Here is a 42,940-nt window from a genome sequence, read left to right as displayed (position 1 = left end):
AGTCGGGAGATCTTTGCGTTCATTGAAGGGTTCTATAATCGCCAGCGGTTGCATCAGAGCCTGGGCTATTTGACGCCGCTGGAGTTCGAGCGACGGGTCAGTGACTCTTAACCTGGTGTCCACAAAACCTGGGCTAGCTCAACATGCCCCCATTGCACTTGATGTAAGCAAACAGTTTAGCAAAGACATTGATCTTGCATTTCCGAGAAAAGCATTAATCCGGGAGACTGAAGAACTTCGCGGATTCGAACTTGCGAGAGATTTGGTGGGCGTGGCATCGCGATTTATCTTAGGAATTGCAAGTCTACTTTCAGGTGATCCAGTTTCTGCGTTCGACCTTCACTATGGTGTATGGACAGAGCTAAAAAGGAATGAAGAGAAAGGGCTTGATTGGCCAGGGCCCAAACAACTAACCGCCAGAGTTGCAAATGTGCTGGTTGTGGATGGGCTCAATGCGGCAGACCTACGATTTACAAAGAAAACACCAAATTACTTGGAGGACATGCGACGGTTCTTGGATGTTGTCCAAGAGATTGACCCCAGTAACTACAGTGGCCATCTACTGAAGGGGATCTATTTATTCTCGTCTTCTCGCGATATAGAAAGCGCGAAAAAAGAGATCAAGAAGGCCGAGAACAGTAGAGATGCCGCATGGCTTTGGGGTTTAGCATTTCTAGATGCCTATGATGGAAGGCTTGAAGATGCACACAAGACATACCAAAGAGCCTTCCGGAGTCTCGTTTCTGACAACACCGCCCTTCAAGTTGAGACCTTTGTCGTCGACGTTCTAAATCTCGAACCGAACAAGATGCAACTATGGTATTGCCTGGGAATGATCAACTACTTCTATAAGGAAGACCTGGAATCCGCCAGAAAAGATTTCTCGAAATTCCTTGAACAGGCGGAGCCAAGTGGAAAGTTTCCGAAATCCGTCGAGCTCGCGAAAAAATATCTAACAGAACTTGATTGCAAGCGTGTGAAAACTCCGCATTCCGTCTAAGCGATGCTCGACAATAAATAGCCCACGTTTCGCGGCGCGCGGCGAGTGATGGATCGAAACGGAGGCTGTTCCGTTGATACTTCTATCGAACGATTTGGTGTCAGGCATGCGTATTGACCTTAGACGGATGGGCTATCCGTAGACTCCCTGTCCCTGATAATGGTCAAAAGCTCTTTCATAGCGTCCTCCTGACGAGCCAGAAGAGCCCCACTCTCCATCAAGCTCACCTGCTTGCCAAACCATTCACCAAGAGGAAGTCCATGATAGGAGTATTCATTGGTCAGCGCGGATGATTTTGACAGGACGAATTCGAGGCAGTGTGAGTAGTTCCAAAACCATTCATTTAAAACGCGCCCGTGGTTTTCGTCCAAGAGTATTAAGGATTTGAATAGTAGCCGTTTAAAATCTGAAAAGGCCCCTGCTGCATAAATCTGGCTTTCCATCTGAAACCAATGTCCTACGTTTACGCCACGAAACGTGTCTGTTATTACAACTTTTCTTCCTAATGTCCTCATCAAGAACCGACAAGACTCAAAATATTTGAACCACGAATCAGTCGAGCCTCTCGCTGCTTGCTTTTTCCTTCCGGCCTCCCACACAAACCCAAGTGCATCCAATTTTCCAACTAGTTCAGTGGAAAGCTTGTTTTTTTGAGGCCGAATTGTATTTATGAGCCAGTTCCCAATTGCAACGCCTTCGTGAACTGTTCGACGTTCCGGTTGTTTGCCGGTTTTCTCGACGTAGCCCTTGTACGCAGCAAGGTTTCGCTCCCACCGAGCCTTTTGAGGTTCCAAGACTTTCCCCAGAAGCCTCTCCAAATTATTCTTTCGATCTTCTCTTAAGTGACCTTTCTTGAATAACCGACGTTGATGCGTGAGCCAAAGACCAATCTTTAGACCATCAGAACTTTCTTCGCCTAAGACAGGCAGCTTGCCGGTTTCATCAAGATAAGTGCTGCATGCTGCCATGTGGCGCACCCAATTTCTTTCCGTATCGCGATATTCACCCCATTGAACGCCTAACTGTTCCAGGAGTTCCTCTCGATCCTCTGAAAGCTTCCCTTTTTTGAATGTAGCGCGTTGGGCAAGAAGCCACTTTCCGATTTTAAATCCTTCATATTCTGTGTCCTGATCGGGCTCTTGTCCATGCTCTTCCATGTATTTCTTCAATGCACCGAATCTCAAGTGCCATCGAGTGCCCAATTGCTCCATCATTTCAAGTGAGAAGAGACTCTGATATTCGGAAAATGCAATGTGCTTTGGAAATCCAATCAGAAACGTATTGGCATCCGGAAGATCCTGTCGATCGGTGACATGCGTTTGCCCCAACAGGGGGGCTCGTCCCTCGCCTTGCCGAATTCGCGCTTCACGGATCGCTCCTTCAACGCGTTCATCCTGACTGGCCATTGCACTTAGAACTTGCCATACAAGTTGAAAACGGCTTGCCTCAATAATGGTTTCTGGATCTTCCTCTTCCTGTACAAGGACGGGAATAATCACATAGGCCCTGCTCTTCCCTGGAACCACGCGGAGCGCTCGGCCAGTTGCTTGCACAATATCAACAACCGAACTGCGGGAGTCTGCGAAAAATACGCCATCCACCACCGGCACGTTGACCCCTTCTCCCAGACAGCGTGCATTAGAGATTACCCCCCGTGCACTCATCTTGAATTCACGCAAAATTCGATTGCGTGTCCCTGCAGACATCTCCCCGTTGATATGCTTCGCTGAGTAGTGAAGATTTGGACTCATCTTGTCGAGGACGGCAGGAAGGCTATCCGTCCGATTTGCATCGACAAATTCTGACGCGCTGGCGACGCGATTATGAAAGCTGAAAATTTTCTTGATCCCGTAAAGCCCAATTGCCTTCGCTAGCGCGATACGTTGCGCGAGTCCGTGCGCTTCCCATCGCTCCTGATCCTCTGTTTCAATGGTCCGTCCACTGCGGGCTAGTTCAGCTACTTCTTGCTCCGAGACTCCAATCACGACGACGCGATAGTCGGAGATGATTTCCTGCTGAATAGCCTCCGCGAAGCTCATGCGGTAGAACACAGGACCAAATACGTCTGGCTCGTCCATCGAGACAATAGGAACGGCATCCTCTTCTGTCTTTTTGCGATACTGCGGCGCGATAACTCTGGGCGTCGCTGTCATGAAAAGCCGTTTCGTTGCTGGGATTTTGTCATCATCAAGAACCTGAGCAAAAGGTTTCCCCGCTGCCCCTGCAACCTTATGCGCCTCGTCGCAGATCACGAGGTCAAAGCGGCATTTCTGCACAGCAAGTTCCCGCAAGCCATCAACTAAGACGGCACTACTCTGGTACGTTGAGAAAACCACGTATGGAAGTGGTGATGACTGCCGCAAGAACGCGGTTAACTCTCTAGGATCAGTGGAAACCTTGAAGTCCTGATCGGAGGGATCGGCTTCCCAGCCATCTTCGCTATGCAATAACGCGACTGATTGATCGCTACAAATGCAGATATATCGAAACCCTGGACCGCGCACCTTATACCACTCTTCCAGGGTTTGCTTGATTAGCGCCAGACTCGGGACCAGGATGAGGATCTGTTTGGCGCCAAGTCTGTCGGCAATCCATTTCCCGATGAGAGTCTTTCCCGATCCGCAAGGGAGAATGGCCTGCCCGCGCGAGTGTTCTCTGAAACCATCGATCACTGCGTCAATCGCCTGCAACTGGAATGGACGCGGCTCTAGCGGAGGTCCTACCTTGGGCTTCTCATGAAAGACATACTCCTGAAGGGAGGCGAAAAATTCCTCAGGGAGATTGAGTAACGAATCAACGAGATATTGGCCGTGCGCTTTCCGCTCACGTACTACTCTGGGTAAGTCTTCAACATTAGCGATGATGAGGCGAAAGTCTGCACGGTCGCTCACCATATAGAACGTAGACAGCTCGCGCTGAGATGGGATGTCAGACCGGTCAAGGCGGAACTTCGATTGGTAAGCGGTCAACGTGTCGTCGCAGTGAAGTATCATTCCATCGATACCCATATCTTGGCGGTTTGAGCACCCGAGGCGCTCTAAAATCTCATCAGGTACGTTGCGAAACCTCCAAATCTTCGTGGCTTGGTAGTAGTCTTTGTGCAGTTCCAGAAGCGCCTCGCTAAACTCCTCAAACGCTTCGCCTCGGTCCTGTTGTGTCGGCAGCCCTGAGATCGCCTTCTCCAGGCCGTCCCAGGACTTAATCTCGTTCCAATCAAATCTGCGAAGGATGGGAAACATTGGAGTGAATCCTACTAAGGTTTGCGGTCCACCCTGCTTGTGTAAAAATGCGGATTCAAGTATGCCAGAACTGTTGGGGGATTAGTTGAGCAAAACAGACGCGAACACCACCTCCAGCGAAGAATAAGCCTCAGACCTTACAATCCTACAGCAAGGATTTTCTTGGCGCGGGGCTTGGGCTCAGAGCGGACGTCGCTGGAGGAGCGGGGACCCGTCGAGGCTCCGCTGAGAAGGCAAACGGAAGCTGACCGAGCCTGCGAGGGAATTTCCGAAGGCTGCCACTCGGCGGAGCCCGAACGGGTCGCTCCGGGAGGCGCGGGAGCGGCTGAGCCCCAGCCCCACGCAATCATCTTTCGCCGTATGGCTCGATGGGCTTACACTGTCGAAAGGCTACAGAGCTTATGCCTCGTTGCGCTAAACGAGAGCATCGGATATAGTCGCGCTATTCCTTTCAATGAAAACACTAGACGACATTCGCCGACAACTAGCCGCTGGAGAATTCGAGTTCAGCCGCCATGCCTTCAAGCGCGCCATTGAGCGAAATATCAGCGATGCGGAGATCCGACAAGCCGGAGCAGAAGCCAACATCATTGAGGACTATCCCGATGACAAATATGCTCCCAGCAGCCTGCTGCTCGGATTTACAACAACCCGTCGCCCATTGCACCTTCAGGTATCCCACATCGACTCCGACCTGCTAAAGATCATTACGATCTATGAGCCGGACCCCGCAGAGTGGTATGATTACGCCAGACGGAGGTAGTTATGTTTCGCTGTCATGTGTGTGGAAAGACCGAGAGCCGTCAAGAACTGGTCAGCGAGGTCTTCGATATCGAAGGCAAGCCCGTACAAGTTGAACAGATTCCCGCAACAGTCTGCCTCCATTGCGGCGAACCAATGTTCAGCCGCGATGCAACCGAGCGAGTTCGGCGCATGGTCCATGGGGAAGCGAAGCCCATCAAGTCTATTCAGATGGACGTGTTCGCCTACCGGTAATCCTTTCAGGCTTGTTCAAACTCCTCAGGGAAAGAATCTCTCCCGCAACATCGCCAACTTCTTCGCCGTACCGGCTCACGACACGTCGATTCGCGCCCCTCTCCCCTCCTTGAGGAGGTCCGCGGCTGACGCTTCCTTCACGAAAATTTCCAACTTCCCATCGCTGTTGATGAGCGCGGACGGCTGCCCTTCCGTCCCTTCACTGTAACAGGCCACCAGTCCTTCGATGGCCTGCTTGCCGATCCGAATGGACAATTGCCGGCGCTTCGTGACTGCTCGCGCTTCTTCGAGATCCTGCTGAGTCAGGTTGGAAATCAGATTGCCGAACCGATCCACATGGATGATTGCTCCCACCAAGGTCTTGCCTTCCCAGGTTGGCGGCGCAATCGTAAAGGTCTTGCAGTCTGTGACGAGCCGGCCGAATGATTCGAACGACTGTTGTTTGGTCAGCCAGGCCGCAGCTGGGGCGAAAAGGTCACGTCCGTCGAAGGTGTGGCCAGCCGATGACAGACGATAGTCTGCATTCTCGATCTCCCGCACTTCCATATCGGGATTCCCGGCAAGGATATACGTTAACAGTCCGTTGTCGGGGGCTAGAAAGAAGTAGCGCTCGCTCTTGGCGATGAGGGCGCGCCGTGCGCTGCCGACACCTGGATCGACGACGGCCACATGCACGGTGCCCTTGGGGAAATAGCGATAACAGGAATTCAGGAGATAGGCGGCGGCTTCAACGGAATGGGGCGGCACGTGATGCGAGAGATCGACGAAGGTGGCGTGGGGATTGATGGTAAGGATCACGCCCTTCATGCTCGCCACGAAGGAGTCCCGATCCCCGAAATCGGTCAACAGCGTGATGAGCCCCGAAGGGTGCGGCACTACAGCTCCTCGAAGCGAATCTCCACCACTTCGTATTCGACGATCTTCACCGGTGTCTTGACTTCGACGAACTCGCCGACGCGCTTGCCGATCAGCGCCTTGCCGACCGGAGACTGAATCGAGATGCGGTTCACTTTCATATCGGCTTCATCCTGGCCCACCAGCGTATATTGACGTTTCGACTGCGACTCCTGTTCGATCACGACCACCGTGGCGCCGAACACGATGGTCTCGGAAACCCGCCCGGCCGTTTCGATGATGCGGGCATCAGCCAGCTTCGACCCAAGTTCGATGATACGCGACTCGATGAACCCCTGGCGTTCCTTGGCGGCATCGTACTCTGCATTTTCGCTCAGGTCGCCATGGGCCCGCGCTTCAGCAATGGCTTCGATGTTTTTGGCGCGTTCGACTTTGCGAAGACGATCAAGCTCTGCCTGAAGTGCCTCGTGCCCCTTTCGCGTGATCGGTGTCGGCATAGTGTAGCGTCCTCTATGAGTGGTGGTGATATTCCTGTAACGACCGAATCGTGAGCTCTGTCTTCAAAATCGCTTCAATCCCCATGACCGCCGCTCGCGCGCCCCGGATAGTCGTATAATAGGCCAGCCCTTTATTCAAGGCCTCCCGGCGGATCGACAAGGAATCGGCATGGGACGCCGCCGTGCTCACGGTATTCACGACCAAGGCCACTTGCCCGTTCTTGATATGGTCCACGACATGGGGACGGCCTTCTTTGACCTTATTCACGGTTTCCGCCGGCACCCCATGGTCCCGCAAATAGCCCGCCGTGCCGCTCGTCGCCTGGATGTTGAACCCCAGCTTATGAAGCTGCTTCACCACTTCCAGCGCGGCAGGACGATCACTTTCCTTCACGCTGATGAAGGCCGTGCCTCCCTTGGGAAGCGGCGCACCGGCTCCCGCCTGGGACTTGGCAAAGGCCCAGCCGAAATCCTGATCGATGCCCATCACTTCGCCGGTAGACTTCATCTCCGGCCCCAGGAGGACATCCACCCCGGGAAACTTATTGAAGGGGAAAACTGATTCCTTCACGGACAAATGCACCGGCGCAGGAGCGTCGGTCAATCCCAGCTCCGGCAAGGTCTTGCCCACCATCACCTTCATCGCCAGCTTGGCCAATGGCACCCCGATGGCTTTACTGACGAAGGGCACCGTGCGCGAGCCTCGAGGATTGACCTCCAACACGTAGATCGTATCCTCTTTCACGGCAAATTGCGCGTTCATTAAGCCGATCACGCCCAGTTCCAGGGCCAGGGCCTTCATTTGTCGGCGAATCTCTTCCACGACGCTCTGCTTAAGCGAATAGGGCGGCAAGGAACAGGCCGAGTCTCCAGAATGGACCCCGGCTTCTTCGATATGCTCCATGATCCCTGCCACCACGACATTCGTCCCGTCTGAAATAGCGTCGGCATCGACTTCAATCGCATCCGAAAGATATCGGTCGATCAGCACCGGATGTTTCGGCGAAGCCTTAACCGCCGTGGTCATATATTCCAGCAAGCCTGCTTCGTCATAGACGATCTGCATGGACCGCCCGCCCAACACATAGGACGGCCGCACCATCACCGGATAGCTGATCCGCAATGCGATCTTCAAGGCCTCGTCCACGGATCGGGCCATGCCGCTCTCCGCCTGGCGGAGCCCCAGTTTATCCAGGAGGTCGCGGAATTGCTCCCGGTCTTCGGCCCGGTCGATCGCCTCAGGACTTGTACCCAAAATTTTGACCCCGGCCTTGGAGAGGGGCAAGGCAAGCTTGAGGGGCGTCTGCCCGCCGAATTGCAACACGACGCCCAGCGGCTGTTCGCACTCCACGATATTGAGGACGTCTTCCTCTGTCAGCGGCTCGAAATAAAGCCGGTCCGAGGTGTCGTAGTCCGTGCTCACCGTTTCCGGGTTGCAATTCACCATGATCGATTCGATGCCCTCTTCGCGCAGGGCCATGACCGCATGGACGCAGCAATAGTCGAATTCGATCCCCTGCCCGATGCGGTTCGGCCCGCCGCCGAGGATGATGACTTTCTTCCGGTCTGTCGGGCGAGCTTCACATTCACTGCCGTAAGTCGAATAGAGATAGGGCGTATGGGCTTCAAACTCCGCGGCGCAGGTGTCCACGCGCTTGTAGGTCACGCCTCGTTTGCCCTGGGGCCTAGTCCGCTGCTTCCGGACCGAGGCAGCCGTGGCGCCGATGAGCTGCGCGATACGATCGTCCGAGAATCCCAGTTCCTTGGCCTGCCATAAGAGCGGTTCCTCAAGGACAGCCGGCTTCTTGCCCGCCTGACCGACCAGCACCGCTTCGAATTGAATCAGCTCACGGACCTGTTCCAGAAACCAGGGGTCGATCATCGTCAAGGCAAAGAGGTCATCGTTGGAGAGACCAAGGCGCATGCCGTCCGCCACATGCCACAATCGCTCGGCGATCGGAGTCCGCAGATGTTGCCGGACCCGCTCCAGCCCCTGCGTCCGGTCGAATCCCTCCGGGATGCCGCGATCCAGCCCCTCCCGCGAGGAAAGTCCGCTCATATTCAATTCCAATGATCGAATCGCCTTGTGCAAAGCCTCTTTAAAGGTGCGGCCAATCGCCATGACCTCGCCCACCGACTTCATCTGCGTCGTAAGGGTCGGATCGGCTCCGCGGAACTTCTGGAAGGCAAAACGGGGGATCTTCACCACCACATAGTCGATGGTCGGTTCGAAGGAGGCTTTGGTCACGCCGGTGATGTCGTTGGTGATTTCATCCAGCGTGTAGCCCACGGCAAGCTTCGCGGCAATCTTGGCAATGGGGAACCCCGTCGCCTTCGAAGCCAGCGCGGAACTCCTCGACACGCGCGGGTTCATTTCAATGACCACCATGTCACCGTTCTTGGGGTCCAGGCCGAACTGCACGTTCGATCCGCCGGTGTCGACGCCGATCTCACGAATGATCCGGACTGCGGCATCCCTCATCCGCTGATACTCTTTGTCCGAGAGGGTCATGGCTGGCGCGACCGTGATGCTGTCCCCCGTATGGACTCCCATCGGGTCCAGGTTTTCGATGGGACAGATAATGACGACGTTGTCCTTGAGGTCCCGCATCACCTCGAGTTCATATTCTTTCCACCCGATGAGCGATTCCTCAATCAGCACCTGGCTGACCGGACTCATGGCCAAGGCCCAATCGATCAGTTTCTCGAACTCTTCCCGGTTGTAGGCGATGTTCCCGCCGGTTCCGCCCATGGTGAAGGAGGGACGGATGATCGAGGGGAATCCGGTCTGTTCGAGAATCTTGATGGCTTCGTCGCGGTTATGGGCCGTGCCGCTGGCCGGCACCCGCAAGCCGATTCGCTGCATCGCATGTTTGAAGGCTTCGCGATCCTCGGCCTTATGGATCGCCTCAGCAGAGGCCCCGATCAGCTTGACGCCGTATTTTTCGAGCGTCCCCCGCTTGACCAAGGCCATCGTGGCATTCAACGCGGTCTGGCCCCCCATGGTCGGAAGCAGGGCATCAGGCCGTTCTCGCTCGATTACCTTCTCGACCACTTCGACCGTGATCGGCTCCACATAAGTCCGGTCTGCCAATTCCGGATCGGTCATGATCGTGGCCGGATTGCTATTGATGAGAATGACCCGGTAGCCTTCTTCTTTCAGCGCTTTGCAGGCCTGCGTGCCGGAATAGTCGAACTCGCAGGCTTGACCGATCACGATCGGGCCGGACCCGATCAATAAAATGGATTTGATATCTGTTCGCCTTGGCACGAAAACCTCGTTTCAGAGTCAACTAGCTCGGTTGTGGCATGGGCCCGATGGCTGGCCTGTATGGCGCAACGGGCGGCGGAACCACCCCGCCCCCCGGCCCATGATAATGCTGAAGCGCCTCAGGTAGCCAGGCTTCGATCTGGTTGATACGAGTCAAATCGGACGGATGGGTGGACAGAAATTCCGGGATCGCCTGCTGCGACCGGAAGCAGACCTTGCCGATCATCTGCCTCGGGCAGCCGCTCATCCGTTCCCAAAAGGGGACCGCCTCGCGCGGATCGTATCCGGCCTGCGCCATCAAGCGGAGCCCGACGTAATCGGCTTCCGATTCCTGCTTCCGGTTAAAGGGCAACGACACATTGACTCCATAGGCGCCCAAGAGCCCCTGCATCGCACCGGGATTGACACTGCCTGAGACTGCCGCGCCCAAGGCGCCCAATTGCGCGATTTGGTCCAGGATGCTCCGGCTCATCCGCTCCACTCCATGCCGCTGCAACGCATGGGCGACTTCATGCCCCATCACCGTCGCCAATCCGACGTCGTCTTTCGTATGTTTGAGAATCCCGGTGAAAATCGCCACCTTCCCGCCTGGCAGCGCGAAGGCATTGACCATCTTGTCGTCTTGAATGACGGCAAACTCCCACTGATACTCCGGCTTGTTGGCGGCTGCCGCGATTCTCCGTCCCACTCGTTGCACCAGCTCATTAATTTCCGCGTTGTCGCTGAGAGGCGCAGCCCGCAGCACCTCGCGGTAGGCGCTCAATCCGAACTGCATTTCCTTCTCTTCGGAGAAGAAAATCACCTGATCACGAGCCGTGCCAGGCGCGCGGTAACAGCCGGTCAGGCTGCCGAACAGACTCATGGCGGCCCCCACCCCAAGCGCGGCGCAGAGGCTCATCGCCCCCTGGGCGCCCAGCGCCAACATCGCCCGACGCCCGATGGGCGTGGCTAAGGCTCGATCGATTGCGTCAGCAGCACGTGTCATGACAACCTACGGCATCCAAAGGTACATGAACTGCGGCGTCCCACCCCGCACCATCGACAGTAAATCTAAATTGGCGAACCCGGCCATGCCGGCACTCGTCCCGAACAAACGGGAATAGATATTATTCTGATACTCGCCCCTATGCCCATAGGTCACGACCCGCGCCTCCGTCAGGCCGGCTTTTTTCTTGGCCATCTCGATCGCGTCATCCAGATATCCAATCTCATCGATCAAGCCCACCGCCTTGGCCTGATCGCCTGAATAGATGCGCCCGTCGGCCAGTTTCTTAATCTGCTCGGACGACAGTTGGGGCCGCCCCTCCTGCACCACAGCCAGAAACCGGTGATAAAACGAATCGATCACGCTTTGAAAGATGGCCCGCTCCTCAACCGTCATCACCCGAAAGGGCGAACCCATGTCCTTGCGGGGACCGGACGTGATGGCATTGGCTTCGAGTCCCACTTTTTCCAGCAGGCCTCGCGCATTGACGGTCAACATGATCACGCCGATACTTCCCGTCACTGTCGAGGGGTGAACCCAAATACTGTCCGCCGCCATGGCCAGGTAATAGCCCCCTGACGCCGCCACATCCATCATCGAGGCGATCACGGGCACCTTCTTCTTGAGCTTGAACTCCCGCAACTCGTGATACAGAATGTCCGACGCGGTCACCGTGCCACCGGGACTGTTGATGCGAAGCACCAGGGCTTTGATCTTGTCGTCCTTCGCGGCCCTCGTCAGCTCTTCCTTGAACAGGGCCACCATATTGGGATGCGGCATGAGGCCGTCTTTGTCTTGCGAGCTAATGACCCCCGACAGATCGAGCACCAGCACTTTCCCCTCGCCCGTACCGCTCAGCTGCACTTCCTGCACCGGCCCCGACGGCTCGACCAGATTGACCGTGATGCAGCCGGCTTGCAGACCTATAACCATCAGGAGGCAGAATCGCCCAAGAATTGCACAGACCCTCGCAGGCTGCGGGACAACGATGTTGAAACGCGAACACTTGGAGAATCCGTACGCGGGCGCAACAAGAGAACCCGCCTGCAGGATGCTCAAAAAGGCCGTCCAGCAAGGCCGCAGCGAGTGAAGGACCGAGGCGTACCCTTTAGGGTACATTGAGGGTCTGAACGATGCGAGAACGAAGCTGGCGGACTTTTTCAGCATCCTGCTATACATGATGTTTCTCCATCAGCTGAATAAACTCGGCAAATAAGTAACCAGAGTCATGGGGCCCGGGAGAGGCCTCCGGATGATATTGTACCGAAAACACCGGACGATCCACACAGGCCAATCCTTCGATCGAATGGTCGTTCAGACTCACATGGGTTACCGCAACTTTCCCGAATGTTGTCTCAATCACGGGCGGGCGATCCGGCACAGATGTGATCGGCTGCGTGACTTGCACCGCGAAATTATGGTTCTGCGAGGTGATCTCGACCTGTCTCGTGCGCAGGTTCATGACCGGATGGTTCGCCCCATGATGGCCGAACTTCAACTTATAGGTCTTGAGCCCCAACGCGAGGCCGAGAATCTGATGGCCTAAACAAATACCAAAGAGCGGATACTGGCCGATCAGTTGCCGCACCGATTCGATCGCATAGGACACGCCTTCCGGATCTCCAGGACCGTTCGAGAGGAAAATGCCGTCCGGTCTGAGGGACGCCACCTGTTTCGCCGTCGTCGAAGCCGGCACGACGGTCACATTGCACCCGGCATCCACGAGCTGACGAAGGATATTCTGCTTCACGCCGAAATCATAGGCAACGACATGCCAGCGCTTGGTCGCAGCCGCGCGGGGCTTGTCTCCGAGCGAAGGAATCCATTCACCCGATCCCTCTGTCCATTGATAGGCTGTCTCGCAGGTGACGGTGGTCGCGAGATCCCGGCCAATGATGCTAGGGGCCGCCTTGGCCTTGGCCACAGCTCGACGGGCGTCCGTCTCGACATGGGTAATGAGGCCCTGCTGTGAACCATGTTCACGCAGATGGCGCGTGAGAGCCCTGGTATCCAGCCCCTCGATGCCGACGATCTTCGCTTCCTGAAGATAGGCTTGTAACTGCTGCTTGCTGCGCCAGTTGCTGGCGAGCGTGCTGGCCTCTTTGACGACAAACCCTTCGGCCCAGATCTTCCGCGACTCGATATCCTCCGGCGTCACCCCGTAGTTGCCGATGTGAGGACAGGTCATCGTGATGATCTGTCCTTTATAGGAGGGATCGGTCAAGACTTCCTGATAGCCGGTCATGGCCGTATTAAACACGACTTCGCCGACCGCCTCCCCTTCATAGCCCAAGGCGCGCCCCTCGAAGAGCGTGCCATCCGCCAATGCCAACAATGCTTGTTTCACGTCACCACTCCATCCCGCCGCAGCGACCGTTTGGCCTTGATTCCTGTCAGCACAATTCCCAGTACGAGATTGACCATGTAGAGCGACCGGACCGGCATATGGATACGGAAGAATGCTTCGAACGCCGCCTTCCGCGCCGCTTCCTCTTTCACCGCAAAAGCCTGAGCCTGGAGCGAGGCAACCAGCGGATGCAGCCAGAGAATGATGATGCCGGCGATCACCGTCATCCCCACCAGCAAGCCCATCTCGACCCGACTGACCGCCACGTCCTGATGTCCACTCCACCAGCGATACCAGGTTCCGGCACACAGAACCGCCAGAGCCCCGATCACGAATCGATTATAACCTTCAAAGGCTTTCGTCAGAAAGAACCCGCCTGAGTCCTGCCCGCCGAACGTATTGAAGACGGCTGGAATGACCGCCCCGATGAGCACCAGCAACCCGCCGACCCAGATGCCCAACGCCAGCCATTCACAGGTCAGACAACAAATCAGCCCCCAACGGGATGAGCGCAACACTAACCCTCCGCCCGACTGGCCTCGAATACCACTCGGCCACCTACGATGGTCGTCCGCACCCGCCCCTTCACCTTCCAGCCGGCAAAGGGCGTGTTGCGGCTCTTTGAGAAGAACTTGGCCGGATCCACTTCCCATTGTTCATGCTGATCCACAATCGTCACGTCGGCATCGGCCCCGACTGCCAAGGTGCCCTTGGCCAATCCGAACACCTTCGCGGGAGCCGTGCTCAATTTATCGACCGCCGCCTCCAGGGACAACACCCCCTCCTCGACCAAGGCAAGGGTCAAAGGCAGGGCCGTTTCCAATCCGACGATGCCGAAGGGCGCTTCCGCAAACCCCAGTTGTTTTTCCTGCGTAGCGTGAGGCGCATGGTCCGTGGCAATGACATCGATGGTGCCGTCGCGCAGACCTTCTTTGATCGCCTGCACGTCCTTCCAAGTCCTGAGCGGAGGATTCATTTTCGCATAGGTGTTATAGCCTCGAACCGTTTCCTCTGTGATCGTGAAGTGGTGGGGGCAGGCCTCGGCTGTGACTTTCAGTCCGCGGGACTTGGCCTCCCGCACCATCCTGGCCGACCCCTCGGTGCTGATATGGGCCAGATGCAGCCTGGCTCCCGTCAGTTCCGCCAAGGCGACGTTCCGCGCCACCATCACATCTTCCGCCGCGGACGGCATGCCAGGGAGCCCCAACTCGGTCGAGATGACTCCTTCGTTCATGCAGCCCCCCTCGGCGAGGTGCAGGTCTTCACAATGGTCGACCACCGGCACGTCGAAGGCCAGGGCATATTCCATCGCGCGCCGCATCACGAGACTGTTCATCACCGGCTTCCCGTCATCCGAGATGGCCACACAACCGGCGCGCCGCAAGTCGCCGATCTCCGCCAGCTCCTTGCCTTCCGAGCCTTTGGTGATCGCGCCGATGGGAAACACATTCGCCAACCCGGCCGCCTTCGCCCGCTCCAGCATGAATTCCGTAATTGCCTGATTGTCGTTCACGGGGTTCGTATTGGGCATGCAACAGACCGAGGTGAACCCACCTGCCACCGCCGCCGCCGCGCCGCTTTGGATCGACTCTTTATATTCGAAACCCGGCTCACGGAAATGGACATGGAGATCGACGAACCCGGGAAGGACCAGCCGCCCCTTGGCATCAATCTTCGTGGCGCCAGCCGGAGCTTTGAGGTTAGGCCCCACTGCCACGATCCGCCCCTCATCGATCAACACATCGGCCACGCCATTGAACCGTCCCGGATCGATCACGTGCCCACCTGCAATGTGAATAGCCACGATTCAGTTCGCTCCTGACATGAGATAGAGAATACCCATGCGAACGGCCACGCCGTTCGCCACCTGGTCCAAGATCACCGACGACAAACTATCCGCCACCTCCGGCGCGATCTCGACCCCCCGATTGATCGGCCCGGGATGCATGACGATCACCTTAGGATCGGCCAGCTTGACCCGCTCGGACGTCAACCCGTAGAGCCGCGCATATTCGCGAATGGTCGGGAACAGGGCTTTCCCCTGCCGCTCCAGCTGCAAACGCAACATCATAATGACCTGCACATCGCGCAAGGCCTCGTCGAGGTGGTAGTAGACTCGCACGCCCAGCTTCTCGACCCCGGCCGGGATCATCGTCGGAGGCCCCACCACCCGGACTTCCGCTCCCAACTTGACCAAGGCGTGAATGTTCGAACGGGCCACCCGGCTATGGGCCACATCGCCAACAATCGCGACCTTGAGCCCCTCGAACGACAGGCCCCGTTCGCGAATCGTGTAAAGATCCAACAGCCCTTGCGTCGGATGCTCATGCCATCCGTCTCCCGCATTGATCACGGAGGACTTCACCCCGCGGGCCAGGGCCTCGGCTGCGCCGGCCGAAGGGTGCCGCAGCACGATAATATCCGCCTGCATCGCTTCGATATTGCGCGCGGTATCGAGCAACGTTTCCCCTTTGACGACACTGCTCGAGGAGGGCGAAAAGTTGATCACGTCGGCGCTCAGCCGTTTCGCCGCCAGCTCGAACGAGGTGCGCGTCCTCGTGCTGGGCTCGAAAAAGAGATTGACCACCGTGCGGCCCCGGAGCGCCGGAACTTTTTTGATTTCCCGCCCGGTTACTTCCTTGAACGAATCGGCCGTCTCCAAGATCAGTTTGATCTCGTCCACCGACAAGGGCGCCAGGCTCAAGAGGTCTTTGCGTTTGAGACTCATCGTTCCCTCCAACCTCAGGCCTTGAGAATCACGACCCGATCATCCTCGCCTTGCTCTTCCAATAACACTTGAATGTCCTCTTCCCGGGACGTCGGAATGTTTTTCCCGATATAGGTCGCCTTGATCGGCAGCTGCCGATGGCCCCGGTCGACCAGCACCGCCAGCTGAATCTCCGCCGGCCGTCCCAAATCGATCAACCCGTCCATCGCCGCGCGGATCGTTCGCCCCGTGAACAACACGTCATCCACCAGCACGATCACCTTGTCGGAAATATCGAACGGAACCGACGTCATGCGGAGAATCGGTTGTTCCTTCCGCAGCGACAGATCGTCCCGGTAGAGGGTAATGTCCAACTCACCGATCGGCACGGAAGCCGATTCGATCTCTTGGATCCGTTTCACCAGCCGATGGGCCAGATGCACCCCGCCGGTCCTGATCCCGACCAACGCCAGATTCTGGATGCCTTTATTCCGTTCGAGAATCTCGTGCGCGATACGGGTCACAGCCCTAGCGATGTCTCCCGCATCCATAATCAGCCGTTCCTGGGGTCGATCGTTCCGGGTCATCACCATGATTCATTCAACTTTCTGGCATAAAAAAACCCCCTCATCGACATTCGATGAGAAGGTTGAGATGTGTCGGCAGACACAAGCCTGAATAACGCCCATACACACTCCTTACTCACCTCGCAGGATGAGCATTAAAGGTTGCGGCATCTTACTGAGGCCCAGGACCCCTGTCAAGCCGCGAGACGATGACTCGCGCCGGCGCCTGAACGAATCGACGGGGCGAACGCCCCTCGATTCGAGACGCGTGGAACAGCCGGACTCCGCTCCTGGCGCCACATTCGCAATATTTTTATGGGGTCAGGCGAGCCGCCGCCTCTCATAGGGAAAATATTGCCGCCGTGAAAACTCTCGCCACTACACCGCAATATAGAGTAGTCCGCGGTCATAACCCCGCGACCCCTAGGGTGGCTAGTGGGTACGTATTTCTCGTTTCCCCGCTTCGGACTAGGAAAGAATTGGACACTGAAATGCAGAGTTGGGTCTTATCAGAACTGAACGCTCAATATTTCTCCTACACCAACCGATACAGGTCATAACTGAAACTGAGACTGACGCTACTTGTCTCACACACACAGAGGAGGACCGATTATGTGGCAGCCGGAGAAACAGGATACGAGACGTTCGCCGCAATCCCTTTCAGATATGGAGGGCAATATCCCTTCATCTCCGAATACCAGGCCTGAGTCGAACGAAGCCGTCGTGGCCTTTGTCGGAAAAGGCGTCGAATTCAAGGGCATGATCTCCTACAGCGGGACCGTGCGGATCGATGGATTCCTCGATGGAGAGATCCACACCGAAGGGACCTTGCTCGTGGGAGAAGAAGCCGTCCTCACGGCCAAGGTGAGCGCAGGCACCATCGTGTGCATGGGGAAGATCACCGGCGATGTCGTGGCCAAAGAGAAGATCAAGCTGCTCGCCCCCGCCGTGCTCAATGGCGGAGTGAAGACGCCGATGATCTCCGTCGAAGACGGCGTGCTCTTCAACGGGACGCTGGAGATGACGCAGGCCATCCGGGAAGTGTCACGCGAAGTGCCACTCCGCTCCGTCGATGATTCCGATGTCGCAACCATCAGACGAGCCAATGCCTAACACCCATGCAGCATAACCTGACTGCCTATCCTATGAACGACAAGCGGCATGGGAGCCCGATTCGGATGAAGCAGGTCGACGATCGACCGGTCCGAGAAGCCGCAAGGCCTCATCACCGGGGGCACAGGTAAGGAGGATGCCATGTGGGCGTTCGGAAAAAACCAGCAAGGGACAGCGACAAGCCAGGAAGATTTCACGTTCTTAGGAAAAGACGTGGTCTTCAAAGGCGTCCTGACCCTACAAGGCAGTGTCCGGGTTGACGGCCAATTTGAAGGCGAACTCCACTCGACCGGAACCGTGACGGTCGGAGAACTCGCGATCGTCAGGGGCAACATCAAGGCGAGAGTCTTGATCACGAGCGGCAAGATCAAGGGCGATATCACGGCCTCGGAAAAGGTCATGATCATGAGCCCTGGGATGCTCATCGGCGATGTCCGCACCCCGTCGATTTCCATTGAGGGAGGCGCGCACTTCCACGGCCTGTCCAATATGGGGGCCGATACATGGGTCGAAGGCCACAATGCGGCAGACGAGAGGATTCACGACCTCGCCGCGCACCGCGGACGGCTGCGCGCGCCAGACTACTAATGGGCCCTAGGGACGTTTGAGCTCTTCGAGCGCAAACTGCTTGGGCAGCATCACTGGCACCACGATCCCGATGGGATCGCCCCGTTTGATGGTCGTCGGCTTGGTGAGTTGCAACAGAAAATTCGCCGTGAACGCGTCGTAGTCCGGGAGCCATTCGTACATATTCGGCGTACGTTTGTACTCCTGCGTCTTAATCCCCTCCCACACAAAAAACGTCCGATCGGGATAGTGGTAGAAGTGATTCGGCACGTCCTTCATCATCAAGCCCACCTGTTTGGGATAGTAGAACCGGATCCCGCAACAGAGCTTTGGATACCCACTGTTTAAGATCAAATCGACATAGGTCCCTGAAAAGGATTTGTAGCCTAGGATCCGCTCCTCCGGCAGGATCGGCGGGGCCTGCCATTTCACCCCCTCAGTCGTGCGGCGGATCTTACAGTCAGCCGGAGACCGAATGAGCCAGCCATACTGGCCCACGGTTCGCACCGGGCCGCAATCGTCAGGAATCACTTTGTAGCCCTCGACCGCCACTGTCCGCTGCTCATTCAGCGACATTCCGGACAGCAGGGGCCGATGCGGCATGAAGTCGAGCTTCAGCCGCTCCGGCGCGATGGCCGTCGAATATTCCCGTTCCCAATAGATGACAATCTTGTCGCCAGGCTCCTCGCCTGCAATCTGTTCTGACGTCGGTTCATTCATAGCGACAACCGTAATCGATCCATGATACCCAGTGCAAGCAGACTAGACCTTCTTCAGGTGAAATAAGGTGAGCCCCGCCCGCAGCTTCGCTTTCGGCAGGATCGTGCGATGCATCCGAAACGTGGGGAGCTGTTCGACCGGTTCTTCCCAGCAGACGTGGAGTCCCGAGGACGAGCCATGCCGGCCCAATTGTGCCGGACCGATGACGAAGGCATTGCCTCCTCCCCGAAGAGTTCGCGCCATCTCCTTCATGCATTCAACCAGCCTGGCCGGTTCCTCCCCTTCACCATAGGGGATCCAACGATAGATCAAATCATAGAGAGGAAGGGCCGCTGGGTCATGCGACGCGTTCGCAGAAACGAATCGAATGCGCGAGAGCCAATCCCACCGCTGCATCTCGGCGCAGACCGTCCAGAGTTGTTGCGCCTGCTTTTGTGCCAGGGCCGCCTCATGGATGAGCACCGTATAGTCTCTCGGCCGATCAAAGAGGACGCAGGTCGCAATCACCGCGTCGCCATTGTCGATGAGGACATGCTCGGCATGGGACAGGGCCACGCCGATCTCACGATCCTGTTCGCCAAGATCTTGTAGATAATCCGCCACGAAGGGCTGCGCCGCTCGTTCGTTGATTTCAGATTCGTCTTCCGGATAGAGCAATACCGCGCCATAGGTCTCGGCAGGAGAGATCGCTGGAACCCCCTGCACAAAGACCGATCGCCAATCGACCGGGCTCATGGCCACTGATGCGCCTGGCTGCTCCCTGCTCTCTTGCGGCAGGGTCACAGGCAAGGGAGTCTGGCGCTCACGCTCCTTCAGAATGACCTGGCCTCCGACAATCTCTGCGCTCCGATCGCAGGGCAGCGCGCGACGGCCTTTCGGACTCATGTAGGAGAGCCCTGCGACATCGGATGCCACCGTGACCTTCTGCAACAAACCACCCTGGAGGGTCAGGCAGGCCCCTATACTCTGGTCAAAATATCGAACCGGCATCGTCCCAGCCGGCAGCCAGGTGACTTGGTTGGACCGCTCCTGATTCATGAAGAGTGTGAAGGGGTTGGTCCCCCCGGGGGCCTGAGGAGTAAAGAAATTACTGAACAAGCGAAAGGCTGCTTCCGACGGATAGGCAGGAATCCCGCGATAGCGCAACGGTCTGGGGCTCTGACTCCCCTCGTTCTGATCGTCGTAGAGGCCGCGGATCAATTCAAAGACCGCAGACCCGGTTCCCGGCAAGAGCGACTTAAAGAGTTCGACGACCGGCAGGAAATCGATCGAGGCCCAACTCATCGCCCCCATGCAGGACATGAATCTGGCCCGCTCGAAATCCCCGTCCTGCAACACATAGAAGGCATCTTTCCGCTGGCGAATCGTGGCCCTGCCAGTCGGCCCGATCACGAGATCCTCATCGCGATAAAAAAACCGCACGTCCTCGATCGGGACCCGGAGCGCCTGCGCGGCCATCGCCCGCAAATCATCGGCGGTGAGCCGTTGCCAGCCAGGTTTGCTGGCGAGATTGAGACTGGTTTCATTCACCAAACCAGCCGGTTTCAACCCGACCCATTGGCCCCAATCCAACCGGATCCTGGCACGGAGAAGCACCGCTTCGCCTACGGCATTGCTCCCCCACTCACATTCATGTAACGGATTGCCTGCCGGGTCTGTGGCGAGAAATCTGCGCCCGTCCTGGCGATAGAAGACCAGATGGCCGGTGGCCTGGCGGACGGCTCGCCCGCCCGCCTGCTCAAGATCCTGCGCAAAGGGAAAATTCGTGGAGAAACGAAGATGGCCGACTGTGTGCAATGCGGCCAAGAGTGGATCAGCAGACATCTACTCGCGGACTTGCCCGCTCCCCAAGACGATAAACTTGAAGCAGGTTAATTCTTCCAGCCCCATCGGACCCCGCGCATGGATGCGGGACGTGCTGATCCCGATTTCCGCGCCCAGCCCGAATTGATAGCCGTCATTCAGCCTGGTCGAGGCGTTCACTAACACCGCGCTGGCATCGACCTCCCGCAAGAACCGCATGGCCTTGGGATAGTCGGAGGTCACAATGGCTTCCGTATGGCGTGAACCATACTTGGCAATATGCTCCATCGCCTCATCGATGTTCTTGACCACTTTGACTGCCACGGTGAGGTCGAGGAATTCCTTTCCGAAATCATCGTCGCTCGCTGGCTTGGCCGAGGATGACAACTGACAGGTCTTCGGGCAACCGCGGACTTCAACCTTGGCCTCGACCAACTTCTCAATGAACGGCGCGAGCCAGTTGCGCGCAATGCCCTGATGAACTAAGAGGGTTTCCACCGCATTGCAGGTCGAGGGCCGCTGCACCTTGGAGTTGAAACAAACACGCTCGGCCATGGCCGGATCGGCATCGCCATCGACATAGATGTGACAGACGCCGGCATCGTGTTTGATGACAGGGATCGTGGCATGTTCGGTGACGACCTTCATCAGCGATTCGCCGCCGCGTGGAATAATCAAATCGATGTAGCGATCCTGCTTCAGCAGAAGAGGCACCAGCTCACGCTCAGGCCGCGCGACAAAGGTGATCGCCCCGGCCGGGACGCCGGCCTTTTCCGCCGCGTCCGAAAGGACCGTCGCAATCGCCGTATTGGAATGGATCGCCTCGCTCCCGCCACGGAGTACACAGACATTCCCGGACTTCAAACAGAGGGCGGCGGAATCAGCCGTGACGTTCGGACGGGACTCGTAAATAATGCCGATGACGCCGATCGGAACCCGCACTCGCCCCACCTGCATGCCATTCGGCCTCGTCCACATCTTCGGCATGGTACCGAGCGGGTCAGGGAGCGCCGCCACTTCGCGCAGGCCCACAGCCATCTCGACGATTCGCTCCTCCGTCAGACGCAGCCGGTCCGCCATCGCCTTCTTCTCCGGCTCAGTCCCAAAGGCCTCCAGATCCAGCTCATTGGCGGCAAGCAGCGCGTCTTTATGCTCTTCCAATGCCTCGGCCATCGCCAAGAGAGCCCGGTTCTTCGTAGCCGTTGACAGCGTCGCCAGCCGAACTGCGGCCTGCTTGGCTCGGGTGACCAATTCATTGACATATTCTGGAATGGGGATGAGGGCAACCACCTCTTCCACGCCCGTCGCTTCGATGGATTCGACCGACGTTTCCGCCTGGTTGCTTTGGTCAGACAACATAAAAAACCTTATCCCTCGTAATAGTAAGACTGGAACAGGATACAGCGGGAGTTTCGACGCGGTCAAGGCGGCCATTATAGGCCTTTTTCCCTGGGATGGGCGCAAGACCGCGCCCGCTCACACCGAGCCGAGGCTAGATGACTTTTTTGAAGTAGTCGATCGTGCGAAGGAGGGCATCTTCAAGCGGCACTTGGGGTTCCCAGTTCAGTAGCGCGCGCGCCCGAGAAATGTCCGGCCGTCTGACTTTCGGATCATCGGCCGGCAAGGGATGATGGGTGATCTGGCTCGATGAGCGAGTGAGCTCCAACACCAGTTTCGCGATCTCCATCACCGTGAGTTCGCGCGGGTTTCCGATATTCACCGGCTCATGCATGCTGGCCGTCTCGGCGCCTGTATTCCCCGAGACTAGAAACTTGCGATCCGTCCGCTGCTCAGGCGTCTTGTCCGAGTCCAGCATAAGCAAGGAGATAATGCCTCGGGCCAGGTCATCGACGTAACAAAAACTCCTGGTCTGGAGCCCGTCGCCGAACACGCTGAGCGGCTTCCCCTGGAGCGCCTGGACGATAAAATTGGAGACAACCCGGCCATCATGCGGCCGCATGCGGGGGCCGAAGGTATTAAAGATCCGCACGATTCTGGTATCGACCCCATGGTAGCGATGAAAGGCCATGGTCATGGCTTCGGCAAACCGTTTAGCCTCATCGTAGACCCCACGGGGACTAATGGGGTTCACATTCCCCCAGTAGGTTTCCGGCTGGGGATTCACTAGAGGATCACCATAGACTTCCGAGGTACTGGCAAGAATAAACCGCGCGCCTTTTGCCCGAGCCAACCCCAATACTTTATGTGTTCCCATGGCCCCGACCTTCATCGTCGCAATCGGGAACTCCATGTAATCCTGAGGACTGGCAGGCGACGCAAAGTGCATCACCGCATCGAGGGGCCCTTCGACATGAAGGTAATCGCAGACGTCGTATTTAATGAAGGAGAACCGCTCATGCCCGAGCAGATGGGCCAGGTTGTCCATGCGTCCGGTGAGGAGATTGTCCATGCAGATCACGGAATGGCCGCTCTGCAACAGCATGTCGGAGAGATGACTCCCGAGAAATCCGGCTCCGCCTGTGATGAGAATGCGCATATAAGGATTTCTCTTTTACGCTTCTCTCACCGCGAATGCCAGATAATTTATGTGGATCGACGCCCTCTCCCTGCTACACTCAATCGCAACGGTCGGCTTAAAACACAAACTTGAGCCCGACGAAATACGAGCCAGTCCCGTCATTGTTGCCGAAGGGCAATTTCCTCGTCCACCGCACTTCCGCAAGGGTCGGAATCCCTGCCGCGGTGATGGGAGTCGGAACATAGACCTTCATCACTTGCTCGATTGCCGGGGCCTGATCCATCACAAGCAGCATCCCCCCGCTACTGATATTGACCGACAAAGCCTTCCCTTGATGAGCAGATGCAGGCCGATTGTCCATCGGCGCAGTCATCTCGTACGGAATCGGCCGCAACAGCGCGGCCCGCTCATTGTGTTTCTGGAAAGTCGTCGACATTGGCCATTCCCACTCATGCTGTCCCACGTTGTCCCCCTCGAAATGATTATGATGTGAAAAACCTGGCGCTATCTTCCGTTAGGCCGTATATTTCATAGAGCGAACCGACATAACTATGGCTGAAGTATAAGAAGGTGCTCTATTGAGGAACAATACCGACGATGTAGGCATCCCTCTCCAAAGGTGGGTGTTGACTCCCCCAAAAGGGTTAGGTACTCTTTCGCGTCCCAGGTCAAGTGCCTCATCTCCCATGACCTGCCTTCACGGAACGCATTGGATTATCTAGCATTATGCGTATCACGACCGCGAAAACAGACTGACCTTTCATGAGTAATTCATCACTCCCCGCAGACCCAACAGAAAGCCTCGCCGATCAACGAGCGGGCTCAGGGATTGTGGTCCTCTCCGCCTCCATGCAACTCCTCCATATGAATCGTCAGGCCTCAGAACTGTCGAAGCAGATCAACGCAGTAGAGCAGGGAGGGGGAGGGCTGAAATCTGCCCATGGAGTCCTGCCAACAGCACTGACAGAGCTCTGCGGGGAAATCATCAAGGCCCTCCATGTCCGAACTGAAGCCAAGGATTGGGAACATTTCGAGATCAAGCGCGTGGCAGGCAATCCGGAACAGCCAATCCTGTTGCGGGGGTTCGGGCTGCCAGACCGGGGCGGGGTGCAGCATGCGAGACTCGTCGTCACATTGGAAGAGTTGGCCAGACGCCAACAGCTCAACACAGACCAGGCCAAGGAAAAGTTTCAATTAACGAATCGTGAGCAATCCGTCGTTGAGCATCTGGCCAAAGGATGGACCAACAAAGAGATCGCCAATACCCTGCAGATTACCGAGCAGACCGTGAAAGAACACATCAAACACATCATGCGAAAAACTAACTCCACAACCAGAACCGGAATCCTCGTTCAAATCTTCAACTCGTAATTCGCCACAGTGCCTGTGTTGAAAATACCACAGTGCGCTATCTGCAACACTTTGGTTGCTCCGTGACTGTTAATTTTATCGCTTACAATCAACTACTTGCAATTGCAGCCTTTGGCCCATTGATTGCAATACGCAATACAGTAACACTGCAATCAAACTAATTACGGCGCTTACGCGCAAAACAGACAGGATAAGGCTGAAGTAGCATGAAGAACCTTCAATTGATATTAGTCGGGATTCTCGTTTCAGTGGCTGGATGCCAAACAGGTCAGCCGGCACAAACAGCCGCCATCGACAACGGAAACTTCATGGGCCTCTGGAGCACCTACTCCCATTGCCAAGCTACCAATGACATCGATCAACTGAACAACGATGCGGTGACCCTGACCAAGGCGGCCAATCGCTCGCTCAGCGCGGAAGCGTTTATTCTCCCACTCCCAGGTACGATCAAAAAGCTCGTGTCGACTCCTGCTGCCAGATTTGCGGTGGATATGAAGGCCATGGCGGCAGCCTGCTCCTTGCGAGCCGGCACCGCTGCCGTAGAGGCAGGAAAGCTCGACGTGGCCAAGGACCTGCTCAGGACCGTCCTCAGCTACCAACCCCAATCCGAGTACGCCTACTACACGCTACAGGCGAAAGCGTTGCTTTCCGAGCTTGAATCCAACATCCTTGAGGTCACGCTCAACCTTCCCTAGCCGATTCGCCTCGCATCTTTCGCTATCTTCTCACGACATTCCCATCCGGATGGACATGCCCGTAGATCATTACGCGTCGGATGACTGCCCACCCCTGACCAGTGACACAAAAAGCCGGTCGTACTCCTTCGCTGAACGAGCCCAGGACACATCCGTCTTCATCCCTGCCTCCACCAACTGATCCCAGGCCGATCGATCCTGATACAGGTCCACAGCCCGGCGCAAGACGGACAGAAGAGCCTCCGCCCGATCCTCTTCAACATGAAACCCCGTCGCCCCTCCTGCCCGCCGAGCCTGCTCGGTCAGCGGCACGACCGTATCGGCCAACCCTCCGGTCTTTCTAACGACGGGAACGGCTCCATACCGAAGGCTGTAGAGTTGACTGAGGCCGCAGGGCTCATACCGGGAGGGCATCACGAAGATATCTGCCCCGCCTTCAATCCGATGCGCGAGCCCTTCATCGAACCCGATGCGAAGGCCCATCCGGCGAGGATGCCTCTTCTGTAACACCGTGAACTTGGCTTCGAGTTCCGGCTCGCCTGCTCCCAACACCACCAGCTGGAGATCCAGAGCCATCAATTGCGGAATAATGGCTTCGACGAGGTCCACCCCTTTCTGCGGGGTCAGCCTCGCAATCACCGCCAGAAGCGGAGCCGTGGTTTCAGGCAACTGAAACTCACGTTGGAGCGCCTGCTTGCACAACTGCTTTCCTGCGCGATCGTCAGCTGAGTAATGTGCAGGCAGATAGGGATCGGTTGCCGGGTTCCATCGATCGACGTCGATGCCGTTCAGAATGCCCACGAACCGGTCCTCCCGATTACGCAAGACCCCCTCGAGCCCAAAGCCACATTCTAGCGTCAGGATTTCTCGCGCATAGGTTGGGCTGACCGTCGTCACATAATCAGCAAAGACCATGCCCCCCTTGAGCAGATTCACCGAACCGTAATACTCCAGGCCCGCAGGGGTAAACAACGAGGGAGGCAGACCTGTTTTCTCGAATTGCGTGCCAGGGGAAATTCCCTGGTACCCCACATTGTGCAACGTCAGGACTGTGCGCACTCCCTGAACATCCTGCCGGTCCCGCTCAATGGTCTTGAGGTAGACCGCGCAGAGCGACGCTTGCCAATCATGAAGATGAAGAAGGTGCGTATTCCATCGGCAGGCGGTTCGGAGATAGGCGATGACCTCTATCGTCGCGCGACAGAAAAATGAAAACCGGTCGAGGTTATCAGGGTAGTCGAGACCCTGCTCTTGATAGAGACCAGGCCGATCGAAGAAGGCCTCATGCCCAATCGCCCAGACCCGCACCCGGCCGCCACCTGAGCCGACGGGGATGACATCCTCTTCGATCAATGCCTCGACCGGCCCTTGAGGGGTCGGCACCAGAAGTTGACAGACGGGGTGGAAGGATCGGCCAGACTCACTCAGGCAGCGATAGTGCGGAAGCAGGAGAATAACGTCATGGCCAAGCTTTGCCAGTTCAAGCGGTAGGGCGCCAGCGACGTCGGCGAGCCCGCCCGTCTTGGCATAAGGGACCGCTTCAGAAGCAACCATAAGCAGATGGAGAGGATGCTGGGTCACGGAAGGCCTATCGTATACATCATATTAATATTATGGAGTAGCCGGCACTTCAAACCGGGAGCGGAACTTGTCTTCATGCTGCCAGCTCCGGCCCAAGGCATGGAGCTGCACCGATGTCAACGCTTCGCGATAGACCAGCCGTCCCTCAAAAAAGACCACCAGCCACCCGCGATCCGGATAGGCGAGAAACAGTCCCTCACCGGCTTCAAGACTAACCTCCCACCCTCCTGGCGCCTCGCCAATCGCCACCCGCGAACGAGGAATCAGCGATTTGTCCTCCATGACGAAGAACTGCATGAACTCAACATGCTGATAGGCCGGAGGCCCCCAGGCCTCGACAAATGCAGGGGGAGTCAGCTGATGAAGCAACAACTCGTTGGCTTTCACATGGCGGGATTGCTCCTCCAGCGACGGCAGCCAACTGCAGCTGGACACTGACCAAAGGGCAACCACCACACAAAGGCCGGCCCATCCCGAGCGACGAGACAAATCACGGACGCTGAACCGATCCACGAATGTCCTCACAAGAGACGTCGGCTCCTTGGCTCAATCGGTTTGACCGGCTGACAGACATCACATTGGCAGATCCGCCGAAGGAGGCCATAGGAGTAGATCCCCGTGTCGTGGCCATCGCTCCAGGTAAATTGCAAAGCATAGCGGCCGACCGGCTGCACATCCTGCAGCATGATCACGATCGGCACATCGTCCGGCTGCAGACGCCGGACGCCGGACCACTCGTCCACACAGGCGGCGCAAGGACATTGCTGGCGGAGATACCGGACGGGATAGACGGACTTGTGCCCATCGTTCCATTCAATGCCCAACACACCCTTGTCCACCCAGGACATATCTTTCGGCTCATACAGGGTCTCGGTCATTCTTGACACTTCCTTCCACGACGCCGCCCCCGCTCCTGATCAGGACGGATAGGACAAAAAATTCACCGGAGGCAGTTGCCTGCCCGCCACCACCGTGACATAGCCTTCAATCGCATTTTCCACCTCGTACCGGACCTGCCCTGCGGCTTTCAAACGATCGACCACCGAGGAGGACAGCTGCAACGCCTGATGCAGAAAGGCCAGACTCCCTCGTGAGAGCGGCAAACAACGGAACGATTGGCGGGCCGCACACACCGTACAGACCAGACCTCCTGATAGAGGTGAGAACTGCGGCTCTCCCAGCAACCGTCCCTTGCCGCAAGCGGCACAGTGATCGGTCTGGGGGCGAAACCCAAGAAATCCCAGCAGCCTGATCTGAAACAACAGCGCCGTCATCGCCGGGTCCTGGCTCGTGATCAATGCGCGCAAGCCCTGTTCAAGCGTGTCGAAGAGCTGCGGGTCCGGGTCCCCATCCGGCGTCACCGCCCCCACCACATTGACCATCCGTGCGGCAGCCGTCATCAACGTCAAGTCTTCGCGAAACTTCATGAAAGGTTCCACGAGATCGACCTGCGAGATGCGATAGAGCGAATCGCCAGACTTTTCGAACAGGTTGAGATGGCAGATCGTGAGGGGCTCGAGCGAGGCGCCGAGCCGGCTCTTCATCCGGCGCGCTCCCCGCGCCACACCGCGAACCTTACCCATCTCTTTGGTATAGAAGGTGACGATACGATCCGCGTCGCCCCACTTCCGGCTTTTCAGCGTGATCGCCGCCGTCTTGATCAGCGGCATAGGGGCAATCCGTGAGACACGACTCGCACAACGTGAAGGGTTTCAGAGGACGAGCAACCGGCAGTTCTACGTTTCACGTTTCACGCCTCACGTTTGACAGTTCTTGCTAGCGCAGATGGTCCATAAATAGGGTGGCCAGGGTGAGATAGATGGTAATGCCCGTGATGTCGTTGGCCGTCGTCACAAAGGGGCCAGCCGCCACGGCAGGATCCACCCCCATGCGCTTCAGCAAAATGGGCATGAACGTCGCCATGCTGGTCGAGACCATGAAGGCCATAATCAGCGACACCCCCACGACCATGCCTAGAAAGGCTTGATGCCACAGCCAGCCCACGATGGTGAGAATCAGGCCGCAGGCGAGCCCCATCAGGAGCCCGACCTTAATTTCCCTGATAAACACGGTCCGCACATCCGTCAACGCGATCAGCCCTGTCGCCAATCCGCGAATAATGAGGGTCGAGGATTGGAGGCCCACATTCCCACCCATGGCGGCGATGACCGGAATAAAACTGACGATAGCCACCACTTCCTGAATCGTATAGCGGAACTCCCACAGAATCGCGCCCGAGAACAGACTGCCGACAAGGTTCGTAAAGAGCCAGGGGAGCCGGTGCTTCGCCGATGCCACGCTGGAAGACTTCGAGACCGAGTCCTCCTCGATCGCGCCGGCCATCTTGAGCATGTCTTCGGTCGCTTCTTCCCGGATCACGTCCACGACGTCGTCGACCGTGATGATGCCGACCAATTTATTGTCTTTGTCGATGACCGGAATCGCGAGCAAGTTATAACTCGCCACTTGGCGGGCGACTTCCTCCTGGTCCATGTCAACCGTTACGCTGATCACGTCACGCGTGGCGATGTTTTTCAGCGGCGTCGAGGGAGGGACCGTCAACAGCTGACGCAGCGAGAGGACCCCGACCAGACGCTCATCTCGGTCGGTCACGTAAATGTAGAACACCATTTCCGCATCCGTCGCCAGCTGGAGGCGGCGGATGGCATCCTGCGCCGTCGCCTCTTCCGGCAGCGCGAAAAACTCCGTCGTCATGATGCCGCCGGCCGTATCCTTCGGATACTTCAGCAGGTCGGCGACCTCCGTGGAGTCCTCCGTCCGCATCAGCGAGAGAATCTCCGTGGCTCGCTCTTCCGGTAGCACCCCGAGGATGTAGGCCACGTCGTCAGGACCGAGGTCTTTGATCAGCCAGGCAATATCCGAGGGCAGCAGATCCGCCAGCACCTGATTGATGCTGTCGCTGTCGAGCTCGCTCAGCACCTGGCCGCGCTTCGACTCGCCTCGCACCAGTTCGAACACTTCACGTTTTTCTTTGGAGGACGACAGATGCACAATCACTTTGGCCACATCGGCCTGGTGCATCCGGCCCAGCATCTTGGCAAGATTGGTGATTGCACCGCGCCGCAACAGCCGCTGCACCGACAACAAGACGATGTCGGACTTCGTCCGGCCTCGATCGGCAGGATCGCGCAACGCATCACGGAGGAGATCCTTCTCTCCCGGACGAGGGCGCGGATCCACTGGAGTCGGTTCTGTCATACGGTCTGTCGGCTGCATCACAATCCTGCTAGTAGCCTAATTCGGTGAGAGCATGCTCATCTTCCCGCCACGCCTCCCGCACTTTCACCCACAACTGCAGAAACACTTTCATCTCAAAGATCTCTTCCAGTTCCTTCCGCGCCTCGGTCCCGACCTCCTTGAGCCGATCTCCGTGCTTCCCGATCAGGATCGCCTTATGAGACTCTCGCTCGACCAGCACCGTCGCGCTGATGCGGGCCAGCTTCCCCTCCTCCACAAAGGCATCGATCTCCACGGCCACCGAATAGGGCACTTCTTCATAGGTCTGGAGCAAAATCTTCTCGCGAATCATCTCGGCGGCCAAGGTCCGCATGGACTGATCGGTGACCGTGTCTTCCCCATAGCCCGCATCCCCTTCCGGCAAATGGGCCACGGTCACGGACAACAAGCGATCGACATTGTCGCCGGTTTCAGCCGACACCGGCACCACGTCCGTCCAGGCGAAGAGTCGCGCGTAGGTCTCCATCACCGGTAGCAACTTGAGCTTATTGACCAGATCCACCTTGTTCAATACGAGAATAACCGGGCGCGGGCGCTTCCGGATCGCCCCCTTCACATGGTCGATCACCAACAGATCGCCGGGACCTGGCGAACTCGTCGTGTCCATCAACACGTACAGGATATCCGCCTCCTCCAGCGTCTCGACCGTGGTGCGGACCATGCGGCGATTGAGCAGATGTTGCGGCTTGTGCAGCCCCGGCGTATCCAGCAAGGCAATCTGCGCACCCGGCGCATGCACGACCCCCAAAATTCTCGTTCGCGTCGTTTGCGGCTTATCCGAGACGATCGCCACCTTCTGCTTCAACAATTGGTTGAGTAAGGTCGACTTGCCGACGTTCGGTCGGCCAATGATTGCGACTGTGCCAAACTTCATGGTGCAACTACGGACGGGGCCGCTCCTGTGATGGTGAAGGAACCAATTGATACACGGTTTCACCTTTACGGACATAGCCGAGCTGCTCTCGCGCCAACTGTTCGATCTTCGCGGGGTCTCGCTCCAAGCGATCGATCTCCCCCCGCAGCGTGCGGGTCGCCCGCTGCAGCTCTTGAAGATCGAGATCCAGCTGTTGGGCGTGACCGCGCATGGAGAAATACCGCGGCAGACCCATATCGCCAAACACCAGCGCGACCAGCAGCAACAGACAGGCGGCGGCTCCGGCATAATGCGCGCCCGTGACCATGCGGCGCTGCCAGTCGAGCCACTGTCTGCCTCTGTTCTGCTTAATGATCATCGTCGTTCCCGCATCATCTACTATCGCCCCGGCACAGCCTCACGCCCTCGATAGACTGCGCTCGAACCCAGCTCTTCCTCGATCCTGAGCAGCTGATTATACTTGGCCACGCGATCCGTCCTGGACAGCGATCCGGTCTTAATGAGCCCGCTATTGGTCGCGACCGCCACATCCGCAATCGTCGTATCCTCTGTTTCGCCTGATCGATGCGAGATGATCGCGGTGTAGCCAGACCGCTTCGCCAACTCAATCGCCTCCAGCGTTTCCGTCAGGGTGCCGATCTGGTTGAGCTTGATCAGAATGGAATTCGCGATCCCTTCCTTAATTCCTTTAGCAAAGATCTCCACATTGGTCACGAAGATATCGTCTCCGACCAATTGAACCTTCTTGCCCAGCTTCTCCGTCATCAGCTTCCAGCCCTTCCAATCCAACTCGCTCAATCCATCTTCGATGGAGAGAATCGGATAGCGATCCACGAGCTTCGCGTAGTACAGGATCATCTCCTCGGCGGAGCGCTCAGGATTCTTTTCTGCTTCCAGGTAGTACCGGCCCTTCTCATAGAGTTCGCTGGCGGCGCAGTCCAGGGCAAGGGCGATGTCGCGCCCCGGCTTGTAGCCTGCCGCCTCAATCGCCTGCATGATCAGGCCAAGCGCCTCTTCATTCGATTGGAGATCCGGCGCAAATCCGCCTTCGTCGCCGACCGCCGTATTCAACCCCTTTTTCTTCAACAACGCCTTGAGCGTATGGAACACCTCGGTCGCCATCCGGAACGCCTCGCTAAAACTGGACGCCCCCACCGGCATGATCATGAACTCTTGCAGATCCAGCCGGTTGTCGGCATGGGCACCGCCGTTGATGATGTTCATCAGCGGCACCGGCAACACTCGCGCATTCGTCCCGCCAAGGTAGCGATAGAGCGGCTGGCCTGTTTCAGACGCCGCCGCCTTCGCCACGGCCAGGGACACACCCAGAATGGCGTTGGCGCCAAGTCGGCTCTTTGTTTTCGTGCCGTCCAAATCGATCATCGTCTGGTCAATCTCGACTTGATCGAGCGCTTCCATCCCTAATAGCTCCGGGGCAATCAGCTTGCTGATGTTGCCCACGGCCTTCGACACGCCTTTCCCCATCCAGCGCTTCTTGTCGCCATCGCGCAATTCGATCGCTTCCTTCTCGCCGGTCGAAGCCCCGGAGGGCACAGCCGCCCGCCCACAGGCCCCGCTGTCCAGCGTGACCTCCGCCTCGATCGTCGGATTCCCCCGTGAATCCAAAATCTGCCTACCCTTGATCTCTCGAATCGCGCTCATGCCTTCTGCTCCCTCTTATGACTGGTCACTCTCAGGGGTGGGGCTGAGGTGCCTTCGACTGCGCGCGTCCAACGAGGGCCTTCTGAGGCCGCGCGTTGCGCGAGCAGTCGAAGGCACCTCTGCCTCATCCCGCCAACTTCTTCTTTAGTAACTCGTTCACCTTCCCGGGATTTGCCTTGCCACCGGACGACTTCATCACCTGCCCGACCAGGAATCCCAGCACTTGCTGCTTACCCTCTTTGAACTGTGCCACCTGCGACGGATTCTTCGCCAGCACGTCAATAATGATCTGATCGAGTGCCCCTTCGTCGGAGACTTGCACGAGGCCCTTCTCCTGAACGATCTGCTCCGGCGTCTTTCCGCTGCTATAGATTTCCGGAAAAATCTCGCGCGCAACCTTCAAACTGATCGTCCCCTGCTCGACCAACTGCAACAGACTCACCAGCCGTTCCGGAGAAACCGGCGAGACGCTCGTATCGGTTCCTGAATTATTCAACTCCCTGGTGAGTTCGCCCATCACCCAATTGCTTACCGTCTTGGGCTGATTGAACAGTTTCACCGCCGTCTCGAAATAATCGGCCACAGCCTTCGACGCAGTCAACACGCCGGCATCGTACTCGGACAGAGCAAACTCGCGGACGAATCGCTGGAGCCTGGCGGCCGGCAATTCTGTCACCTGTTTGCGGCAGCCCTCGATCCATTCCCTATCGAGCTTGAGCGGCACCAGATCGGGATCGGGGAAGTAGCGATAGTCGTGCGCCTCTTCCTTAGAGCGCATCACCGCCGTCTCGCCGCGATCGAGGTTCCAGAGCCTGGTCTCCTGATTGATCTTCCCGCCCTCGCTCAAGACCTTGGTCTGGCGCTTGATCTCATACTCGATGGCATCTTTGACGAACTTGAACGAATTGATATTTTTCAGTTCGACCTTGGTGCCGAATTCCTTCTGGCCCACCGGACGGAGCGAGAGGTTCGGCTCGCAACGAAAGCTCCCCTCATCCATGTTGCCGTCGCAGACTTCCAGATACATAAGCACATCGCGAAGGCCCTTCAAGTAGGCTACGACTTCATCGGCCGACCGCAAATCAGGCTCCGTCACGATTTCCAGCAGCGGCGTGCCGGCCCGATTCAAATCAACACGGCTCCCATTGGCGCCGGCCACGTGGACGCTCTTCCCCGCATCTTCCTCCAGATGGGCGCGCCGGATACGAACACGCCGGGGCTTGCCGTCAGCCGGGGCAATCTCAATCCAACCATGTTCGCAGATCGGCTCTTCGTATTGCGAAATCTGATAGCCCTTGGGCAGATCCGGATAGAAGTAGTTCTTGCGCGCAAAGAGATTGTTCGCCGCGATGGTGCAATTCAACGCCAAGCCAGCCCGCACCGCCATCTCGACCGCCGCCCGATTGATCACCGGCAACGTGCCGGGAAGTCCCAGGCAGAGTGGGCAAGTCTGGCTATTGGCCGTCAGCCCGAATTGCGTCCCGCATCCGCAAAACAGCTTGGACTTGGTCCGCAGCTGCGCATGCACTTCCACGCCGATGACGACTTCGTACGTCATCATTTAGCTGCGTTCCTCTCCACGCAATCGGTCCCGCTCACGACGCATCGCCTCACGCCCGACGTCGAACGCCTCGCGCAGGACCGCCTTCTTCGAGTCCACAAATTCCTTCCCCTCTTCCACGACCTCTTCCACCGCGTCGCCCGCGCGGCTTGCCAGATCCCGCAAATTGTCTTCTGCGCGACGGGCATAGCCCCGCAACTGCTCACGCGACTCGCGTCCGGTCTGTGGCGCCAGCAACAGGGCCGCCACTGCACCGATTGCCGCACCGCCCAGAAATGCCAACATGACTGTTGCTGCTGAAGAACCTCGATCATCCGCCATTGTGATGCCCTCCTTCTTCGCGAAACCGCTCCTTCATGACTTGGGTTGCGGCTTTGAATCCTGCCACCACGCTCGCCACATTGTTCACGAACGATCCGCTCGTCCCCCTCACGACGTCGTGCACATGCTGAACCGACTCTCCCACTTCCCCGACCGCATGCAAAAGGACGGCAGCATGTTCGACTCCCCCGCGGGCCTGCTCCGTCAGGTCGTTGAGGTTGTGACTCATAGCCCGAAGCTCGCCGATCAACGGCGGCAAATCCTGATTCATGGTGGCGAACAACTGTTCGGACTCCGCCACGGTCTTGCGAATCTGAATCAGCACCGGCACGAGATAGCCCACCAACACCGCAAATGCAACCGCCACCAGCAGCACAGCCATTTCAACAATTGTCATAGAACCTCCGTAAGAGGTGAAACGTGAGACGTAAAACGTAAAACGTGGAAAAACCGGACCACCGCCTCTGTCTCAGCCCTATTTTTCACGTTTCACCTTTTACCTTTCACTACTTCTACCGAATCACCGGCCTCTTCGTCCGCCATTGCGTGCTCTGTTCATAGGCATAGGCCGCCCGCAAGAGCGTGTCCTCTTCGAAGGGACGCCCGATCAGCTGCAACCCGATAGGCAAGCCTGTCTGACTAAAGCCGCAGGGCAGCGAAATCGCCGGCACCCCGGCGAGGTTCACCGAAATGGTGAAAATGTCTGACAAATACATCTGCAGCGGATCCTCGCTCTTCGCGCCGAACTTGAATGCCGGCGTGGGCGTCACAGGCGTCACGATGAGATCGACCTCGTGAAAGGCCGCATCGAAATCCTGGCGGATCAAGGTGCGCACCGCCTGCGCCTTACCATAATAGGCATCGTAATAACCGGCGCTGAGCACATAGGTCCCCAACATGATCCGGCGCTTCACTTCTGGCCCGAACCCTTCCTGCCTAGTCTTCATATAGAGATCGAGCAGGTCCTTGGTCTCTTTGGCGCGGAGCCCGAACTTCACGCCATCGTAGCGGGCCAGATTCGAGCTGGCCTCTGCCGTCGCGATCACGTAGTACGTCGCCACGGCCGCATCCGTCCGGGGCAACTGAATTTCCTTGATCGTCCCTCCAAGCGCTTTCAGCTCCTCGATCGCCGCCCGCACCGCCTGCTCCACGTCTGGGTCCAGCCCCTCAGCAAAGAACTCGGCCGGCACCCCGACCTTCAGCTTCTTGAGATCTTTCTTTTTTAAAGCCTTCATGTAGTCCGGCACCGGGACATCGGCCGAAGTCGAATCCAACGGATCGTGACCGGCAATGGCGCCGAGGAAAAACGCCGCGTCCGTCACATCCTTCGTGATCGGTCCGATTTGATCGAGCGAGGAAGCGAACGCAATCAACCCATATCGGGAGACCCGCCCATAGGTCGGCTTGAGCCCGACTACCCCGCAAAATGCCGCAGGCTGACGGATCGACCCGCCTGTATCGGATCCCAAGGCCGCCGCACATTCGTCCGCCGCCACAGCAGCGGCAGAGCCTCCGCTGGACCCTCCCGGCACACAATGCAGGTTCCAGGGATTGCGGCTCGGCCCAAAGGCAGAGTTCTCGGTCGAGGAGCCCATCGCGAATTCATCAAGGTTGGTCTTCCCGAGAAGCAAATATCCCTGTTCACGCAACTTTCGAATCACGGTCGCATCGTAGGGCGGCACAAAGTTGCCGAGCATCCGGGAGGCGCAGGTCGTGGTCACGCCTTCGGTGCAGATATTATCTTTGATCGCCAGGGGCATGCCCATCATCGGCGCCGTCTTCCGCCAGCCTTTCAGGGACGCATCGAGTGCGCTCGCCTGCGCCGCCACCGAGTCTTTGGCCTGCGTGATGTAGGCCTTCACCTTGGACTCCACCTGACCGATCCGCAGCCCGTAGGCGCGCACGATCTCCGTGGCCGTGACTTCCCCGGCGGTGAATTTCTTATGGAGCTCATAGAGCGTGAGTTTATGAATCGACATCAGCGTTTCGTCTTCCCTGGCACCATCTGGTTCTTCTCATTGACCTGGATGATCTTGGGCGCATGCCGGGTGATTTCTTCTTCCGAATAATACTCGTAACAGAAAATGATGATCTGATCGCGCACCGCGCCCTTCCGCGCCGTCGGCCCATTGAGGATGATTTCGCCCGCGCCGCGCTTGCCCGCCATCGCATAGGTCATGAACCGCTCGCCGTTATTCAGATTGGAACAGACAATCGCCTCATAGGGCAAAATCCCCGCTGCTTCCATCAGATTCTCATCGATCGTGAGGCTGCCTTCATAATCGAGGCAGGACTCCGTGACCGTGGCCCGATGAATTTTCGACCGCAACATTTGCCTGAACATTCAAACCTCGCTTGCTTGCTTAAAGGGGTTGGCGATCTTCAATAATTTTTGGCACTACAAAGAACCCGTCGGCCGACTCCGGCGCATTGGCCACCGCTCGATCGACAGATAGAGACGGCCGCGCCTCATCGGGGCGGAACACATTGGCCTGCCCCAACACCGTGGCCGTCGGCTCAACGCCAGTGGTATCGTACTGTTTCAGCGTTTCCACATGCGTGAGGATCTGGCTCAGCTGCTTGGCAAAGGCCGCCTTCTCACTCTCCGTCAACTCCAGCCGCGCCAGCTTCGCGACCTTCTCCACTTCCTGTTTGGTAATTTCCACGCGTCTCATTCCCCTCTATTCTTCAAGGATCTTCAAACAAGGATGCTCATTCAACCGTCACACTTTTGGCCAAGTTCCGAGGCTGATCCACATCCGCCCCTCGCAACACTGCGACATGATAGGCTAAAAGCTGCAAGGGAATCGTAAACAAAATCGGCGACAACAGGGGATGGGTGTCGGGAATCGTGAAGACCGCATCGGCGATCTTTCCCAGCTCCCGTTCGCCTTCCGCCACCAACGCAATGACCGGCGCATGCCGGGCCTTCACTTCCATCAGATTGCTCACGGTCTTTTCATACAACCGGTCTTTCGGCGCCAACACAACGACTGGCATGTCCTTGTCGATGAGCGCGATCGGGCCATGCTTCATCTCTCCCGCCGCATAACCTTCGGCATGGATATAGGACACTTCTTTCAGCTTCAAGGCTCCTTCGAGCGCGATCGGATAGTTGATGCCGCGCCCGAGGAACAAAAAATTTCGCTTCTTGTGATAGCGCTTGGCAATCGCCACGATCTCCGCCTCCCGACCGAGCACCTGCTCGACCAATACAGGAAGCCGGACAAGGCGATCAAGCCAGGCCTTGCCGTCCGCAACCGCCAGGGTTCCGCGCACGCGGCCTAAATGCAGCGCCAACATGTAGAGCGCCGTGAGTTGCGCGGTGAAGGCCTTGGTCGAGGCGACGCCGATCTCCGGCCCGCAATGGGTATAGAGCACTCCGTCCGATTCGCGGGCCAGAGTGCTGCCCACCACGTTCACGATCGACACGACCCGCGCTCCCTTTTCCTTCGCCTCACGCGCTGCGGCCAGCGTGTCCGCCGTCTCGCCGGACTGCGAGATCGTGATAAAGAGATCGTCTTTCTCGACCAGCGGATCGCGATAACGGAATTCGCTGGCGATATCCACCTGCACCGGCGTACGGACCATCTCCTCCAGCAGATACTTCCCCACCAGCCCCGCGTGCCACGACGTGCCGCAAGCCACGATCCAAATCCGGCCGACTGCGGCAAACTCTTTTGGCGTCAAGCCGATATCTGGCAGATCCGCCTCGCCGGTATCATAGGAATAGCGCCCGCGCATCGTATCGAGGATCGTCTGCGGCTGCTCGTGAATTTCCTTCAGCATGAAATGCGGAAAGCCGCCCTTTTCCGCCGCGGAGGCATCCCAGGTGATCTTCGTCAATTTCCGTTTCACCGGGCGTCCCTCGATGTCAATGAGATGGATATCCGCCGCGGTCACAACCGCCAAATCCCCCTCTTCGAGATACGTCACATCACGGGTATGGGCCAGCATCGCCATGACGTCGGAGGCGACGAAGGAGGCTGTGGCCGTGGTGCCCACGACCAGCGGGCAGCCCGCGCGCGCCGCGATCATCGTCCCCGGTTCCCGCTCCGAAATGACGGCAAGCGCATAACTCCCTCGTACGTCCTTCGTCGCAGCTCGCACTGCCTCAGCCAGCTTCACGCCAGGCTGGAAATATTTGTCGATCAGGTGCGCGACCACTTCCGTATCCGTTTCCGAGTGAAACTTGTACCCCTCGTTCTCCAATTGCTGTTTCAACGGCTGATAGTTTTCGATGATGCCGTTATGCACGAGTACACAACCCTTCGAGCGGTGCGGATGGGCATTTTGCTCCGAGGGCTTCCCGTGCGTCGCCCAACGTGTGTGGCCGATCCCCACGGTGCCGCTCAGCTCTTTTTCCTTAAGCGACTTCTGAAGATTGGCGAGCTTACCGACGCTGCGCCGGACTTCAATCTTCTCGCCCTGCAGCACCGCGACGCCGGCCGAGTCATATCCTCGATACTCCAGCTTGGCCAGGCCACCGATGAGAATCGGCACCGCCTCCTGATCTCCCACATATCCGACGATTCCACACATACGAGCTACCTATTTCCGCTTCTTGGGTTGGCTTGCCGCGGGCTTCTTCGCCGCCTTGGCCGGTACTGCCGTCACCAAGGCTCGGCGGCGCGCCGCCCATCCAGCACGATTCACTTGCACCACCCGCCCGATCGCCAGCGCATGAGCCGGCACATCCTCCGTGACCGTGGTGCCGGCTGCAATGACGGCTCCTTCCCCCACCGTCACCGGCGCGACCAGCTGAATATCGCTCCCGAGAAAAACTCCGTCGCCAATGACCGTCTGAAACTTCCGCGACCCGTCGTAGTTACAGGTGATGGTGCCGGCGCCGACGTTCACCCCTTTCCCGATCTTCGCATCCCCCAGGTAACTCAGATGGTTCGCCTGCGACCCTTCACCCAAGTCAGTCTTCTTCATCTCGACAAAGTTCCCAACCTTCGCCTTCTTCCGCACCACCACGCCTGGCCGCAGATGCACGAAGGGGCCCAATCGCGCGCCGTCCTCGATCTGCGAGCCGGCAAACAGGCAATGGTCCAGAATCTCGACCCCGTTGCCAATAGTACAATCCGTCAGTCGCGTATGGGAACGTAGCAGGCAATCTTCCCCGATGACCGTCGCCCCTTCGAGCGTCACGTTGGGATAGAGCACCGTGTCTTTCCCGATCGTGACGGTCGCGTCGATCCAGGTCGAGGCAGGATCGATCATCGTCACCCCCGCATCCAGCCACCGGTCCCGGATCTGCCATCGCACCACCTGCTCCGCCTCGGCGAGCTGCCGCCTGGTATTGACGCCCAGTCCTTCATCGGGATCGTCGAGCACGACCGCTGCGATACGCCGTCCGGCGCGTTCCGCGAGCCGGACGATATCCGTCAAATAATATTCCCCTTGGGCATTGCTGGGGTCGAGCTTTTCCAGCGCGCTGAAAAGAAACTCCCCGTCGACCACATAGGTGCCCACGTTGATTTCATGGATCGATCGCTCCGTATCATTGGCATCACGATCCTCGACGATGCGAACGACGCTCCGTTCGGCTGAAGGAGCACGGACAACCCGCCCATAGCCGCTCGCGTCGTCCAGCTCCGCGGTCAGAAGAGTCACGGTCGCGCGCTCCGCTTCATGCACGCGCAGGAGTTCACGCACGGTCTCTTCCCGGAGCAGCGGCGTATCGCCGTTCAGAATCAAATAGCTGGAGGGAGCGCCCCGCTTGCCCACCCCGAACACCGGACGGCTCTGCAACACCGCATGGCCCGTGCCCAATTGCTTCCGTTGCTCGACGATCGACACTCGCGCGCCGCTCTTGCCAGACACAGCCCGATCGATCGCCTGGCGAACCAGCTCTGCCTGATGGCCGACCACGACCGCCACAGGCTCTCCGGCGATGCGCAATCCGAGTCCGACCGAATAGAGCACCATCGCCTGGCCCGCCACAGGATGCAGCACCTTCGCCTGCTTTGAATGCATCCGCTTTCCCAAGCCCGCAGCCATCACGACGACCGCCAGGCCGGCAATCCGTCCCTGCCGGTCTGCCCCGGCCGGCTTCTTCACCGTTGTGGCTTCAGTCGCGCGTGAGCGGCTCATCCGATCGGCACTCCCGATTCAGGCTGCTTGACCATGCTCTGCTTCGTCGCGGCCATCACGGCCGAGGACAGGGACGTGGAGGGCGAACAGAGCCCGCCTGAGACGATGAGCTTCATCGCCTCTTCTACGCTCATATCGATAGCGGCAACTTCATGTTCCGGCACCAGGAGGAAATAGCCGGACGTCGGATTCGGCGACGTCGGCACATAGACATGGATCAAAGGCTCCTGCGCGAGATCTTGCATCTCTCCTTTGGTCGCGCCGGTCACGAAGGCGAAACAATAGTTGCCGCTCTTGGGAAACTGAATCAGCACGACGCGGTTATAGGACGGATGGTCGGAAAAGGACAAAATGTCCATCATGGACTTCAAGGTCGAGTAGATCCCCCGCACGAGCGGCACACGGTTCAACCAGTCCTCCCACCACTTCACGATTTGTTTGCCCATGAAGTTCGTGGCAAAAAGCCCGGTCACCAGCACCAACAGAATCAACGAAAGAATCCCCAATCCCGGCACATAATGACTCGGCACCAACCGGACCAGGAGGTCTCCCAAAATCCCATCCACCGCCACGAAAAGGGTCTTCAAAATGAGGACGGTTCCCCACAGGGGGATAATCACCAGCAGGCCTGTCAGAAAGTAGCGTTTTAGCGAGGTTTTCAGCATAAATGAGAGCCGCCGGAAGTAGGCCGTCATCATACAGAGAATGATGACGGCCTCGCAAGCCTTTTCTTGCTATTTTCAACAACTTGGAATACCATCCCGCCCGTTTTCTTCACCGGTGAGAGAACCAGCTCAATGGGCACAAAAAAGCGACAGACTCGCGGTCTCTTCATTACCCTGGAGGGAGTCGAGGGCAGCGGGAAAAGCACCCAGATCAGCCACCTCGCCAAGGTGCTGACCAAGGCAGGCTATCGCGTACTCCAAACGAGAGAACCGGGCGGCACCGCGACAGCCGAAGCAATCCGCCATATTCTCCTCACTGCCTCGTCAAAAGAACCGGTCACACCGCAAGCGGAGGCCCTGCTGATTCTGGCCGCGAGAAGCCAGCACGTCACGCATCTCATCGAACCGGCATTACGGAACGGCACCGTCGTGCTCTGCGACCGGTTTTCCGATTCCACCCTGGCCTACCAAGGATTCGCGCGGGGTCTTGATCTGCAATGGCTTCGGAAAGCCAACGACGTCGCAACAGACGGACTGGCGCCGAACCTCACCCTCGTCCTCGACCTCCCCATTTCAGTGGGCTTGGCCAGGAGGCGAGCCGATCGTGGCCAGCAGAATCGGCTGGACCGGGAGGCAGAACGTTTCCATCGAAAAGTACGCCGGGGGTTTCTGGCTCTCGCGGCAGAAGAACCGGGCCGCATGAAGATCGTGGATGCGAATCGCCCCGCGCAAGAAGTCCGGGACGAGCTCACAGAGATCGTGCTAGGCTGGATAGCGAAACCGCGTCGATCGTCACGCTGCCGGAGCTAACATGCCCTTTCGCGACTGCATCGGCCATCAGCAATCCATTACGCTCTTACAAGCTGCCGTCGCCCATGAGCAATTGGCTCACGCCTACCTGTTCCATGGCGAGGAGGCGATCGGGAAACGATTGACGGCGATTCGTTTCGCGCAAGCGCTCAGCTGCGAACGGCCGCCAGAAACAGAAGGCCTCGACAGTTGCGGCATCTGCCGCTCCTGCCAACAAATCGAAGCCCGCACCCATCCGGACTTTTTCGTCATCGAACCGGATCCGGAACAGGCCACCCAGCAAATCAAGATCGAACAGGTCCGCGAGATCGAGCACCAGATCATGTATCGTCCGCTCATCGGCGAGCGGAAAATCTGCCTGATTAACGACGCAGACCGCATGACGATCGGCGCGGCCAACGCCTTGCTGAAAACATTGGAAGAGCCGCCCGGACACAGTCTCTTCCTCCTGATCTCCAGCCGCCCCGCGGCCCTCCCTGCGACCATCCGGTCGCGCTGTCAGGCCCTACGCTTCACGACCCCGGCCCGCACCCAGGTGGAGGCCGCGCTCATCCTGAAGCGAGAAATCCCCCCGGCAGACGCGCGATTCCTCGCCATCATCAGCGAGGGCCGTATCGGAGAAGCCCTCACGTCCGACGTGAAAGACACGCGCGCGCGCCAGCAAGAACTCGTGGACTTGGTCCGGCCCCAATCCTTGCAATCGATCGGATCCATCCTGTCTTCGGCGGAAGCAATTGCCAAGGCAGACCGGGCCCAGGACATCCTCGCCTGGCTAACTCGTTGGATCCGCGACCTCGTCTTGATCCAGGTCGGAGGAGATCGCGACCAGATACTCAACCTCGACGATCTCAGCACACTGGAAGCCTACGCGCAGCAGGCCGATACCGATGCATTGCTG

42 protein-coding genes (1 of these 42 running past the window's edge) are annotated in these 42,940 nt (G+C 57.8%); 9 read left to right on the top strand and 33 right to left on the bottom strand.

Annotation, left to right across the window (positions count from 1 at the left end; genetic code table 11):
- Nucleotides 1–115: 115 nt before the first annotated feature.
- Complete coding sequence (locus tag NT179_03280; GenBank protein ID MCX5721038.1) at nucleotides 116–1,000, top strand: hypothetical protein; 885 nt, start codon at nucleotides 116–118, stop codon at nucleotides 998–1,000.
- Between the two features lie 119 nt (nucleotides 1,001–1,119).
- Here NT179_03280 and NT179_03275 read toward each other — a convergent pair whose 3' ends face one another.
- Nucleotides 1,120–4,239, bottom strand: a complete 3,120-nt coding sequence (locus NT179_03275) for a Helicase associated domain protein (protein MCX5721037.1) — start codon at nucleotides 4,237–4,239, stop codon at nucleotides 1,120–1,122.
- A gap of 454 nt (nucleotides 4,240–4,693) precedes the next feature.
- Between NT179_03275 and NT179_03270 the strand changes: the two genes are divergently transcribed.
- Both NT179_03270 and NT179_03265 read left to right on the top strand, forming a co-directional pair.
- On the top strand, nucleotides 4,694–5,002 hold the full coding sequence (locus NT179_03270) for a DUF4258 domain-containing protein (protein MCX5721036.1): 309 nt from the start codon (nucleotides 4,694–4,696) through the stop codon (nucleotides 5,000–5,002).
- A gap of 2 nt (nucleotides 5,003–5,004) precedes the next feature.
- Complete coding sequence (locus NT179_03265) at nucleotides 5,005–5,235, top strand: YgiT-type zinc finger protein (GenBank protein ID MCX5721035.1); 231 nt, start codon at nucleotides 5,005–5,007, stop codon at nucleotides 5,233–5,235.
- Nucleotides 5,236–5,310: 75 nt separating this feature from the next.
- On the opposite strand, the gene NT179_03260 is transcribed toward NT179_03265, so the two are convergent.
- The 10 genes from NT179_03260 to pyrR all read right to left on the bottom strand — a co-directional run bounded on the left by NT179_03260 (nucleotide 5,311) and on the right by pyrR (nucleotide 16,484).
- Nucleotides 5,311–6,111, bottom strand: coding sequence for an SAM-dependent chlorinase/fluorinase (locus NT179_03260; protein MCX5721034.1), 801 nt, complete (start codon nucleotides 6,109–6,111; stop codon nucleotides 5,311–5,313).
- Nucleotides 6,111–6,587, bottom strand: a complete 477-nt coding sequence (greA, locus tag NT179_03255; GenBank protein ID MCX5721033.1) for a transcription elongation factor GreA — start codon at nucleotides 6,585–6,587, stop codon at nucleotides 6,111–6,113. The genes NT179_03260 and greA overlap by 1 nt, the downstream gene beginning before the upstream one ends.
- A gap of 13 nt (nucleotides 6,588–6,600) precedes the next feature.
- Nucleotides 6,601–9,858, bottom strand: a complete 3,258-nt coding sequence (gene carB, locus NT179_03250; GenBank protein ID MCX5721032.1) for a carbamoyl-phosphate synthase large subunit — start codon at nucleotides 9,856–9,858, stop codon at nucleotides 6,601–6,603.
- 22 nt (nucleotides 9,859–9,880) lie between these two features.
- Nucleotides 9,881–10,843, bottom strand: a complete 963-nt coding sequence (locus NT179_03245; protein ID MCX5721031.1) for a M48 family metallopeptidase — start codon at nucleotides 10,841–10,843, stop codon at nucleotides 9,881–9,883.
- A 6-nt stretch (nucleotides 10,844–10,849) separates the two neighbouring features.
- Complete coding sequence (gene sppA / locus NT179_03240) at nucleotides 10,850–11,776, bottom strand: signal peptide peptidase SppA (protein ID MCX5721030.1); 927 nt, start codon at nucleotides 11,774–11,776, stop codon at nucleotides 10,850–10,852.
- 238 nt (nucleotides 11,777–12,014) lie between these two features.
- Nucleotides 12,015–13,190, bottom strand: a complete 1,176-nt coding sequence (carA, locus tag NT179_03235; GenBank protein MCX5721029.1) for a glutamine-hydrolyzing carbamoyl-phosphate synthase small subunit — start codon at nucleotides 13,188–13,190, stop codon at nucleotides 12,015–12,017.
- Nucleotides 13,187–13,708, bottom strand: coding sequence for a DUF4149 domain-containing protein (locus NT179_03230; protein ID MCX5721028.1), 522 nt, complete (start codon nucleotides 13,706–13,708; stop codon nucleotides 13,187–13,189). The genes carA and NT179_03230 overlap by 4 nt, the downstream gene beginning before the upstream one ends.
- Entirely contained in the window at nucleotides 13,708–14,994 is a 1,287-nt protein-coding gene (locus NT179_03225; GenBank protein MCX5721027.1) for a dihydroorotase, read from the bottom strand. Before NT179_03225 ends, NT179_03230 begins: the two co-directional genes overlap by 1 nt.
- A 3-nt stretch (nucleotides 14,995–14,997) precedes the next feature.
- Entirely contained in the window at nucleotides 14,998–15,918 is a 921-nt protein-coding gene (locus NT179_03220; protein MCX5721026.1) for an aspartate carbamoyltransferase catalytic subunit, read from the bottom strand.
- A gap of 14 nt (nucleotides 15,919–15,932) precedes the next feature.
- Nucleotides 15,933–16,484 (bottom strand): bifunctional pyr operon transcriptional regulator/uracil phosphoribosyltransferase PyrR, encoded by a 552-nt coding sequence (gene pyrR / locus NT179_03215; protein ID MCX5721025.1) that lies wholly within the window; start codon nucleotides 16,482–16,484, stop codon nucleotides 15,933–15,935.
- Between the two features lie 591 nt (nucleotides 16,485–17,075).
- Between pyrR and NT179_03210 the strand changes: the two genes are divergently transcribed.
- Complete coding sequence (locus NT179_03210) at nucleotides 17,076–17,576, top strand: polymer-forming cytoskeletal protein (GenBank protein MCX5721024.1); 501 nt, start codon at nucleotides 17,076–17,078, stop codon at nucleotides 17,574–17,576.
- 141 nt (nucleotides 17,577–17,717) lie between these two features.
- Nucleotides 17,718–18,164 carry a polymer-forming cytoskeletal protein gene (locus NT179_03205; GenBank protein ID MCX5721023.1) on the top strand — a complete coding sequence of 149 codons (447 nt, stop codon included), beginning with the start codon at nucleotides 17,718–17,720 and terminating at the stop codon, nucleotides 18,162–18,164.
- Between the two features lie 6 nt (nucleotides 18,165–18,170).
- Here the strand turns inward: NT179_03205 and NT179_03200 are convergent, their stop codons facing one another.
- The 5 genes from NT179_03200 to NT179_03180 all read right to left on the bottom strand — a co-directional run bounded on the left by NT179_03200 (nucleotide 18,171) and on the right by NT179_03180 (nucleotide 23,581).
- The gene (locus NT179_03200; protein ID MCX5721022.1) at nucleotides 18,171–18,863 is read right to left on the bottom strand and encodes a hypothetical protein; all 693 of its coding nucleotides are present in this window, start codon (nucleotides 18,861–18,863) and stop codon (nucleotides 18,171–18,173) included.
- A gap of 42 nt (nucleotides 18,864–18,905) precedes the next feature.
- Nucleotides 18,906–20,687: a hypothetical protein gene (locus NT179_03195; protein MCX5721021.1), complete on the bottom strand. Its 1,782-nt coding sequence runs from the start codon at nucleotides 20,685–20,687 to the stop codon at nucleotides 18,906–18,908.
- On the bottom strand, nucleotides 20,688–22,025 hold the full coding sequence (locus tag NT179_03190) for a glutamate-5-semialdehyde dehydrogenase (protein ID MCX5721020.1): 1,338 nt from the start codon (nucleotides 22,023–22,025) through the stop codon (nucleotides 20,688–20,690).
- 133 nt (nucleotides 22,026–22,158) lie between these two features.
- Entirely contained in the window at nucleotides 22,159–23,163 is a 1,005-nt protein-coding gene (locus NT179_03185; protein ID MCX5721019.1) for an SDR family oxidoreductase, read from the bottom strand.
- A 97-nt stretch (nucleotides 23,164–23,260) separates the two neighbouring features.
- A complete protein-coding gene (locus NT179_03180; protein MCX5721018.1) occupies nucleotides 23,261–23,581 on the bottom strand; it encodes a PilZ domain-containing protein in 321 nt (106 codons plus the stop codon).
- Nucleotides 23,582–23,907: 326 nt separating this feature from the next.
- On the opposite strand from NT179_03180, the gene NT179_03175 reads away from it, so the two are divergent.
- Both NT179_03175 and NT179_03170 read left to right on the top strand, forming a co-directional pair.
- Complete coding sequence (locus NT179_03175) at nucleotides 23,908–24,516, top strand: LuxR C-terminal-related transcriptional regulator (protein ID MCX5721017.1); 609 nt, start codon at nucleotides 23,908–23,910, stop codon at nucleotides 24,514–24,516.
- Nucleotides 24,517–24,722: 206 nt separating this feature from the next.
- Nucleotides 24,723–25,211, top strand: coding sequence for a hypothetical protein (locus NT179_03170; GenBank protein ID MCX5721016.1), 489 nt, complete (start codon nucleotides 24,723–24,725; stop codon nucleotides 25,209–25,211).
- Nucleotides 25,212–25,280: 69 nt separating this feature from the next.
- Here NT179_03170 and glgA read toward each other — a convergent pair whose 3' ends face one another.
- The 17 genes from glgA to NT179_03085 all read right to left on the bottom strand — a co-directional run bounded on the left by glgA (nucleotide 25,281) and on the right by NT179_03085 (nucleotide 41,265).
- A complete protein-coding gene (gene glgA, locus NT179_03165) occupies nucleotides 25,281–26,792 on the bottom strand; it encodes a glycogen synthase GlgA (GenBank protein ID MCX5721015.1) in 1,512 nt (503 codons plus the stop codon).
- Between the two features lie 30 nt (nucleotides 26,793–26,822).
- Nucleotides 26,823–27,179, bottom strand: a complete 357-nt coding sequence (locus NT179_03160; GenBank protein MCX5721014.1) for a hypothetical protein — start codon at nucleotides 27,177–27,179, stop codon at nucleotides 26,823–26,825.
- 134 nt (nucleotides 27,180–27,313) lie between these two features.
- Nucleotides 27,314–27,670, bottom strand: a complete 357-nt coding sequence (locus NT179_03155; GenBank protein MCX5721013.1) for a DUF971 domain-containing protein — start codon at nucleotides 27,668–27,670, stop codon at nucleotides 27,314–27,316.
- Nucleotides 27,671–27,709: 39 nt separating this feature from the next.
- A complete protein-coding gene (gene recO / locus NT179_03150; protein ID MCX5721012.1) occupies nucleotides 27,710–28,462 on the bottom strand; it encodes a DNA repair protein RecO in 753 nt (250 codons plus the stop codon).
- A 106-nt stretch (nucleotides 28,463–28,568) separates the two neighbouring features.
- Nucleotides 28,569–30,011: a magnesium transporter gene (mgtE, locus tag NT179_03145; GenBank protein MCX5721011.1), complete on the bottom strand. Its 1,443-nt coding sequence runs from the start codon at nucleotides 30,009–30,011 to the stop codon at nucleotides 28,569–28,571.
- A gap of 28 nt (nucleotides 30,012–30,039) precedes the next feature.
- The gene (gene era, locus NT179_03140) at nucleotides 30,040–30,924 is read right to left on the bottom strand and encodes a GTPase Era (protein ID MCX5721010.1); all 885 of its coding nucleotides are present in this window, start codon (nucleotides 30,922–30,924) and stop codon (nucleotides 30,040–30,042) included.
- A gap of 7 nt (nucleotides 30,925–30,931) precedes the next feature.
- A complete protein-coding gene (locus NT179_03135) occupies nucleotides 30,932–31,282 on the bottom strand; it encodes a septum formation initiator family protein (protein MCX5721009.1) in 351 nt (116 codons plus the stop codon).
- A gap of 20 nt (nucleotides 31,283–31,302) precedes the next feature.
- A complete protein-coding gene (gene eno / locus NT179_03130; GenBank protein ID MCX5721008.1) occupies nucleotides 31,303–32,586 on the bottom strand; it encodes a phosphopyruvate hydratase in 1,284 nt (427 codons plus the stop codon).
- A gap of 124 nt (nucleotides 32,587–32,710) precedes the next feature.
- Complete coding sequence (gene gatB, locus NT179_03125) at nucleotides 32,711–34,144, bottom strand: Asp-tRNA(Asn)/Glu-tRNA(Gln) amidotransferase subunit GatB (GenBank protein ID MCX5721007.1); 1,434 nt, start codon at nucleotides 34,142–34,144, stop codon at nucleotides 32,711–32,713.
- Nucleotides 34,145–34,147: 3 nt separating this feature from the next.
- Nucleotides 34,148–34,432, bottom strand: coding sequence for a YtxH domain-containing protein (locus NT179_03120; protein ID MCX5721006.1), 285 nt, complete (start codon nucleotides 34,430–34,432; stop codon nucleotides 34,148–34,150).
- 25 nt (nucleotides 34,433–34,457) lie between these two features.
- Nucleotides 34,458–34,865 (bottom strand): DUF948 domain-containing protein, encoded by a 408-nt coding sequence (locus NT179_03115; protein ID MCX5721005.1) that lies wholly within the window; start codon nucleotides 34,863–34,865, stop codon nucleotides 34,458–34,460.
- Nucleotides 34,866–34,980: 115 nt separating this feature from the next.
- Nucleotides 34,981–36,447 carry an Asp-tRNA(Asn)/Glu-tRNA(Gln) amidotransferase subunit GatA gene (gatA, locus tag NT179_03110; GenBank protein MCX5721004.1) on the bottom strand — a complete coding sequence of 489 codons (1,467 nt, stop codon included), beginning with the start codon at nucleotides 36,445–36,447 and terminating at the stop codon, nucleotides 34,981–34,983.
- Complete coding sequence (locus tag NT179_03105) at nucleotides 36,447–36,812, bottom strand: aspartate 1-decarboxylase (protein MCX5721003.1); 366 nt, start codon at nucleotides 36,810–36,812, stop codon at nucleotides 36,447–36,449. The genes gatA and NT179_03105 overlap by 1 nt, the downstream gene beginning before the upstream one ends.
- Before the next feature lie 19 nt (nucleotides 36,813–36,831).
- Nucleotides 36,832–37,134, bottom strand: a complete 303-nt coding sequence (gatC, locus tag NT179_03100; protein MCX5721002.1) for an Asp-tRNA(Asn)/Glu-tRNA(Gln) amidotransferase subunit GatC — start codon at nucleotides 37,132–37,134, stop codon at nucleotides 36,832–36,834.
- 46 nt (nucleotides 37,135–37,180) lie between these two features.
- Nucleotides 37,181–39,010, bottom strand: coding sequence for a glutamine--fructose-6-phosphate transaminase (isomerizing) (gene glmS, locus NT179_03095; GenBank protein ID MCX5721001.1), 1,830 nt, complete (start codon nucleotides 39,008–39,010; stop codon nucleotides 37,181–37,183).
- 9 nt (nucleotides 39,011–39,019) lie between these two features.
- Nucleotides 39,020–40,567 carry a bifunctional UDP-N-acetylglucosamine diphosphorylase/glucosamine-1-phosphate N-acetyltransferase GlmU gene (gene glmU / locus NT179_03090; protein MCX5721000.1) on the bottom strand — a complete coding sequence of 516 codons (1,548 nt, stop codon included), beginning with the start codon at nucleotides 40,565–40,567 and terminating at the stop codon, nucleotides 39,020–39,022.
- Entirely contained in the window at nucleotides 40,564–41,265 is a 702-nt protein-coding gene (locus NT179_03085; protein ID MCX5720999.1) for a DUF502 domain-containing protein, read from the bottom strand. Before NT179_03085 ends, glmU begins: the two co-directional genes overlap by 4 nt.
- Before the next feature lie 99 nt (nucleotides 41,266–41,364).
- Here NT179_03085 and tmk point away from each other — a divergent pair, with 99 nt between their 5' ends.
- Nucleotides 41,365–42,042, top strand: a complete 678-nt coding sequence (tmk, locus tag NT179_03080) for a dTMP kinase (protein MCX5720998.1) — start codon at nucleotides 41,365–41,367, stop codon at nucleotides 42,040–42,042.
- Nucleotide 42,043: 1 nt separating this feature from the next.
- Nucleotides 42,044–42,940 carry the 5' portion of a DNA polymerase III subunit delta' gene (gene holB / locus NT179_03075; GenBank protein ID MCX5720997.1) on the top strand. It continues 132 nt past the right edge of the window, so 897 of the gene's 1,029 nt are visible here — the first part of the coding sequence; it begins with the start codon at nucleotides 42,044–42,046; its stop codon lies beyond the right edge, outside the window.

Source organism: Nitrospirota bacterium, assembly GCA_026387665.1.
Taxonomy (GTDB): Bacteria; Nitrospirota; Nitrospiria; order Nitrospirales; family Nitrospiraceae; genus Palsa-1315.
This window is presented reverse-complemented; position numbering and strand designations above follow the sequence as displayed.

What these genes read in the sequence shown, in the direction of transcription:
- NT179_03275 (MCX5721037.1), bottom strand. Translation starts at nt 4,239, where the DNA reads ATGTTTCCCATCCTTCGCAGATTTGATTGGAACGAGATTAAGTCCTGG.
- NT179_03270 (MCX5721036.1), top strand. Translation starts at nt 4,694, where the DNA reads ATGAAAACACTAGACGACATTCGCCGACAACTAGCCGCTGGAGAATTC.
- NT179_03265 (MCX5721035.1), top strand. Translation starts at nt 5,005, where the DNA reads ATGTTTCGCTGTCATGTGTGTGGAAAGACCGAGAGCCGTCAAGAACTG.
- greA (MCX5721033.1), bottom strand. Translation starts at nt 6,587, where the DNA reads ATGCCGACACCGATCACGCGAAAGGGGCACGAGGCACTTCAGGCAGAG.
- NT179_03245 (MCX5721031.1), bottom strand. Translation starts at nt 10,843, where the DNA reads ATGACACGTGCTGCTGACGCAATCGATCGAGCCTTAGCCACGCCCATC.
- sppA (MCX5721030.1), bottom strand. Translation starts at nt 11,776, where the DNA reads ATGGTTATAGGTCTGCAAGCCGGCTGCATCACGGTCAATCTGGTCGAG.
- NT179_03220 (MCX5721026.1), bottom strand. Translation starts at nt 15,918, where the DNA reads ATGAGTCTCAAACGCAAAGACCTCTTGAGCCTGGCGCCCTTGTCGGTG.
- pyrR (MCX5721025.1), bottom strand. Translation starts at nt 16,484, where the DNA reads ATGACCCGGAACGATCGACCCCAGGAACGGCTGATTATGGATGCGGGA.
- NT179_03210 (MCX5721024.1), top strand. Translation starts at nt 17,076, where the DNA reads ATGTGGCAGCCGGAGAAACAGGATACGAGACGTTCGCCGCAATCCCTT.
- NT179_03205 (MCX5721023.1), top strand. Translation starts at nt 17,718, where the DNA reads ATGTGGGCGTTCGGAAAAAACCAGCAAGGGACAGCGACAAGCCAGGAA.
- NT179_03200 (MCX5721022.1), bottom strand. Translation starts at nt 18,863, where the DNA reads ATGAATGAACCGACGTCAGAACAGATTGCAGGCGAGGAGCCTGGCGAC.
- NT179_03195 (MCX5721021.1), bottom strand. Translation starts at nt 20,687, where the DNA reads ATGTCTGCTGATCCACTCTTGGCCGCATTGCACACAGTCGGCCATCTT.
- NT179_03190 (MCX5721020.1), bottom strand. Translation starts at nt 22,025, where the DNA reads ATGTTGTCTGACCAAAGCAACCAGGCGGAAACGTCGGTCGAATCCATC.
- NT179_03185 (MCX5721019.1), bottom strand. Translation starts at nt 23,163, where the DNA reads ATGCGCATTCTCATCACAGGCGGAGCCGGATTTCTCGGGAGTCATCTC.
- NT179_03180 (MCX5721018.1), bottom strand. Translation starts at nt 23,581, where the DNA reads ATGTCGACGACTTTCCAGAAACACAATGAGCGGGCCGCGCTGTTGCGG.
- NT179_03175 (MCX5721017.1), top strand. Translation starts at nt 23,908, where the DNA reads ATGAGTAATTCATCACTCCCCGCAGACCCAACAGAAAGCCTCGCCGAT.
- NT179_03170 (MCX5721016.1), top strand. Translation starts at nt 24,723, where the DNA reads ATGAAGAACCTTCAATTGATATTAGTCGGGATTCTCGTTTCAGTGGCT.
- NT179_03155 (MCX5721013.1), bottom strand. Translation starts at nt 27,670, where the DNA reads ATGACCGAGACCCTGTATGAGCCGAAAGATATGTCCTGGGTGGACAAG.
- recO (MCX5721012.1), bottom strand. Translation starts at nt 28,462, where the DNA reads ATGCCGCTGATCAAGACGGCGGCGATCACGCTGAAAAGCCGGAAGTGG.
- mgtE (MCX5721011.1), bottom strand. Translation starts at nt 30,011, where the DNA reads ATGACAGAACCGACTCCAGTGGATCCGCGCCCTCGTCCGGGAGAGAAG.
- era (MCX5721010.1), bottom strand. Translation starts at nt 30,924, where the DNA reads ATGAAGTTTGGCACAGTCGCAATCATTGGCCGACCGAACGTCGGCAAG.
- NT179_03135 (MCX5721009.1), bottom strand. Translation starts at nt 31,282, where the DNA reads ATGATCATTAAGCAGAACAGAGGCAGACAGTGGCTCGACTGGCAGCGC.
- eno (MCX5721008.1), bottom strand. Translation starts at nt 32,586, where the DNA reads ATGAGCGCGATTCGAGAGATCAAGGGTAGGCAGATTTTGGATTCACGG.
- gatB (MCX5721007.1), bottom strand. Translation starts at nt 34,144, where the DNA reads ATGACGTACGAAGTCGTCATCGGCGTGGAAGTGCATGCGCAGCTGCGG.
- NT179_03120 (MCX5721006.1), bottom strand. Translation starts at nt 34,432, where the DNA reads ATGTTGGCATTTCTGGGCGGTGCGGCAATCGGTGCAGTGGCGGCCCTG.
- NT179_03115 (MCX5721005.1), bottom strand. Translation starts at nt 34,865, where the DNA reads ATGACAATTGTTGAAATGGCTGTGCTGCTGGTGGCGGTTGCATTTGCG.
- gatA (MCX5721004.1), bottom strand. Translation starts at nt 36,447, where the DNA reads ATGTCGATTCATAAACTCACGCTCTATGAGCTCCATAAGAAATTCACC.
- NT179_03105 (MCX5721003.1), bottom strand. Translation starts at nt 36,812, where the DNA reads ATGTTCAGGCAAATGTTGCGGTCGAAAATTCATCGGGCCACGGTCACG.
- glmS (MCX5721001.1), bottom strand. Translation starts at nt 39,010, where the DNA reads ATGTGTGGAATCGTCGGATATGTGGGAGATCAGGAGGCGGTGCCGATT.
- glmU (MCX5721000.1), bottom strand. Translation starts at nt 40,567, where the DNA reads ATGAGCCGCTCACGCGCGACTGAAGCCACAACGGTGAAGAAGCCGGCC.
- NT179_03085 (MCX5720999.1), bottom strand. Translation starts at nt 41,265, where the DNA reads ATGATGACGGCCTACTTCCGGCGGCTCTCATTTATGCTGAAAACCTCG.
- tmk (MCX5720998.1), top strand. Translation starts at nt 41,365, where the DNA reads ATGGGCACAAAAAAGCGACAGACTCGCGGTCTCTTCATTACCCTGGAG.